At 38.3% G+C, this 57671-nt stretch carries 47 protein-coding genes, 2 tRNA genes and 6 pseudogenes (1 of these 55 running past the window's edge); 14 read left to right on the top strand and 41 right to left on the bottom strand.

Annotated elements, in window-relative coordinates; translation table 11 throughout:
- From ACFIKU_RS02105 to ACFIKU_RS02095, 3 genes are all read right to left on the bottom strand, one after another.
- Positions 1 to 405: the beginning of an L-cystine transporter gene (locus tag ACFIKU_RS02105; RefSeq protein ID WP_375641928.1), read on the bottom strand. The gene continues 951 nt to the left of window position 1, outside the view; only the first 405 of its 1356 coding nucleotides appear in the window; the start codon lies at positions 403 to 405; its stop codon lies off the left edge, out of view.
- Positions 406 to 1235: 830 nt separating this feature from the next.
- Positions 1236 to 2609, bottom strand: coding sequence for a glutamate--cysteine ligase (locus tag ACFIKU_RS02100; RefSeq protein WP_375641927.1), 1374 nt, complete (start codon positions 2607 to 2609; stop codon positions 1236 to 1238).
- A 68-nt stretch (positions 2610 to 2677) separates the two neighbouring features.
- On the bottom strand, positions 2678 to 3421 hold the full coding sequence (locus ACFIKU_RS02095; protein WP_375641926.1) for a 16S rRNA (uracil(1498)-N(3))-methyltransferase: 744 nt from the start codon (positions 3419 to 3421) through the stop codon (positions 2678 to 2680).
- A gap of 232 nt (positions 3422 to 3653) precedes the next feature.
- Here ACFIKU_RS02095 and ACFIKU_RS02090 point away from each other — a divergent pair, with 232 nt between their 5' ends.
- Positions 3654 to 3797, top strand: a complete 144-nt coding sequence (locus ACFIKU_RS02090) for a hypothetical protein (protein ID WP_012754785.1) — start codon at positions 3654 to 3656, stop codon at positions 3795 to 3797.
- 312 nt (positions 3798 to 4109) lie between these two features.
- Here the strand turns inward: ACFIKU_RS02090 and ACFIKU_RS02085 are convergent, their stop codons facing one another.
- Positions 4110 to 5990 carry an AsmA family protein gene (locus ACFIKU_RS02085; RefSeq protein WP_375656537.1) on the bottom strand — a complete coding sequence of 627 codons (1881 nt, stop codon included), beginning with the start codon at positions 5988 to 5990 and terminating at the stop codon, positions 4110 to 4112.
- Positions 5991 to 6305: 315 nt separating this feature from the next.
- Between ACFIKU_RS02085 and folD the strand changes: the two genes are divergently transcribed.
- Complete coding sequence (folD, locus tag ACFIKU_RS02080; protein WP_375641924.1) at positions 6306 to 7205, top strand: bifunctional methylenetetrahydrofolate dehydrogenase/methenyltetrahydrofolate cyclohydrolase FolD; 900 nt, start codon at positions 6306 to 6308, stop codon at positions 7203 to 7205.
- A 66-nt stretch (positions 7206 to 7271) separates the two neighbouring features.
- Here the strand turns inward: folD and edd are convergent, their stop codons facing one another.
- The 6 genes from edd to ACFIKU_RS02050 form a co-directional block, all read right to left on the bottom strand.
- The gene (gene edd, locus ACFIKU_RS02075; protein WP_375656536.1) at positions 7272 to 9095 is read right to left on the bottom strand and encodes a phosphogluconate dehydratase; all 1824 of its coding nucleotides are present in this window, start codon (positions 9093 to 9095) and stop codon (positions 7272 to 7274) included.
- A 31-nt stretch (positions 9096 to 9126) separates the two neighbouring features.
- The gene (pgl, locus tag ACFIKU_RS02070; protein WP_375641922.1) at positions 9127 to 9900 is read right to left on the bottom strand and encodes a 6-phosphogluconolactonase; all 774 of its coding nucleotides are present in this window, start codon (positions 9898 to 9900) and stop codon (positions 9127 to 9129) included.
- A gap of 10 nt (positions 9901 to 9910) precedes the next feature.
- Positions 9911 to 11383 (bottom strand): glucose-6-phosphate dehydrogenase, encoded by a 1473-nt coding sequence (zwf, locus tag ACFIKU_RS02065; protein ID WP_375656535.1) that lies wholly within the window; start codon positions 11381 to 11383, stop codon positions 9911 to 9913.
- A gap of 120 nt (positions 11384 to 11503) precedes the next feature.
- On the bottom strand, positions 11504 to 12787 hold the full coding sequence (locus ACFIKU_RS02060) for an NAD(P)/FAD-dependent oxidoreductase (protein WP_375656595.1): 1284 nt from the start codon (positions 12785 to 12787) through the stop codon (positions 11504 to 11506).
- Positions 12788 to 12798: 11 nt separating this feature from the next.
- A complete protein-coding gene (locus tag ACFIKU_RS02055; RefSeq protein ID WP_375656534.1) occupies positions 12799 to 14226 on the bottom strand; it encodes a glutamine synthetase family protein in 1428 nt (475 codons plus the stop codon).
- 1239 nt (positions 14227 to 15465) lie between these two features.
- A complete protein-coding gene (locus ACFIKU_RS02050) occupies positions 15466 to 15819 on the bottom strand; it encodes a hypothetical protein (RefSeq protein WP_375656533.1) in 354 nt (117 codons plus the stop codon).
- 335 nt (positions 15820 to 16154) lie between these two features.
- Between ACFIKU_RS02050 and ACFIKU_RS02045 the strand changes: the two genes are divergently transcribed.
- From ACFIKU_RS02045 to ACFIKU_RS02035, 3 genes are all read left to right on the top strand, one after another.
- Positions 16155 to 16955, top strand: a complete 801-nt coding sequence (locus ACFIKU_RS02045; protein WP_375656532.1) for a radical SAM protein — start codon at positions 16155 to 16157, stop codon at positions 16953 to 16955.
- Positions 16956 to 17588: 633 nt separating this feature from the next.
- Complete coding sequence (locus ACFIKU_RS02040; RefSeq protein ID WP_375656531.1) at positions 17589 to 18809, top strand: MFS transporter; 1221 nt, start codon at positions 17589 to 17591, stop codon at positions 18807 to 18809.
- Positions 18810 to 19559: 750 nt separating this feature from the next.
- Positions 19560 to 19739 (top strand): hypothetical protein, encoded by a 180-nt coding sequence (locus ACFIKU_RS02035; RefSeq protein WP_375628256.1) that lies wholly within the window; start codon positions 19560 to 19562, stop codon positions 19737 to 19739.
- A gap of 27 nt (positions 19740 to 19766) precedes the next feature.
- Here the strand turns inward: ACFIKU_RS02035 and ACFIKU_RS02030 are convergent, their stop codons facing one another.
- The 21 genes from ACFIKU_RS02030 to ACFIKU_RS01930 form a co-directional block, all read right to left on the bottom strand.
- Positions 19767 to 19997, bottom strand: a complete 231-nt coding sequence (locus ACFIKU_RS02030) for a hypothetical protein (RefSeq protein WP_375656530.1) — start codon at positions 19995 to 19997, stop codon at positions 19767 to 19769.
- Between the two features lies 1 nt (position 19998).
- Positions 19999 to 20145 carry a hypothetical protein gene (locus tag ACFIKU_RS02025; protein WP_274532020.1) on the bottom strand — a complete coding sequence of 49 codons (147 nt, stop codon included), beginning with the start codon at positions 20143 to 20145 and terminating at the stop codon, positions 19999 to 20001.
- A 140-nt stretch (positions 20146 to 20285) separates the two neighbouring features.
- Positions 20286 to 20582 carry a hypothetical protein gene (locus ACFIKU_RS02020; protein WP_375656529.1) on the bottom strand — a complete coding sequence of 99 codons (297 nt, stop codon included), beginning with the start codon at positions 20580 to 20582 and terminating at the stop codon, positions 20286 to 20288.
- A 247-nt stretch (positions 20583 to 20829) separates the two neighbouring features.
- Positions 20830 to 21834 carry an MFS transporter gene (locus ACFIKU_RS02015; protein WP_375656528.1) on the bottom strand — a complete coding sequence of 335 codons (1005 nt, stop codon included), beginning with the start codon at positions 21832 to 21834 and terminating at the stop codon, positions 20830 to 20832.
- A gap of 48 nt (positions 21835 to 21882) precedes the next feature.
- Positions 21883 to 22005, bottom strand: a complete 123-nt coding sequence (locus ACFIKU_RS02010; protein ID WP_375656527.1) for a hypothetical protein — start codon at positions 22003 to 22005, stop codon at positions 21883 to 21885.
- 342 nt (positions 22006 to 22347) lie between these two features.
- Positions 22348 to 22455: a hypothetical protein gene (locus ACFIKU_RS02005; protein ID WP_375641980.1), complete on the bottom strand. Its 108-nt coding sequence runs from the start codon at positions 22453 to 22455 to the stop codon at positions 22348 to 22350.
- Positions 22456 to 22459: 4 nt separating this feature from the next.
- Positions 22460 to 22696 (bottom strand): hypothetical protein, encoded by a 237-nt coding sequence (locus ACFIKU_RS02000; RefSeq protein WP_375656526.1) that lies wholly within the window; start codon positions 22694 to 22696, stop codon positions 22460 to 22462.
- 282 nt (positions 22697 to 22978) lie between these two features.
- Positions 22979 to 23410: a hypothetical protein gene (locus tag ACFIKU_RS01995; protein WP_375656525.1), complete on the bottom strand. Its 432-nt coding sequence runs from the start codon at positions 23408 to 23410 to the stop codon at positions 22979 to 22981.
- 15 nt (positions 23411 to 23425) lie between these two features.
- Positions 23426 to 24322, bottom strand: a complete 897-nt coding sequence (locus ACFIKU_RS01990) for an MATE family efflux transporter (protein WP_375656524.1) — start codon at positions 24320 to 24322, stop codon at positions 23426 to 23428.
- 462 nt (positions 24323 to 24784) lie between these two features.
- A complete protein-coding gene (locus ACFIKU_RS01985) occupies positions 24785 to 27991 on the bottom strand; it encodes a DEAD/DEAH box helicase family protein (RefSeq protein ID WP_375656523.1) in 3207 nt (1068 codons plus the stop codon).
- Positions 27992 to 28019: 28 nt separating this feature from the next.
- On the bottom strand, positions 28020 to 29936 hold the full coding sequence (locus tag ACFIKU_RS01980; protein WP_375656522.1) for a site-specific DNA-methyltransferase: 1917 nt from the start codon (positions 29934 to 29936) through the stop codon (positions 28020 to 28022).
- A gap of 274 nt (positions 29937 to 30210) precedes the next feature.
- Positions 30211 to 30351, bottom strand: a complete 141-nt coding sequence (locus tag ACFIKU_RS01975) for a hypothetical protein (protein WP_375656521.1) — start codon at positions 30349 to 30351, stop codon at positions 30211 to 30213.
- A gap of 534 nt (positions 30352 to 30885) precedes the next feature.
- Positions 30886 to 31032 (bottom strand): hypothetical protein, encoded by a 147-nt coding sequence (locus ACFIKU_RS01970; protein ID WP_375656520.1) that lies wholly within the window; start codon positions 31030 to 31032, stop codon positions 30886 to 30888.
- A 62-nt stretch (positions 31033 to 31094) separates the two neighbouring features.
- Complete coding sequence (locus tag ACFIKU_RS01965; protein ID WP_375656519.1) at positions 31095 to 31283, bottom strand: DUF2924 domain-containing protein; 189 nt, start codon at positions 31281 to 31283, stop codon at positions 31095 to 31097.
- A 1062-nt stretch (positions 31284 to 32345) separates the two neighbouring features.
- Positions 32346 to 32483: a hypothetical protein gene (locus ACFIKU_RS01960; protein WP_155915008.1), complete on the bottom strand. Its 138-nt coding sequence runs from the start codon at positions 32481 to 32483 to the stop codon at positions 32346 to 32348.
- Positions 32484 to 32786: 303 nt separating this feature from the next.
- Positions 32787 to 33146, bottom strand: a complete 360-nt coding sequence (locus ACFIKU_RS01955; RefSeq protein ID WP_375656518.1) for a hypothetical protein — start codon at positions 33144 to 33146, stop codon at positions 32787 to 32789.
- 146 nt (positions 33147 to 33292) lie between these two features.
- Positions 33293 to 33850 (bottom strand): hypothetical protein, encoded by a 558-nt coding sequence (locus tag ACFIKU_RS01950; protein ID WP_375656517.1) that lies wholly within the window; start codon positions 33848 to 33850, stop codon positions 33293 to 33295.
- Positions 33838 to 34635 carry a beta-hydroxyacyl-ACP dehydratase gene (locus tag ACFIKU_RS01945; RefSeq protein ID WP_375656516.1) on the bottom strand — a complete coding sequence of 266 codons (798 nt, stop codon included), beginning with the start codon at positions 34633 to 34635 and terminating at the stop codon, positions 33838 to 33840. Before ACFIKU_RS01945 ends, ACFIKU_RS01950 begins: the two co-directional genes overlap by 13 nt.
- A 28-nt stretch (positions 34636 to 34663) precedes the next feature.
- Positions 34664 to 34927, bottom strand: coding sequence for a hypothetical protein (locus tag ACFIKU_RS01940; RefSeq protein ID WP_375656515.1), 264 nt, complete (start codon positions 34925 to 34927; stop codon positions 34664 to 34666).
- Positions 34928 to 35113: 186 nt separating this feature from the next.
- Positions 35114 to 35190: transfer RNA gene (locus ACFIKU_RS01935), tRNA-His, on the bottom strand.
- A 140-nt stretch (positions 35191 to 35330) separates the two neighbouring features.
- A complete protein-coding gene (locus tag ACFIKU_RS01930) occupies positions 35331 to 36413 on the bottom strand; it encodes a quinone-dependent dihydroorotate dehydrogenase (protein ID WP_375656514.1) in 1083 nt (360 codons plus the stop codon).
- 1310 nt (positions 36414 to 37723) lie between these two features.
- On the opposite strand from ACFIKU_RS01930, the gene mscL reads away from it, so the two are divergent.
- Positions 37724 to 38131 (top strand): large conductance mechanosensitive channel protein MscL, encoded by a 408-nt coding sequence (mscL, locus tag ACFIKU_RS01925; protein ID WP_026500234.1) that lies wholly within the window; start codon positions 37724 to 37726, stop codon positions 38129 to 38131.
- 18 nt (positions 38132 to 38149) lie between these two features.
- On the opposite strand, the gene ACFIKU_RS01920 is transcribed toward mscL, so the two are convergent.
- Entirely contained in the window at positions 38150 to 39856 is a 1707-nt protein-coding gene (locus tag ACFIKU_RS01920) for an ATP-binding protein (RefSeq protein ID WP_375656513.1), read from the bottom strand.
- Positions 39857 to 40984: 1128 nt separating this feature from the next.
- Complete coding sequence (locus ACFIKU_RS01915; protein ID WP_375656512.1) at positions 40985 to 43561, bottom strand: DNA translocase FtsK; 2577 nt, start codon at positions 43559 to 43561, stop codon at positions 40985 to 40987.
- 390 nt (positions 43562 to 43951) lie between these two features.
- On the opposite strand from ACFIKU_RS01915, the gene ACFIKU_RS01910 reads away from it, so the two are divergent.
- The 3 genes from ACFIKU_RS01910 (at position 43952) to rpoH (ending at position 47448) form a co-directional block, all read left to right on the top strand.
- A complete protein-coding gene (locus ACFIKU_RS01910) occupies positions 43952 to 45382 on the top strand; it encodes an aldehyde dehydrogenase family protein (RefSeq protein ID WP_375641901.1) in 1431 nt (476 codons plus the stop codon).
- A 29-nt stretch (positions 45383 to 45411) separates the two neighbouring features.
- Positions 45412 to 46416 (top strand): RluA family pseudouridine synthase, encoded by a 1005-nt coding sequence (locus ACFIKU_RS01905; protein WP_375641900.1) that lies wholly within the window; start codon positions 45412 to 45414, stop codon positions 46414 to 46416.
- A gap of 147 nt (positions 46417 to 46563) precedes the next feature.
- Positions 46564 to 47448: an RNA polymerase sigma factor RpoH gene (gene rpoH, locus ACFIKU_RS01900; RefSeq protein ID WP_273724190.1), complete on the top strand. Its 885-nt coding sequence runs from the start codon at positions 46564 to 46566 to the stop codon at positions 47446 to 47448.
- Between the two features lie 203 nt (positions 47449 to 47651).
- Here rpoH and ACFIKU_RS01895 read toward each other — a convergent pair whose 3' ends face one another.
- The 3 genes from ACFIKU_RS01895 to ACFIKU_RS01885 form a co-directional block, all read right to left on the bottom strand.
- Entirely contained in the window at positions 47652 to 49073 is a 1422-nt protein-coding gene (locus tag ACFIKU_RS01895; protein WP_375656511.1) for a hypothetical protein, read from the bottom strand.
- Positions 49074 to 49310: 237 nt separating this feature from the next.
- Positions 49311 to 50600: an adenylosuccinate synthase gene (locus ACFIKU_RS01890; protein WP_375656510.1), complete on the bottom strand. Its 1290-nt coding sequence runs from the start codon at positions 50598 to 50600 to the stop codon at positions 49311 to 49313.
- A gap of 383 nt (positions 50601 to 50983) precedes the next feature.
- On the bottom strand, positions 50984 to 52147 hold the full coding sequence (locus tag ACFIKU_RS01885) for a phosphoserine transaminase (protein ID WP_375656509.1): 1164 nt from the start codon (positions 52145 to 52147) through the stop codon (positions 50984 to 50986).
- A 379-nt stretch (positions 52148 to 52526) separates the two neighbouring features.
- On the opposite strand from ACFIKU_RS01885, the gene ACFIKU_RS01880 reads away from it, so the two are divergent.
- Positions 52527 to 52602, top strand: a tRNA-Phe gene (locus tag ACFIKU_RS01880).
- Positions 52603 to 52702: 100 nt separating this feature from the next.
- On the opposite strand, the gene ACFIKU_RS01875 is transcribed toward ACFIKU_RS01880, so the two are convergent.
- From ACFIKU_RS01875 to ACFIKU_RS01855, 5 genes and pseudogenes are all read right to left on the bottom strand, one after another.
- Positions 52703 to 52906, bottom strand: a complete 204-nt coding sequence (locus tag ACFIKU_RS01875; RefSeq protein WP_375656508.1) for a helix-turn-helix transcriptional regulator — start codon at positions 52904 to 52906, stop codon at positions 52703 to 52705.
- Positions 52907 to 52978: 72 nt separating this feature from the next.
- Positions 52979 to 53601, bottom strand: a pseudogene (locus tag ACFIKU_RS01870) (lambda exonuclease family protein).
- 1 nt (position 53602) lies between these two features.
- Positions 53603 to 54356: pseudogene (locus ACFIKU_RS01865) on the bottom strand (ERF family protein).
- Positions 54357 to 54429: 73 nt separating this feature from the next.
- Positions 54430 to 54982 (bottom strand): annotated as a pseudogene (locus tag ACFIKU_RS01860) (hypothetical protein).
- Positions 54983 to 54997: 15 nt separating this feature from the next.
- A pseudogene (locus ACFIKU_RS01855) lies at positions 54998 to 55315 on the bottom strand (phage antirepressor KilAC domain-containing protein); the annotation flags it as partial.
- 34 nt (positions 55316 to 55349) lie between these two features.
- On the opposite strand from ACFIKU_RS01855, the pseudogene ACFIKU_RS01850 reads away from it, so the two are divergent.
- From ACFIKU_RS01850 to ACFIKU_RS01835, 4 genes and pseudogenes are all read left to right on the top strand, one after another.
- Positions 55350 to 55826, top strand: a pseudogene (locus ACFIKU_RS01850) (hypothetical protein).
- Between the two features lie 698 nt (positions 55827 to 56524).
- The gene (locus tag ACFIKU_RS01845) at positions 56525 to 56890 is read left to right on the top strand and encodes a hypothetical protein (protein ID WP_375656507.1); all 366 of its coding nucleotides are present in this window, start codon (positions 56525 to 56527) and stop codon (positions 56888 to 56890) included.
- A gap of 106 nt (positions 56891 to 56996) precedes the next feature.
- On the top strand, positions 56997 to 57203 hold the full coding sequence (locus ACFIKU_RS01840) for a hypothetical protein (protein ID WP_375656506.1): 207 nt from the start codon (positions 56997 to 56999) through the stop codon (positions 57201 to 57203).
- Positions 57204 to 57283: 80 nt separating this feature from the next.
- A pseudogene (locus tag ACFIKU_RS01835) lies at positions 57284 to 57560 on the top strand (hypothetical protein).
- Positions 57561 to 57671 lie beyond the last annotated feature (111 nt).

The raw sequence follows: 57671 nt of genomic DNA, 5'->3' as shown, positions 1-57671 counted from the left end.
ATCAGTTGTTAATCCAAAAAAATTAACCACAAGCACACCAACCAATGCTGAAAGAGCCGTTGTAAAAAGCAATATTGAAATTGTTATTATACTCATCTTTCCAACAGCATAAACAGAATGTAAATGAGCAACTGCTGAAACAATAGAGATAAAAACCAGTGGCATAACAATCATTTGCAACAGTAAAATATAGCCCTCACCAACAATGTTAAACCATTCAACGGATTTCAATAAAGTGCTTTCACCCTCTCCATAAACAAACTGCAAAACACTTCCAAAAATCAAGCCAAGGATAAGCCATAGCATAACACGTAGTGAAAGACTCCATTGCATTTTCTTACTTTGAGAAACCAACAATAAAAAAATAACAAATAGAAATAAATTGACGAAAAAATTAAATGTCATTGTCTATGCTCACTTACTATTTTTATGATTGATGTCAATAATCTGCATAATTCAAAATCAATGCATGATATTTAAAATTAACATAAAGCTTACAAGGCTTTTACAAAATCATTATTTTTTTAATTTATAGCTTAAAAGAGAATTTTTTATCTACTAATAATTGTTTAAAGAAAATAAATAAAATTATCGTCCTATTCTTTAAATTTTCACTCTCATAAAATAGTTGAAAAAGAGAAATATAAACAATATTCATAGCATCTTAATACTGAGTAATTCCAGCATATCTTACCCTATAAATGTCCGTACCACTCTCTTTTGCTATTTGAACTGAAGCGAGCTTTCCAAGCAAGGATGAATTAACAACCGAACATTCGTGATTTTTCTAGAAAATACACCAACAAGCTAATTTTGCTAATTTTATGGACTACACTCTCAACAGCTTTGATCAGCACTTCAAATATAATTATTTTATTGAAAATACCTTTTATACATTCTTTCTTTGCTCTCAATAAAATCTTTTTTATTTATTAATATTTAATGATGTAATTAACACATTAATTCTATACATTGTAATCTCTATTTCTATCTATTTACATAAAATATTTCTTTTTTATATAAAAATAAATTTGATTTATACATACATAGATCTGTGGGTATTTTTTCTACTGTCTTTTTAGCTTACTGATCGTATTGATATTGTGATTTTTGTATTGTATCTTTTATGAAAAATGTTAAAAGCAAGGTAAGATATGCTCCCTAGAGCAAATGAGTAAATGAGCCACCACGGTGATATGCATTTTTAAAAAGCAGGAAGTATCTTTTCTTCAAATTTAATAGGCACATTCTAAAAATAAAGGTTCTACAGACTCATTCCAAATAGAATAGTAATGAGACAAAAATTTTTCAGCATCTGTTTGTTCGATTGCAACAACCTCTTCTAAAGGATTAAGAAAATTTGTTTCATCAAAACCATTCGTATCATACTGTTTGCGATTTTTTAAGCCTTTGCGTGCAATAGCAAGAGCTTGTCGCGCTAACTCTAAAAGAATAGTTTGACGAAAAGGAGTTCTTAACCCTTCTTTAGGAACGCGTTGGCGCAACTCTAAAACTTCTTCAAAACACCAATCTTTTGTCAAAGCCTCTGCCTCATTAAGTGCTTCCCTATCATAAAGAAGCCCAACCCAAAAAGCCGACAACGCACAAATGCGCTTCCAAGAACCGCAATCAGCTCCTCTCATTTCTAAAAATCTTTTTAAGCGGACTTCAGGAAATAACGTTGATAAGTGATTAATCCAATCTCCCATGTTTGGAATTGAATTTGCAACTTGTCCTTTTAATGCCCCATTCATAAACTGACGAAACGTTATATGTGTACAATTATAATAACGACCATCACGAACAACAAAATACATTGGAACATCAAGGGCCCATTCAACATAATCAGCAAAACCAAAACGCTCAGAAAATATAAAGGGAAGAACGCCTGTCCTCTGATTATCCGTATTACGCCAAATTTCAGAACGCCACGACAAAAAGCCATTTGGGCGCCCTTCTGTAAAAGGTGAACTTGCAAATAATGCTGTTGCAATGGACTGTAATTTCATGGATACTTGCATTTTTCGCCGCATATCACTTTCAGATGAAAAATCAAGATTAACCTGAACTGTTGATGTGCGATACATCATATTAAGACCATTATGCCCCACTTTAGGCATATAATCAGTCATAATCTGATAACGTGATTTAGGCATTCGCGGCGTTTCAGCTAAAGTCCACTTTGGACTAGCTCCAATACCTAAGAAACCAATACCCAATGGTTCTGCAATTTTTTTGAGAAGAGTTAAATGCTCCATCAACTCGTAATATGTATGGCCTACTGATTTTAATGGTGCACCAGATAGTTCAAATTGTCCCCCAGGTTCCAAAGAAATGGCTCCCTGATCAACTGATCCTACGAGCCCAATAATATTCTCTTCATCTAAAATAGGTTTCCATCCTAAGGCGCTTTGCATCCTCTCTAAAAGCGCTCGAATTCCCCTCTCTCCTTCATAAGGAACAGGGTGAAAACCATCTCTATAAAACGGAAATTTTTCATGTTCTGTACCAATACGCCAATCATCTTCTACTTTATACCCCTCTTGGAAATAGCTAACCAAGGAATCTAAGTTATAAATTTCACTTTCATCAGTTATATCAAGCGCCATAACTTATCGTATCCTATCATTGGTATCATCATCTTAAATGAATTGTTTAGAATGATTTTACAGATTTCTCAATCCATTACCCAATCCCCCACAGTAGCATTAAGCAGAGCCAAAGCAGCAACAGCGGCAGTGTCAGCGCGTAAAATACGCGGACCTAATGATATTGGAACCACAAAAGGATGTTTTTTTAAAAAGCTCCGCTCTTCTTCACTAAAGCCACCTTCCGGTCCAATAAGAATACCAGGTGTTGTAACGTCACGCTTTTTAAAAGAAGGTAATGGATTATGCAATTCGTGCGCTTCATCACAAAAGAATAAAGGCTGCGTCTCATCCCAACATGCCAAAAGCTCTGCTAATGATAGAGCAGACACGCATTCAGGCAGGGATAAAATGCCACACTGCTCAGAAGCTTCAATAACATTGGCTTCCATACGCGCCATATTGATACGCGTAACCTGCGTATGATGCGTTATAACAGGCTGCAAAATCGATACCCCCATTTCAACAGCTTTCTGCACCATATAATCCAACCGCGCGTTTTTGAGTGGAGCAAAGCAATAAATAAGATTGGAATGCTTCGTTTGTAATCTTTCTTGATGGATAAGCTGAACCACAACAAATTTTTTTTTAACAACAATAAGTTTAGCAAGCCACTCACCATCCTGTCCATTAAAAAGTAAAATTTCTGCTCCTTCTTTCATACGCAAAACATGCACAAGATAAGAAGCGTGTGCCCCCTCTATCTTTATTTCTTCATTCAAAGCCAATGTCTGTCGGATAAATAATCTTTTAAGTTTATAATTTATACGCATAAAAATTTTGCCAATGCTCGCTATCGTCATCGAGAAAATGAAAAATATATAGCAAAAAGAAAAAATTATATCTATAGAACTATAATATATTAAAGAATTATAGAGTTTTTTTAGCTTTATGAGATAATAATAGGAACTTATAGATCCTTAAGTGATTCTACTTTCATAAAAGTTTAAATAATGCACCATTCATCTTTGCATTCAGTCATTGATGCATCCGTGGAGGAAAAATATGTCTGCTAAAAAAGCTACAATTATTACGATTACAACCCTCTTAGCCTTTATTTTGATTACAGTGGGAATTGGTTCTGTTGGAGCAGACGGGAAGCATACAATTACCAAAGATGGCTATGGTATTTCTTCTGGGATTCAATAAGCACTAACCGACATCTCCATTAAAATTTTAATGTTTTTTAGCAACTTTTATAAGATTTGCATCAATATTATGAATCTCTTGTATTTGAAAGATTCCATAAGAGGGATTTTTATTCCTCTCTTCAGTCATTTATCTATACCAACCACACTTATAACGGAGAGGACGGTTTTTACTGCTTCATCACAAACGGATTTAAAATGAGAGAATCTTCCGATAATGAGAACTCTGATTTAAATTTAAAAGACAATTTTAAGTTGTAAAAATACGAATTACTATTATAGGATAGAATATTATATAGATGAAAAACAATACTCAATCTGCATCAATGTCTTTTGTGACCCAAAAATTACCATGATTCTGTCCTTTAGAGCTTAGAGAAAATGTAAAAGGCCATGCAAGGCTATTAGCAAGACATTGGACATCTTTACATAAAGTTTCTGATCTATAGTTTTTGCGTAGTTGTGCCTGTAATATCAATTCATTCTGCTTCTCTTGCGCAATAGCAGTTGCAGCGGTTCCTTGAATAGATAAGCTTAAGTCTGCTGTACGCATTAATGACTCTGTCACTTTCATCATACCTTCTGAAAAGCTTGTCTGAATATCCCAGTGATCAAATGTTGTTGAAAAAGTATCATTCTTCATCAAAAGAAATTGTTGTTTATTTAAAAGTCTTGTTTGTAATTCATTCAAATCATACCCTAAGAGCCGACCAGAAGACATCTTCAGTGTTAATTCACCCTGCATTTTCGTAAAAATTTCTCGCCAAGAATCAGCAAGTGTTTGTACCGTTGCAGTAAAATTCGTTTTGCTTTGTATAAATGGAATAAATCCCAAGGTTTCGAAAGTCTCCCGCATATCAATAGAAGCACCTGAAATATTTCCTCCAATACGCACTTTCTGTCCAGCTGACGTAAACTCAATATTACTTTGCACGGATCCACCAAAAATATTCGCATGTCCAAGATCAAAAATACCATGCCCATTTCTTATTTGTATTGCAGCAGCTAAATTTGTGAGTGAAATATTTCTTATTTTGGCTTGTGGCGCAGAAAGTCGTATATCCACGCCAATACGATCAAAAATTGTCATATCAAAGAAGGCATTTTTCTTTTTATCTGAAAAAAACATCGAACCCAAGAGGTTAAAGTCTAGGTTATCAAAGGCTAAAGAGCCCATGACATTTGGTACATAATCTTGAAAATCGAGTTTTAAAGCTCCTCGCGCGTTGGCTTTCCCCATCGTAAATGTAACATTGTTCATTTGGATATGCATTGGCTGCGCTAAAAAATGAGATTCCCATACAATGGGTATTTTTAATTTATGTCCCCAAAACTGATTTCCACCAACCCAAGACAATGTCTGATTCCATCCAGGAGAACGCATCGATACTTTTCCGTCAAAAATATAATATTCAGATAACCGAGCCTTCCCTGTAAAAGTTATTCCCCCACGTACAGAATTGAGACTTGCCCTAATATGACTTTTGCCTCCTGCAAGAAGCAACAATGCTTGAGAAGCATCAATTGATAACTTTGTAAATTCTCCGCGCCAACGCGCATCTGCACGTAACCGTACTTCCTCAGTCGATACCGGCCAATCTAAAGTCGCATTTAATCCAGTTATTTTTTCTGCCACTCCTGAAAAACTATCGTGATACACAAGAACACCATTTTTAATGACAATCCGCCCAAAAGGTTGTTTGAAAAGATGCTCTATCTCTGGGTGTTCAGGATTATGTTTTAATATTTCACGCGTATTGCGTATTGCCAACCCTAATGCACCTTGTGAGCGAGAAAACCGATCAAAAAAATCTGCTATTGTTTTAACAGGCTTTTCCATAACAAATTGAGGACGCATAATCCGCGTCTCTGAAAAAGAAATATGTCCCCAAAGAAGATCGACGACAGAAAGATCAACTTCTATTGATTCAGCTTCCATTAATGGCGCAACATCATCCATTTTTGATGTTAAAGTAACGCCAGAAAGAAATGCTTTAGGATAAGGAAAAAGATGTAACCGCGGTGGATCACGCAATTGCACATTGTAACCCGTCCATGCACTTAAATCCTGCGCTAAACGAATACGAATCGCATCTGTAGAAATAAGATAAGGTAAAACGAGAATCCCCACTCCAAATAAAAAGATAATTGTAATAAAAACTCCGCTCAAAAATTTTATTATTCTGATGCGCACAATATCCCTCTATACTTATCCCCATATAACAGATTAAAAATAAACTTAAATGATCATAAAAAGTTTTTATAACCCTATAATTCACTATATCCACTTTGTATCTTCATTATTTTTGTTCTTTATCCAAAATTTATTCAAACAGCAATGTTGCTGCTTCTTTATAAAGCAATTATTTAAAAGTCTTCAAAACTATAAATCCACAACATTATCAAACCATTCTTACTGTTCTCATATGAATATTGTTATAAAACTCTATCGTATTATTAGAAAATGCTTTACAAAAAAAACAAACAGCCTTACCGAAAGGATCTCTGAATGAATAATATTATCGACGGAAAAAAACTTGCTGAAGAGATTATTGTGAAAGTTAAGGCCGAAACAGCAAAGCTCCGCCATCACTATAATATACAACCTAGTATCGCTGTTATTATCGTTGGAGATGATCCAGCAAGTCAAGTATATGTCGCCTCAAAAAATAAAAAAGCCGAAGAATGTGGGTTTCTTTCAATCAAACATGTTGTTTCCAAAGAAACGCAAGAAAAAGAACTCCTTCAACTTATTGCAACATTAAATTCTGATCCCAAAATTCATGGTATTTTGGTACAGCTGCCTCTCCCTGCTCATATGAATACAAATCGCATAACACAAGCCGTTGCTTTCCAAAAAGATGTTGATGGTTTTCATTATATTAATGTAGGAAAACTCGCGGCAAATGCACTTGAAGATGCGATTATTCCCTGCACACCAGCTGGTGCCATGATGATGATTGAACAACACTGTGGGCAAGATTTATCTGGACTTGATGCTGTCGTTGTTGGACGCTCTAATATTGTTGGAAAACCTATGGCTTCCCTTTTAACAGCAGCCAATGCCACTGTGACCGTTGCCCATAGTCGTACCCGTGATCTTGATGATGTGTGTCGAAGCGCTGATATTCTAGTAGCAGCTGTAGGCCGCCCACAAATGATTAAAAAAGACTGGATAAAAAATGGTGCAATTGTTATTGATGTCGGTATTAACCGCGTTGCTGCACCAGAAAAAGGTATAGGAAAAACACGTCTTGTTGGTGATGTCGATTTTGAAAATGTAAAAGAAAAAGCTGCTGCGATCACCCCTGTTCCAGGAGGCGTTGGACCAATGACAATTGCCATGCTTATGGTTAATACACTCAAAGCCGCCGCGCGATCACACAATCTGCCTATACCAAAATTCTAAGAATTGTAACAATTCCTTGTATATAGTTTTATTGTACATGATTCAGCTTGTTTATTTTTGCATTTTTCATGCTATAAAAACAGATGCCCCTTGGTCTGCACGATTAACGGATTGACGAAAAACATGAAAAAGTTCGCGTCCAACACCATGTTCGTTTTTTGAAAGATCAGGAGGTATGATTTTTCGCGCGTTAAATTTTGCTAAATCCTCCAAAAGAGTTAATTTACCCTCAAGAGCATCAAGAAAAACAATATCACCATCCTGTAAACGTGCAATGGGACCATTATCCACTGCTTCTGGTGTCACATGGATGGCAGCAGGAATTTTTCCTGACGCCCCAGACATACGCCCATCGGTTATCAATGCTACCTTTTGACCGCGATCTTGTAAAACGCCTAAAATGGTCGTTAATTTATGAAGCTCTGGCATACCATTGGCTTTTGGTCCTTGATAGCGAATGACAGCGATAAAGTCTTTATCATGCAATACTCCAGATTTAAAAGATTTTTGTAGTTCCTCTTGATCATTAAAAACAAAGACTGGTGCTTTAATCTGCCAATACTCTGGTTTAACAGAGGAAACTTTTATAATAGCTGTTCCCAAATCTCCCGATAAAACACGAAGACCACCCTCAGGCTGAAATGGCTTTCTCCACCCTGCTAATACCTTATGATCACCACTTTCCTTGAGAGCCGCTTCACGCACCACATGACCATCAGCAGAAAGCTTTGCTTCAATTGCATAAGCATTGAGATCTTTACCAAAAACCGTAGAAACATCTTCATGTACTAAACCTGCCTCGATAAGCTCGCGAATAATAAATCCCATCCCTCCAGCAGCATAAAAATGATTGATATCCGCTAAACCGTTAGGATAAATGCGTGCTAAAAGAGGCACATGGCATGAAATTTCTGCAATATCATGCCATGTCAATTTAATACCGCAAACAGCAGCCATAGCAATCAAATGAATCGTATGATTAGTAGAACCTCCTGTTGCATTTAATCCTACAATGGCATTTACAAAAGAACGCTCATCAATGATCAGACCAAGTGGACTATAATGATCACCAAGATCTGTCATTTCAAGTACACGTTTCGTGGCTTCTTTTGTTAAAGCATCACGCAACGGTGTATTCGCATTAACAAAAGAAGCTCCCGGCATATGAAGCCCCATCATCTCCAGTATCACCTGATTAGAGTTAGCGGTTCCATAAAATGTACATGTTCCTGGTCCATGATAAGAACGTGCTTCTGATGCTAGAAGTGTTTGACGGTCTATTTTATTTTCCGCGTAAAGTTGACGTATCTTCGCTTTTTCATCATTACCTTGTCCACTTGTCATGGGACCAGCTGCTATAAAAATTCCTGGTAAATGACCAAATGTTAGCGCACCAATCAATAAACCTGGTACAATTTTATCACACACCCCAAGATACAATGCTGCATCAAAGACATCGTGTGATAAGCTTATAGCTGTCGCCATTGCAATTACTTCACGCGAAAAAAGGGAAAGCTCCATCCCCGCATTTCCCTGCGTAACACCATCGCACATCGCGGGAACACCACCTGCAACCTGTGCAACACCACCAACCATACGGGCCGACTCTTTAATTAAGTGAGGAAATTTTTCAAAAGGTTGATGCGCTGAAAGTATATCGTTATATGCCGTGATAATGCCAATATTCCCAACGATATTTCCCTTCAAACGCTCTTTATCTATTGCACCACAAGCAGCAAAGCCATGAGCTTGATTGGCACATCCTAAAAAACTCCTTTTGGGGCGATGAACTTGTGCTTTCGCAATACGATCTAAGTAAATTTCCCGTGTTGATCGAGAACGTTCATAAATCCTTCGTGTAACTGCGGCAATTGTCTTGGAAAGTGCCATATTTCTCTCCCCCTTTCATTGTTTCTTCCCCTCATTCATTGAGAGAGATTACGTTTTTATTCAGTGTCGCATATTCTGATTCACCTATTTCATTTTCTGCAGGCGACCAATAAACTTGCACAAGATGAGGGGAATTACGCAAAATTGCCCGAATAGGCATTTCTATTTCAGATCCATCTTGACAAGCTTCTTCAAAACAGTCGCGTTTCTGAAAACCTTCAAAATGGAGGATAATACAACGAGATTGCATAATAACTGGCAAAGTTAGTGAGAGTCTTGGCTCAACAGCACTCTTAGCATGAAGGGGTAAAACAAGTGCTTGTGTTCGCAGATCAAGCGCTTGCTTTAAACGATCAGCATCAGGAAAAAAAGAAGCCGTATGTCCATCAACCCCCATTCCTAAAACAACAACATCAAAGGGTTTAGGCAAAGTATTAACACGACTCGCCGCTGAAAAAGCAGCAAGTTCAGCAGTAATTGCTTTATGATAAAGTCCTACAAAACGCGCTTTTTCGGCAAAATTTTGTAACAAGTGACACCGTACCATATGTTCATTTGAACGTTCATCGTGTGTAGGGACAAAACGTTCATCAACCAAAGTGATAATAATATTTTGCCAATCAATATCCGCTTTTGACAAATAATGAAAAAACAATTCTGGTGTTTTACCACCAGACACCGCTAAAACTGCTCTCTTGCGCTCAAGAACAGATACACTAAGCTCTGCGGCTACTCGATCTGCTAGTGCCAAGGCTAAAGTCTGAGGGGTTTCAAAATCTAAACGGTCAATATTCATTCTATACATACTTATTGCTCTAAACTAAATTGTTCCATATACGCCCATCACGTTCCATGAGAATCGTCGAAGCAGATGGCCCCCATGAACCAGCGTTATAACTGTGAACAGGCTGTTTTATTGCTTCCCATCCCTCAATGATTGGATCAATCCAACGCCAAGCAGCCTCAACTTCATCACGACGCATAAACAGTGTTTGATCTCCACGAATAACATCCATTAATAAACGTTCATAAGCATCAGGATTACGTTCAGAAAATGCGGAAGCAAAACTCATGTCTAATGGAATGTGACGAAACCGCATACCGCCATAACTTGGATCCTTAATCATCAACCATTGTTTTACACCTTCATCAGGTTGGAGACGAATCACAAGCCGATTAGAAACAATTTCATCTAAATCCACATTAAAAATATTATGAGGGATAGGTTTAAAAACCACAACAATTTCAGACATTCGCGTAAACATGCGCTTACCTGTTCGTAAATAAAAAGGCGTATTAGCCCAACGCCAGTTATCAATTTTAACCTTAAGCGCTACAAATGTTTCACTCTTACTCACTCTTCCCAGATCATCGAAATAAGACTCTACAGATATACCATTTGATAGACCAGAAAGATACTGCCCACGTACAGTATGCTGCCCTACATTATGGACATCAAGCGGTGTTAAAGAATGTAAAATTTTAAGTTTTTCATCGCGCACAGCATTAGCACTGTTGGTAAATGGTATTTCCATCGCAACCAAACAAAGTAATTGTAGCATATGGTTTTGAACCATATCGCGTAGAGCACCAGTGCTTTCATAATATTCTGTACGTCCCTCTAATCCTAAAGATTCAGCAACGGTTATTTGAACATGATCAATATAATTGGAGTTCCATAGCGGTTCATAAAGTGTATTAACAAACCGCAATGCCATTAAATTTTGAACAGTTTCCTTCCCAAGATAATGATCAATACGAAAGATCTGCTCTTCATTAAAGGCGCTTGCAAATACATCATTGAGTGAAACAGCTGTTTTTACATCGCAACCAATTGGTTTTTCAATGATAATCCGTGTTTGTGGTGTCACCAAATCATTTTTTCCCAACTTCATCACAATGTCAGCAAAAAGTGACGAACCAACAGCCAAATAAAAAGCTCGAATATCTGCTGAATCTTGTAACAGAAGAAGGGCTAAATCCTCCCACCCTCGATTTGAGGAAACATCAACAGAAACGTAAGTTAAACGTGCAAGAAAATGATTGAGTTCTGTTGAATTCAGATCTTTTGGATGAATATGTTTTTCTAAAGAAATGCGAACAAAATTTTGATATTCTTCATGACTTAAGAAAGTGCGCGAAACCCCAATAATACGTGTTGGCTCACTGAATTGCCCAGCACACTGACAATGATACAAAGCCGGTAAAAGCTTGCGCAACGCCAGATCACCATTGCCACCAAAAACAATACAATCAAAGGAAGAAACTGGAATAATTTTACGCGCCATGAACTTGTTTATTTTTCCATCCGATTATGAAATCCCATATCACTTATAAAAGCTTTCATCATTAAAGCAAACAGAACCTAAATAAGCCATTAATTTTCTTCATTTCAAGTAATGTTTCTATTAAAAACGATCCATTAAAGAAAACCACCGCATTGCTAAAAATATAAGCGGATAACGCAAAACTCTTCCCCCCGGAAAAGATGAAATCTTTAAGTCCTGAAAATGGGCAAAACGTTCATATTTTCCAGTCAACCATTCTGCATATAATTTTCCCATGAAAGGAGCCAGCATAACGCCGTGCCCTGAGTAACCGCCACAATAAGTCATCCTTGAGAAAAGTTGGCGAACATAGGGCATGCGCTCAACTGTGATGGCAACCGTTGCTCCCCAACGATGGCTTAAATTGATAGAGTGTAATTGAGGATAAATTTCAACAATTTGCCGTTTTATACGTTCATCTAAATTTACAGGATGTTTATTATCATAACTTTCTACGCCACCAAATAAGAGACGATTATCAATGCTTTTTCGAAAATAGCGAACCATAAAACGGGAATCATCAACCGATTCACCACCTGCGAGAATTGAACTATGCTTGGGTAATGGGTCTGTTGCTCCAATATAAGAGCGAATAGAAACAATTTTTTTTTCAACAAAACGCTCCAGACCAAGTTTATACCCATTTGTTGCAAGTAAAATATGCTCTGCTGTTACACTGCCTTTTTCTGTTATCACTTTCCAATAGGCTCCCTTGCGCCTTACGGTCGTTACTTGTGACTTCTCATAAAGCTTAGCTCCAGCTTCTTTAGCTTTTTTTGCCAACCCAATAATCAATTTTAAGGGATTGATATGGCCGGTATCCGCATCATAAATACCACCACAATAAAAAGACGATCCAAGTCGTCTAGATGTTTCAGCCCGATTCATAAAAGTAAGCGCGTGATAGCCATAACGCTGCATCACCTCAATATGCCGTTGATAAGAGAGAAGCTCACGCCTTTTATGTGTCACAGAAAGCTGCCCTCTTATCAAATCACATTGACAATTAGGCATCGCGCTTAAAGATAAAATATCTCTTTTAGCTTCTTCTGCTAAATCAAACAGAACCTTACTTCGCTCAAAACCATACTTTTTTTCTAATGTTTCTACCCATTGCCGTTGCCCTGTTCCCAGCTGTCCACCATTGCGCCCTGAAGCACCATCACCAAAACGTGATGCTTCAAATAAAACAACATCTACTCCAGCCTTGGCTAAATGGTAAGCAGCCGAAAGCCCCGTAAATCCGCCTCCAATAATGACCACATCACACTGTCTGTTTTCACAAAAAGAAGGATAAGAGGGACGTTCTTTTAAAGTATCTTCATACCAAGAAATTCCTGGAGAAATTGAATGATAATCAATCATCGTCATAAAATTTAAACATTCAGCAGGAGATATTCACGCTCCCACGGACTAATTACTTCCATAAAAGTTTCAAACTCTTGTCGTTTGATTGCAGCATAAGTACTGACAAACACATCCCCTAAAATAGCCCGTATCGCTGTATCTTGTTCAAACAAATTGACTGCCTCAATGAGTCCACGCGGTAACTCAATGTTATCAGCGTTTACATTATTTGTCGCTGGTTCATCCGGCTCAATCTTTTGTTGCAAACCAATAAGACCACACGCTAAAGAAGCTGCAAGGGCTAAATAAGGATTCGCATCTGATGAAGGAAGTCTATTCTCAACACGCCGCGCTTGAGGCGCAGAACGGGGAACACGAAAAGCTGTCGTACGATTATCATATCCCCATCGCAAATTAACAGGAGCCGAATTATCAGGAACAAGACGTCGATAAGAATTCACATAAGGCGCAAGCATCACAAGTACCCCTGGCATATGTTTTTGCAATCCACCAATAAAATGGCGAAAACAGATACTTTCTTCACCATTTTCCTGTGTAAAAATATTCATACTGGTTTTCTTATCGACAACCGATTGGTGAATATGCATAGCAGAACCCGGCTGCCCTTGAATGGGTTTTGCCATAAAAGTTGCATACATATTATGTTTTAGTGCTGCTTCACGAATTGTTCGTTTAAACATAAAAACTTGATCCGCTAACTCAATAGGATCACCATGACGTAAATTAATTTCAAACTGACCTGCTCCTTCTTCATGAATGAGGGTATCAATTTCCAATCCTTGTGCCTCTGAAAATTGATAAATATCATCAATCAAATCATCAAATTCATTAACACCAGCAATGGAATACCCCTGTCCACCACCAATTGAACGCCCAGAACGACCAACCGGTGGAACTAACGGATAATCAGGATCAGGATTTTTTTGTACCAAATAAAACTCAATTTCTGGTGCAACAACAGGGCTTAAACCCATTTTTGTGTAAAAATGAACCACTGTTCGTAAAACATTGCGTGGTGTGTAATCCACAACCTGACCATTTTGATACACAAGATCACAAATCACCTGTGCTGTGGGAGCATCTTCCCATGGAACAATGCTTAACGTAGAAAGATCAGGCTCAAGGCGTAAATCACCATCTGCTTTAGGATATTCAAAACCATGACCATCTTCCGGATAATCCCCTGAAATTGTTGCCATAAAAACTGCTGAAGGCAATGCCAATGATGTTTCCGATGTGAATTTTTTAGAAAGCATCATCTTGCCCCGCGGTACACCCGCTTGATCAGGCGTAATACATTCAATATCCTCTACCTTACGGAAAGCAAGCCATTGTGAAACTTGCTCCCAATTATTTACACCACGTAAATTTTTGAGGAAACGAGAGACAGGTTTAAAATTCTTACTTTTCGTTTGTTCACCATTTTTTACAGCCATAACATACCAACTTTAAAAACAATCAAGCCCTATTCTTATTGTATCAGCCCATGCATAAACGACACGAAAAAAATTTATCAACTGATATTTTTAAAGAATACTATAAGATTCATCAAGGTGAAAGAACTTTACGCTCAACAAGCTATCCTATCAAACATAGTGAAAAATTGATATTGCACGCGATACATCGGTGCGAACCTTCTCCTTATATAAAAAAGTGAGAAACACCATAGTGAACGCAACCTAATTCCGATTCAAATAATCATACATCAGAAAACATTGGCAAGCATCATAAAGGCGAGATATTTAATTTTCTTTTGGCCGTAGAAATGCTTAACTAAAGGAAAATGAACTTTTCTTTCAATATAAAGCAAGTTTTGTAACCTCTATTGTTATTCACATAGAAGAAAACAGCCTAGGATAGTGAGTAGCTATGCCTTTACAACTAATGCTTACAACCCCTCACCCCGCCGTAATATGCATAAATGTATGTTCAGGATTAAGACATACGCTCAGCATTTCCAACATAAAACTTAACCATCGCCTGTATAACAGAGCTATCAACCTTGTTCTGAGCGGATATCTATAGACTCTGCACTTATATCAATTCCCACCGCTTAACATTGCACTTCGCACACAATATTTAGAGCTGAAAATACAGTAGAGCATACCAAATCCAATAGATAGGATTTTTTGTTAATTGCGCCATGCGTGATCCAATATTTGATAGTCTCCAGCCCACTAGGAAATGTGTTATTTATATCTAAAAAGCCAAAAAATCAGGATATGAGAACACAATAACATCAATTTCCTTTGAACTAACGTTCTTCATCGTCGATCTTCTACCATCATAAAATCTTTTTTGTATCAGTTGCTTTCACATACTTTGACTTATGATCTAGTGATACTGTGCAGATTGGTACACATCCCCAGAGCCCAGATTGTAATTAAGTTCGTACCATTCTGATCTTTTATAGAGCTAATATTTGAAAATAAATAACCATAATCTTCAGATATAATACGCCTAGGTTCAATAATTACCGTCAACTTATGTAAATCACAACCCAATTGTGATAATGCCTCATAAATTTTACGAGGGTATTCGTCATTGACCGTCACGGCATCGCAGAACGCTGTGGACATTGGATATCCCTCGCCTAGACTGATAAAACTTTTTTGATCCTTCAATGCGTAAATATCCTTTCCAGCCTTAGTTAAGGTGGATACTATTAACTCAGTCTAATTCAAATTAGAGCCCACATGCAAAGGCACCCCATTAAGCCTAATCCTATTGGATTCTAGCAAAGATAATGCGGCACATAGCTCCGCCGCAGTCATACCAAAACGCGATCTATTCCCGTTTGCCAGTACATGGCACAATCTCAATGAGATTTTAGGCAATATGTCAAAATGGCGGGCAAGAGCGATGATGTCATGTAATTCGATAATATTATCACACTGGACATTTATATGTTTTCTAATAGATAATTCTATCTCTTCTCGAAGTTTTACAGGGATATTAAAAAATATATCCCTACCTTTAAAATCATCTTTTTGCGCTAATGATATTTCATAACCAGACGCAAATTCCAAGTCCCAACAACATAACAATGATGCCCCGCACGTCCATTAAAATACCTTGCTTTTTCTCGCTCTAGGCATTCATAGCCCGACCACGTAAAACAGGATACCAATTACAATATCAGACCATAAGGCTGCAAGAGAAAGTTCTTTTATATTTTTATCTTTATATTGCCTCTTAAACAAGTTAGCCTGTTCATATAATAAGTTATATGTATTATACATATAACTTTTACAAAAGGGGGATTCATTATGTTCCGCGAAAATCTTTGGTAATACACTCGGGTGATTGGATCACCAGTCGCCCACCAATAATATAGTGCGAGTTAAGAAATTGGGGGTAAGCTGTGCAACTCGTGGATCATCCTTTTGTGAAATTCGATCAGCTTAAGCCGATTTACAACTTCACATATCCGTTATTTCGCACTATTTCAAATGAATTTTACGATTACCTAGACTTTAATAAACTAGCGCAAAGTAAGCAGATTCCACAAGCGCGTACCATTTCTCTTTATTTGCATATTCCCTTTTGCGAAACCATCTGTTCCTTCTGTCCCTTTCAGAAAGGGGCCTACAAGCACGTTAAGCAAATCGAATCTTATATGTCAGCGCTTACCACAGAGATCAGAACCAAAGGAAATTTCATTCGCTCGCTTAGAGAGCCCATCCGCAGCATCTATATAGGGGGCGGCACACCGTCGCTTTTGTCCGCAGATAATATCCGACACATCGGAAAAGTATTGCATGCCGAATTTGAGCTCTCTTCCTTAACCGAGTTTACACTGGAAAGCGAACCGAAGAGCGTCACACGTGATAAACTTTATGCTGCCCGTGAGATCGGCGTTAACCGGATCAGCTTCGGTATACAGAGTTTCATTGAGCGTTTCCGATCATTGTTTAACCTCACCTCAACACGTGAACAAATCAATAATACCGTGGCTTGGTCACAAGAGATAATTGGACATGTCGGTTTCAACCTACTATATGGTATGCACAGCCAGCAAGCTGAAGAACTATTATACGATTTGAAGCAAGCCAGCGAACTTCATCCTGAAACCATCAACCTCTATGCAATCAACAATCTGGCTATCACGTCGCAACTGCATAAGTCTTACGCACAAAAAGGGCTAAAGCCATCCAGCCTATAGCATCGACAGATGCTTCGCTTATTTAGCGACATCGTTATGCGCAGCTGCGGCTATGCGCCGTGTAATGAGCATTCCTATATCAAAATTGCCAATAACACTCCTCTAACGCTCGCTAAAACGAGTTCAGCTAATTATTTCCGCTATCACAAATATTTGCATGGTTATCATGACGATTATGTGGTTGGATTCGGGGCGTCAGCACTGTCGATTCTCGGCTCACTCGTCACACGAGCCAAACCCAGTCGAAGTGGATACATTACCGACATACAACTTAAAGGCAAATCCAAAGTATACTACAATTGGGTATCAGCGGAGCAACAAGCCTCCAAGGCTTTGTGTATGCGGCTACCTTATAACGGCCCTATGCCAAAAAAGAAAGAATTGACTGGACCGCACTTCCTTCTTTCGTATACAATAACCTACAACAGCTCATAGGTGCAGGTCTAATAGCAGAAAGTGATAACGATCTCCAGCTGACTCAGCGTGGTTGGCAGTGGTATTCCAACCTTATGTATTTTCTTCTACCTCAGGCAGATAGGAATATCTTGGACGGCTATGTCGCAAACATGCTGAATACAACCGCCGTACTTGATGGACCAGCGGAAACCTGTGTGGCATCTTAAGGAGAAAAGAATGTTCACGCTTTTTGCCAATAAGAACATACGCTATTTTTGCCTAACCGTTAGTCTGCTCGCCTTACTCAGCGGTGCTTTGCGCACTGCCATCCCGCTATTAGCAAGACAATCTGGATATGGCGTAGTCGGAGTAAGTTGGGCGCAAGGTCTCTTCTCATTAGCGTGGCCAATTTTCGGCATCCTTGCAGGCGCTTTACTTGATCACTGCGACAAAATAAAACTTGCCACCTCGGCTCTCCTCATCTTCATGCTACTGCATATTGTACTGTTCTTACTGCTCATGATACAGATTGCTCCAGCCGAACAAATTTTCTTCTATGCAACCATTGCTGGATTCATCGTCGTTTCTGCCGAAGCTTATATAATGACTATTCCACCACTTATCATGGAGGGAGAGCGATTGATGACCTTCTACTCAATTGTCTTGTTTTTAGATTTCGGGGTCTCCTATTTTCTTGCCCCTGTCATAACAAGCAGCATTTTAGCGCATAGCACACTGCTATTTCTTGGCCTGTTAATCGTGCTTTTTATCACATTGATTTTTACCGCTCGCCGTGCTGTTCCGACATCGCCAACACCTGATAAAGAAAACATCTCTTTCCGTTATATCATTGCCGGCTTTCGTTTCATTTTTTCAAATCGGCATCTTACCTCCCTTACATTACTCACATTCTTTCTATCGGTGGTATTTGGAGCATTCCTAACCTCGTTCATCTTCTTCGTTACCGACAGTCGGTATCTGGGCCTACATAGCAGCCAATATGGCGTGATGTTTGCAGCCTACGCGCTTGGTACAATGGCAGGTGCCCTATTTGCGCCGCGTATACGCTATGCACCGGTGCGCCTAGCTGTTCTCATTGACGGTTTAGGAACGGTTGTCTTGCTGCTGATTCCAGCTTTTTCAAAAAGTGCTGTCGTCGTATGGGGCGTCACCTTTATTGCTGGTGTTGGAGCAAGCTTATGGTTTATTGGTGTTACTGCCTTCAGGCAGCGCCTCACACCAAAGCAACTTCTCGGGCGAGCTAATTCTGCTTTTCGGGTGATCGGCTATGCTGGAATGCCAGTTGGAAGCTTTTTGGTCGGCGTCCTTGGTTCTTTTATATCATTGCAGTTTGCTGCCGCCTTTATCGCTGGACTACTATTGGTGGCTATCGCGATAACGCTTCCATTTCTTTGGCAGGCTGATCATATAGACACCCCCAACCCTGCCACGAGGTAACAGCTGCCTTTAAAAAAAGACACGGTCAAAAAAGGCACACATACCCTATTACGCAATCGACTGATCTGTTCTTTGGACGAGGAAATTATAACCGTAATGGCTGATAGATCCAGCGGCACTAATGGAAGCAGCCAAACAAGCGTTAAAGGCAAAATAGCCCCTTTACGTTGCATTGGGCGATGATCTCAACGCCTATATGAAGGATGTAGAGAGCTTATCGCGTACGGAGCGCAATTCTTAACTAAAAACTCCACCCTAGCAATGCCCACTTATACTCCAGTTAATCCGTCACCCGCTGGACATCAAATGCCTCACCCCTTTACTGCTCCTCAAAATACATTTTGCTGCACTTACGCACCGTATTCTTCCTTTGTAATTAAAAGAGCAACCCTCCTTTCCTAATTTAGGATCTCTGCCTACACAACGCAGCAACAGATGCGACCATATATGCAATCACGCCTTAGGACCTGTATAGTAGAAAGCTTAGTTCGAGAGATTCATAAAGCCTATATCCCAATCAATTTGCCACCCACTCCACCTTTTAAAAGGGCGGCTTTATATAAACCGTTAGAGCAAACTATGAAATCCTTCGGTGTATTAGAAATAATTGGCGGTTTTTACCTCAGACCAATGTTGATTAACTTTTACTCGTGCATATACGCAAGCGGTGTTCCTCTTTTCTCAGATAGAAAAGACATAATCGTTACCATCTGTCCTATTATTGTTTGAAAATAAAGAAAAATTATCAGTGTGACTGATGATATTGAAGAGCTATCTCATTATGTGGCTGTACTTAATTACGGCATTGGGAAGCTAGACACGCAATCACCCATTTCTGCGCGCCTTCTGCATGATATTCATAAGATTTTATTACGCGGTAAACGTGGTACGTCCAAAAGCCTTGGCGAATTTCGCAAAGCACAAAATTAGCTTGGCAGTACGCAACTAAAGACAGCGTCATTCGAGCCACCCACTCCTACCACAGCCCTCCACTCTCTCTACCACCATTCTCGGCTTAGAATCGCGCCAACTCATCACCGGTGCCTCGTTAAACACCACACCAGTCTCAATGGCGGTAAAATGCGCCTTGCCGCATTTAATCTTCAGCATTTCTTTAAGGCGCAAATCAAACTCGCTATTCGTTCCTTTGTTTCCAGTACAAAATAAAGCTTTTGCGCGCCATCTCACTCTAAAACACCCCCAAATCCGGCGTGTAAGAGCCTATGAGCGTCACGATTTTAAAGCTTCTTGGCAATTTAAAAAATAATTTTACTTCGGAGGCATTATCATTAATTTTGCGCAAATTCTTTCTCAATATTACTCTTATAAACCACATGATCATATACACTCTTCTCACTCACCAGAGCTGTACGCTCTAAATTCGCCAAAATTTAGCTACTTGCAAAACATTCTTGCACACTATAGTCTTGGCCAGCTAGTTTTAAATATTCAGCAATAGTAAGATTGACATACGCTTTATCGAGGATTTTCTCCGCGCACTCTAAAAAAGCTTGCGTTTTTTTTTGCAAAATCTAATACGCGCCCACTATTTAGAAAAACATCAATATCATAAGCCTCTTGATATGCTCGTTCCCGATATTTCTGGCTAATAGCAGTACAATCATTTGGTGTATTCAAATCGATAAGCATCTCTACTAAAAACGATGGACAGCTATTAATTTCGACTAAATCCATATAAGATGACCCACACACTATTTTTTCCTGTGTCTTTATGTAAGTCACAGGCAAGGCCCTGTTCAACTGTATCTTCACTTTCAAACCTCCTCGTCTTTTATTAACTTTTTATCAGTATAAAGCCAGGCCAAATTAAGCGGGATAATTAAACATATACAAAGAAAGGTGAAACAAAAAGCAGCCTCTATACAAACATTGTTTGCCAACAAACCAATCAGCACAAGCGCTAAAATACCAAAAATACGTGCAAGAAAACTAACAATGGATAAAACCGTATTTGCATTCTTTTGTTGAATATGTTTAAAAAAGTCTGCTTCAAACTGTGTCATAGGGACAGAAAAAAACTGTGAAATACGGTGAATAAAATAAGGGGGGCCCAACTGTTTGCAACGAGAAGCAGAGCAAGCATAACAACAGCACTCAGGACGAGTGAGTACAAAGTTATCGCCATAGGAGCGTATTTTTGCATAAGATATTTAATTACAAAGCGATTAAATAAGTATTTTACGAGAGTATAAGACACAAAGCATAGACCAAGAATAAGAATTTTAGTCTTTCCTGTTGCATTGTCTAATGCTCCTGTTTGTCCCAAAATAAAAGGTTGCCAAAAATGAAATATTGGCTGCAATGCAGCAACAATAAAACCACATATAAATATATAATATAACCCGATTTTTGAGGTAACTAAATAAGCAAAAGCTTCTGTTGCATGCAACAAAGAACCTAATTTTATTGGCTGACTACCCGAAACGGATGCAATAGCTATCCCCGTCACCCGACTAAACAAGAATACAAGCACGAGAAACCCGAAAGAACAAAAATAATATGCCGACTGATAATTATCCATACACAAAACAATAAGAACACCTAGCGCACCAGCAACCGTATTCATGAATGCCGTTAGTTCCCGCTTATAGGCGTTTACTTGGTGGTAGATCAAACTACCCTTGTAACCACCGCTATCAATTAAGCCTTTAATCCATGTGCTATCAGCGCCAGAACATAAAGCAAAGCCTAAAGCATAAATAATTTCTGCCGGAATTAAGACAAAAAGATTAGGCGCGTAGATACATAAAAAGAAGAAGAGCGAAAAAAAGAAACATGATAAGATAACATTTTGTTTAACGCCGATTTTATCTCCTAAAATCCCACAAGGCACTTCAAAAATACAAATAGCTACGCTAAACACAATTTGCAATAAAGCTAACTGTGTTATACTAACGCCCATAGACAAGAAAAAGAAAGCATGGAAAGAACCTGTAATCAGCCGAACCCCGCTCATTGCCGCACAGCCATAGAGCAATTTTTTAACTTCATAATCTATTGTCATTAATATATCCAAAAGCTATAAAGCTGGCAGCTTTATATATTTTAAACCTCAATTCAGAAGGGAGCGTCGAGCAGCCATTTTCTGCTCACTTGCTCGGGCTTTGAGCGCAGTAACATCAAACCGCTTAAGTTGAATTTTTTTCAGTGGTTTATACATATCTTTAGTTTTCATAACTTTACCTCCTGTATTAAATGAAAACAATTAAATTTAACATAAAGTACACATTGTAGTTACTTTGTAGCTACCTTTTGTCAATTTATTATTTTGATATAAAAAGCTTTGCTCTCCTCCCCGCGCCAAGGCTAAGTATTTCATGCACTAATCATTCTGCAACAACCACCGCAGCACTTGGAAACTCATGCGCCGCTTCAGACAAAGTACGCTTAATTCACACCAATTTATCACCGGCTATGCACCACACTTGAAACCCATCTCAAGCGCCGCAAAATGCGCACAATAAAGCTTTTGTTCGCCCTCTCGCTCTAATACCGCCCAATCTGGTGTAAGAGCCAATTAGCGTTGCAATTTTAAAACTCCTTGGCAATTAAAAAATAATCTTATATCAGGATCATTATCGAGATTTTGCGCAAACTCTTTCTCAATACGGCTCTCACAAATCACATGATCATAAACATTTTTCTTGTTGACCACCGCCAGCCATTGGTTGCCTTTTACGACCTAATTTTACAGATGCGGAATCAATCTTATTACGATGCGCACATCCAGAGATTATTTTATCCTCTGCATTAGAGCCAACAACACAAACACCCCACGGCAGTTTCGGTAATAAATCCAACCGCTCACTCAACCTACCCGAAAATGCATGTGCAGGCGAATGCCCCCATAATATGCAATATTTCAAGCACGTCCATAGTGGTACCCATTTTAAAAATTGTGCCTATGGCTTATAATAATCTCCAAAATACACATTTAACTCTCGTCTGAAATAACTCAATTTTGGATTGATGAGAACGAAAGCGCGCTGCGATAATCACATCGTCCAGCCCTAATGACCAACACATTTCATCAGCAAGATATGTGCAGCGAGCTTATGCATCTTCGCTGCTAAGTCTCCATGTATGGACTTCATCCTCAAAATCATCTTTAGCCGAAGCAACTTGACATTGCTGTGCTTTTATAACACTCACTCCGCCCCAAACATAGGGTTGCGTTTTATTAAATAACCGACACGCATATAATTAAAGATAGAAACGATTAAACTTGCAGCAATCATGCCAAGCCAATAACCCATAAAACCATATTCAAAAAAATGTGCCATGAACGCGCCCCCAAATAAGCCTACCCCCCAATAGCTTATTATTACAACAATAGTTGGCCAAAATGTATCAAGCAAGCCAACAAGTATGCCATTGAGCATAGCTCCTAACGTGCCAAAAGTAAAAGACAATAAGACGAATGGTAGCAACTCCCAAGAAAAAACAACAACGCGGTCTGAAGAAATATCAAAGATGGTCGTAAGAATGAATTCATAAGAGAAATAAACAATCCCTGATAAAAACAAAACATAAGCGACAGCAAAAACTGTGACACTCATACGCAACTGTTTTAGAGCCATATGATTCCGATCGGCTTAATACCACGCTGCTATTGTTGCGGCTGCGCTGGAAATCCCTAAAGCCACCACAGAAATAAGCATATCGAGACGCATCCCTATCGTATGAGCAGCCAAAGCTTGGACCCCATAAGCCGTAATTATGAAGGCAATGACCGAAGGAAAGCCTTCCGCAATAAGAATACGTATACCAATGGGGAACCCTACGCGCAGCAATTTTATTATTCGTGAAATCTCTAACTTTGGTCTCAAATAATTAAAGTGGAAGGAATGAAAAGCAGAATTGCGAGATAGAATTATTGCTACTGCCATAACAATCAAAATACGGATCAAACTGCTCGCAATTCCAGCACCAAAGACACCAAATCCGCTTGCAGGACCTATACCAAAAATAAGCAGCCAAGAGATGAGAAAATTTACAGGAATAGCGGCAAGCATAATCCAAGTTAAGGGCTTTGGATGACCAATTGCTGACAGTAATCCACGGCTATTCACATAAAGATAAAAAAACACCACTCCTATCGCAGCGCCCCTGTTATATTCCTGCGCTATATGAGCAATTGCCTCATCTTGACCAAGAAGACACAAAATATTCCTCGTATTAAGTAAAATAATAGCACTCACCATTCCAATCAAAAGGGAAAGCCATATTCCTTGATCAAACCATGCCTTCAATGCATCTCTATCTTGTTTGCGAAAACTTTCCGCAAGTTTTGGTGCAACTGCGGTAATAATCCCTAGTCCCAACAACATAACAAAACTAAATATACTCAGAGCTAACATTGTACCACTCAAGGCTTGGATGCCTAAATGCGCTACAAGCGCTGCATCTATAAAGGAAATCATCATCTGAGAGATAAACCCAACAGCCAGTGGCATGCCAAGAAGGAGTAATTGCTTCATCACAACAAACATTGAGAAATCCCCTTCCCTATTGAAGGGCGTATTAAGCTCGGATCTTTTAAACAAAACACATTGATTTTTTCCGTAAAGTTTTTCCATCGCAAGTCTTGCGTAAAGGATGCATAATGAAAACTCATTAAGCTAAGAGGAGATGCCCAGTTCTTAAAGGAGAAGCGCAATGCGCCTTTATTGGTTTTTTGGACTTCATGCCATGCATTTTTGTACAACATTATGCTCCCAAGCACCGCATCATAAATATCATGCCAAGTCTCAACCAGAAGGGGGCTGATTTCTGACGCGTCAGACAACAAAGCTTAGGTAATTGCAACTTCCATAAACACTCTCCACGAATATTAATCTATCTTATTGTTGCTTTAAAAATAGATCCTATTAAGTCCTTCACACTTTTAAATTCGTAAAATTTATTTCAAAAAAATATAACGCATTAGCCACAGACCACTTATTCTCCCCACTTCATTCCGCGGCAACGAGTTCAGTACTTTTGGCGCCCCTGCCACCCCCGTCCGTCGCCGACACCCCACGCTTATATTCACGCCAACTTGTCACCGGCTGGTCATTAAACTCAACGCCGGTTTGTAGCGCATCAAAATGCGCTTTTCCGCATTTAATCTTCATCATTTCTTTAAGACGTAGATTAAACTCACTATTTGATCCTTTTGTTTCCAGCACGAAGTAAAGCTTTTGTTCGCCCTCACGCTCTAAAAAGACCGCCCAATCAGGTGTATAAGAACCAATGGGAGTAGCTATTTTAAAACTTCTTGGCAATTTAAAAAACAACCTGACTTCAGGATCATTGTCGAGACTTTGCGCAAACTCTTTCTCCACACTACTTTCATAAACCACATGGTCATACACACTCTTCTCACTCACCACAGCTGTGCGCTCTAAATTCGCCACAAGTTCTTCGCTGGTAAAAAACTCTTGTACACTATATTCTCGCCCTACCAACTTTAAATATTTAATGCCATCAACTATAAGATTAACGTGGGTTTTATTGAGTATTTCTTCTATGCGCTCTAAAAAAGCTTGTGGATTTTTCACAAACTCATGCTCACGACCACTCTTTGTCAAAATACCAATAATTGTCTTTGCGGTTAATTTCAGCTTTAAGGTCAAATAATGTACAATGTTCGGCAGTGCACACAAACTATAATCAAGCGCACTCTGCTTTAATAACTGCTCTTCATAGGTCACACCAGCACTATCCAGTTCTATCTCTGCTGTCTGATAAACCAAATGTGCGGGTGCAACTGGCGCCATTTTTTCCAATGCATCCACTGCTTTGGCGACAAACTCTGTGCGATCAAGCTTTGCACGATAAGTGGTCTTTTTATTGATCTTCTCCCATAAGGACAAAAACTCGGGCGAAGCCACTGTTTGCTTTTTAAGCTTAACCCGCACCTCGCGCGCAGCATTACGAATAATCGGCATGGCTTGGATCGCCTCTAGCGCCTGCATCACAGCCCGCTTTTGCCCTTTACTAAAACGTTCACTTAAATCCAATGTCCCCGCTGCCCATTGCGCTTTTAATGTATCTGTAATTTTTCCTTCTGATGTAAGCAAGGCTTTTTCACGCAACTCAGCCAATACATCAGCAGCCTCTTGCGAAGACATAAACTTTCTTTCCGTCACAGCTGTCACATACGTCAGATCTTGCAGCGTCTCAACATTAATAAGTACGCCCGCATCAATTTTTTTCACAATTTCTTGACGCAATTCGTGTGGCATTTCCTCCGCCCCGATAACTTCAAATTCATTCGCTACCAAATCTTGATTTGCTTTAACCATACCCGCCTCGTCAATCAAATCTTTTGCAACAAGCGTTTTAATAATTTTTTGTGCTTGTGACACTTCCACTTTAGCGGCTACATATTTTACATCTTCATAAACACAGCCAACCAACTTCTCCATCTGCAATGTACCAAATTTATAACCAATATCCGCCTCTAATTCTTTTTGCAATGTACTCACAAACTCAGCAAAGCTTTCATTCACCATAACATGCAGCACATTTATATCTTTATCTTCTACGCGCGCTCCTTGTTGATTGACGCAAAGGCGCAAACCGCGACCAATCTTTTGCCGTGCAGTAAAATTCGATTTTTGCTCGATCAACATACACACTTGAAACACATTCGGATTATCCCAGCCTTCTCTTAATGCCGAATGCGAAAAGATAAAACGCAAGGGGCATGCAAAAGATAATAACCACTCCTTATCACGCATAATCGTGTTATAAGTGTCATCATCGGCTTGACTGTCACCCTTTGTATTCTTATAGACACCCTTCTTGTCTTGCGAGAAATAACCGCCATGCACGTTTCGAACATTTTGCGCAAACTTAGTCCGCAAGGGTGCATATTTCTCTTTCGCCCACAACTCTTCATAACATTCTTCAAACATACGCTCATAAAGCGCTAGCTCTTCATCATTGCTACGATATTTAGCCACTTCATCAATAAAAAACAGTGACAAAACTTTGATCCCTAAAGGTACAAGCCGCAATTCCTTATCTAAATGTGTTTCTATAGTGCGATAAATTTGCGCGCGTTTAAGCTCTATTGTATTCACATCACCAAGCGCGTGACCAAATTTGACGACTTTGGTATCAGAAAACTCAACTGCTTCATCCCCCGCCATGCAATTGATACCCGAAACAATATAGCCCTTATAAAGCTCACGCCCACCTGTAACGCGATACAGATCATCGCCTTGCCTCACTGTAACCGTTTTACGGCTAACAGTGCCATTCTTTCCCGCAATATCCAACTCTAAGCGCGCCTTAAAGCCATGTTCGCGTGATACGGCTTTCAAAGCAATATAGGGACGATTAAAATCTTTCTCTATCTGATTAGAAGAGACACAAATTTGCTTTACCAGTCCTTTTTGATAAGCATCAACAGGTGTTAAACGATATAAAAGATTAATCTCATTTTTATGCGTGGCACTATAGCGGAAAACACAAAGCGGATTAAGGCTCGCAATAGCCTCCTTTGCTTTTGCTGTATTATCCACCGATTGCGGTTCATCTATGATCACAATCGGATTTGTGTCTTGGATATAGCGCATAGCACTTTCGCCATTCAGTCTATCTTGCGGAAGGTTGATAATATTTTCTGCTTTTTTAAATGCATCAATATTGATAATCATAATTTCAATATTGGTAGAGCTTGCAAATTGGCGAATTTGCGAAAGATCTTTTGAATTATAAATAAAATAACGATAGGGCAGATTATCAAACTCTGCTTGAAAATGTTCCCTCGTTACCTGAAGTGATTTATATACCCCTTCGCGAATAGCAACACTTGGTACGACAATAATAAATTTGGTAAAGCCATAGCGTTGATTTAACTCAAAAATCGTCTTGCTATAGACATAAGTTTTGCCTGTTCCCGTTTCCATCTCAATAGAAAACTGCTTTTGCTCTAGCGTCTCACTTACCAAGAGTTTACTGTTCTGTTGCACCTCTCGTAAATTTGCTAATATGCTTTCATCACTGATCAATAATTGATTACCATAACCAAATTCATTTAATGCTAATTGTCCTTGTTCTGAATGCAAAGCAAAAGAAGAATCCCGTCGTGGTTGGCCTTTAAATAAATCAATGACGCTTTTAACCGCATCATTTTGAAATTCTTGTTGTTTAAATTTAAGTTTCATATTGCCGCCACAATCGTCTCTCTATAGTTTAAATTTTATCAAAACTTACTTCATTGTCTTTAAAGATAAAGTTGCAATTAATAAGCGCCTCGTCACTTTTAAAGGCCGCATCAAGCGCTACGATTTTTACGGGCAAATACTTTATCATCTCTTCCGCATCTTCGGGTTCAAAGGGTGGGTCTATGGCTATAATCACCAAGATATCGCCTTCGCTCTCACCTATATAATAGAATTTTTTGCCATTGATTGGTAAAGGATAAATTTTAAAATCCAGTGGCCAACCATATTTAAGTATGATCTCGAAGATAATATCTTGATGAGAGCGCTCAGGATTCACCCCCTGCAAAATATGACCCAAACGCATTTGCAATTGTTCTTTAACATCAAGTGCATTCGGATCAATCGGGCTATCGTCCCATATGGAAAAGTTGGAACTATCGAGCTCTAGCACGCGAAATCCGGTGTCTAGAGGCTGCTCGCGTGTGAGTTCTGCTTCATGCTTTTGCTTGATTTGTGCACCAGCACGGCGAATACGTTCGCTACCTATATCGCAGATAGTTTTATAACCAGCCTTATAGGCTTCGCTCTTTTCATCACATAATTCAGGCAATTGCACCATGATGAATTTGCGATTACCACCATCTTCGGCATTCAAAGCCATCACTGCATGCGCCGTTGTACTAGAACCAGCAAAAAAATCGAGAATGATGTCGTCTTTGTTCGTACCGATTTGCATGAGCAATTTTATGAGTTTGGTAGGTTTAATATATTCAAACAATCCTTGAATATGCATTAATTGATCAATTTCACGTTTGGAAAAAGCGGTATCACCTGAAAACTCTCGTTTAAAAATTCCTGCAAATTCTTCATCAAAATTGGCATCGATTTCCTTGCCGAAAAAAGTCGTAGGAACCAACCCATCTTGAGTCTCATTTAAAAACCTTTTAATCATAGGATAGGATTCCCCTTCACCCCATATGATCTCATTATTAGCAATTTTCTCTTTCAAAATTTTTTCGCTAAAACGCCAATACCCACCTTGGGGGCGTTTTAACATGACACCATTAGGCTTCGTAATTGTATAATCTGCCGCATAAGGTTTATGCGCAGTAATAGGGTCTGCTTTCCAAGGACCCTTGGGGTGATTATCTGGATTCCTATATGCAGAGCTATCCTGCCGTGGTAGTAAATTCCTCTTAAAATTTTCCTTATACTTTGCGTAGCATATAATATATTCATGGCTGACAGAAAAATATTTCGCTGAATTCTTGCGCGTGTGAACCTTCTCCCACACCAATTGCGCGACAAAATTCTCTTCGCCAAACACCTCGTCGCACACTTTGCGCAAATTATGCACTTCATGATCATCAATCGAGATAAAAATCACCCCATCGTCACGCAATAAAGTCTGTGCCAAACGCAAGCGCGGATAGATCATATTGAGCCACGCAGTGTGAAACCGCCCCATTGTCTCAGGGTTCGATTTTGTCGTTTGGCTCGTCACTTCCTTATAGCGTGCTAACGGGTCTTTAAAATCATCACAATAGATAAAATCATTCCCCGTATTATAGGGCGGATCAATATAAATCATCTTCACTTGACCAAAATAAGACCGCTGGATAAGCTTTAAAACTTCAAGATTATCGCCCTTAATATAAAGATTATGTGTATTATCGAAGTTTACGCTCTCCTCGCGCTTCGGGCGCAAAGTCGCAAGTGAAGGCTTTTGCGCAAGCTTTAAACTTGCCCCCTTGCCCTTCCATTCAAATTTGAACTTCTCAAAATCATTATCGATATATTCGCCGCATAGATTCAATAACTGATCTATGTCCAACTTTCCCTCAGTAAAACATTGTGGAAAGACTGCTTTTAACTTTTCTATGTCTGGATTAACAGGGCTTTGACTCATGCCCTCTATTTTATCTTTACCCGCTATTATACTCATCTTTGCGCTTCTCTGTTACACTTAGTATAAAATGTCTATGAATATTTCTTTTCTACGTCGCAATTCCTTTTATCCTATTTATTTCTGTATCCTCTGCAAATTTACTTGCACGAAAAGTTCGTATAAGCTGTTCTCTTTATTTTTTAAAGTTTCTTGTGCTTGTTTTATTTCTTTTTGCTTACGCAAGTCAGCTAAATCAATTCACATTACCACGCTTTGATCATCTGGCTTTTTTTGCCTTGCTTTGCAAGAGCAATGATTTCGCAACTCTAAGTTAGGTACACTGTTTTGCATAATAACGACAGTGATTTTCTATTTCTTCTTGTGCACTATTATGGCGCTTACAAACATTATCAATAATCTTATCAATTGGCACAAGTCCATCAAAAATATGACTATCTTCTGGTGTTGTCACATTTCTAATCCAACAAATCGAGGAGATGTATCGCCAATTTGACAACATGTCACCACGGATAATTTTAAAATTGCTTCACATGTGACCTAGTCAAGCACATACCAGTACTATCACGAACAACCAAAACATAAATTTCTTCATCATTTATTTTGATGCAATAAAAACAAATTTCACAAGGGATTATGTCGGCATCCACTTCTAGTTCTTCCTTATCCGTGCAAGCAAGATTTGCTAAAATACTTTTTATAGTGAGTGAGAGCACTCTCAAACGCTCGCTAGCAGGTTGAAAATCCTTCTCATGCCATAAAACGCTTTACCTTTATAGGTTTTATACTGTGCGCCAGATTCATAATAAATATAGCTCTTATCATTTTGTCTCGGAATGATTTGTGTTGCCTTATTAATCATATAATTAGACTCATGTGTAAACCATGCTTTTACAATTTGCCATAGGAGTGTATTAATCTCTTGCACTCGCTCCTTAAATATATTGTGGTATGATTTTTACATTATCAGCAATGTTGGTATTAATCGCTAACCTTCATGACAATAGGCTTTAACAAAGCTTTCACCTGCTTCTCTTTGTGCGTCCAGCGAGTTAAACTCTTTCTCTAAGCCTTTTTCGGTTAATTTACGTCTATATATAGTGCTGTGTATTTGTTTTATCGCTTGTTTACGCACCTTTCTTGTCCCTTGCCATCCTCTCATCCCTGCCTTATAAGGACAAAAAACAAATGGACATCCTAATTAATGCCGGTAATATGCTTGAAAATAGCGCTCAAGCCTTTGTAAATCTTGCTCTCATATTGATAGCCTTTTGGCACCACAAGCACATGATGCGTTTGGCCTAAATAATTGTCGCGGCACAATTGTGTACCAACAACAGGCACTTTTCTTTTGCGTGCTCTTTCGTTTTTTAACCGGCTGTTCATCGCGCCAAAAGGCCAGTGTCTCTTAACTTAAACCACCATATTCTAGCACTTGTACGCGATAAGCCAGCTTAGCTTCATGGACAGTGTTTCTTTAGTGCGCCCTAGCGCATCCTCACTGAAATAAGTTGTGCCATAAGGCTTTGGGCTCCTACATTGACGTATATTTTACAGTGGCTATTTCTTGCTCTAATTGTTCACAACTCATTGTCTAATTCTCTCGACACATGAATGTTCTATTTCCTCGATTAGTCCAGAAAATAGTGCGTGTCCACAAAGTCAGACAAAAATGCAATTATGTTGAAAAATAACCAACGCTCAGCGCAAAAAAACAATTTATCCTTTTTCATTGGATAGCTCACAGCTCACCTCCCCCTTCTCCACACTTAGAACACATAAACCTAAGCTTATTGATCACGTTTTTCTGTATACCTCAATCGATCAAACACAATTTAAATAAACGCCTAAATAATGACCGTGTCTGCTAACTATACGCCTAAGCTTGTTGCTGCTATATGTCTACCGTGCACCCAAGCTTGCGGATTTGCATCTTATCTCCCACAATAAGGTGCGCTTGCACACCCAAAACGAGTGATTTTTATCCTATTGAGAATAAATCATAAATTTAGCAGAAACCTTCTTAGACGAAGTCTCGGCTAAAATGAAACGGTTTGGACATTTTTAATAAAAAGAGAAAAAAATTCATCCTCTCAAGGTCACTGCTACATTACCGATCGTACGTAAAAAGACCAAAAGTGCAGATTTCTTAAAGGCAAAAAATAAGAGAAATGAGAATAGTTGTATAAAGACAAATGGTACTGCACGCGATACATCAGTGCTAACGTTCTCTTAAAAAACACACAGATAATTAATCAGCTTCAAAAAACAACCTTACCAATGAAGTACTAGCTAGAGGGTTGCATGCACAACGCAATAATGGCACACTGATTCCCACAAGCGTGCTTCACATATTGCACGCATAGCCTGTACAGAGTCTACCGCTCCTAAATACTCAAACGTAAAAACGTAATGCTACTGGATCGTATAGTGACCGCAGTTGCACCCTTAAACACCGGTTCCTCCCCATATCATAATGCTTGACAAAAGCATCATGCCATCATAGCAACGGCTTTGCGTAGGGGTTCCACAACATAGTTCTACAAATTGTTGACGCATTGCCAAGCTAACAGTTTTCTTGCCCACCTACGCCAATGAGACCATCACTATCCTCTTTTTTGAATCGTAAAACAAAATGATTAGCATGAGCGATAAACCATCTGCTCAAAATCAAGCTAGCTTAAACTCATAGCATTCTAAACCTTTAGGCTCACTCTGCCCCCAAGGGGGGTATAGTCAGATATATCACTTCCGTCACGTATTCACGCGTTGGGATAAAAAATCTGAAACTATGAGGTAACGCTGCATTTGTATGCAGCGTTGTTGTTAGGTATAAGCTTCTATTGAGATAGTTCTAATGGGAAGCACCCACAGCTAATGGTATAAGGATTAATTTCGATTCTTTCGAAATGCTATATATAAATTTAATGTGCCGCCCCAAAACACACCATCAGTGAACCCACTTAAAAGACCAAAAAGAAGGTTAAAATCAAATACATATTTCAAATCAGGTTCAATATTGAGAAAAACAATCAATATGAATTTGATGACAAAAGCGATAAGAATAAATATCAGCGTCAACGGCGTACCATGCCGAATAATTAAATCCGTTCCCTCTTTGATTTTTAAACGCGGAGTGGCACGCCAGAGCAACCAGCCAACGCCAAAGCCGATCATCAGCCCTGCCAACATTGCGATTGCTCCCCAGCGTGGGAAAGCCAGCTGGTTAATCACATCGCTTGCGCCCAAAAAAAAGAAAGATTAACGGCAAGAGAAAAAGGCGGTAAACCTTCGTTTCCCTATCTTTCAATGCGATTATTCCCCTCGCGATGAGAAAAATAAGCAAAATCCAGGCCCATAAAGGGGTTCCAGTCAGAATGTTAAACAATGACATATTATGCTCCATGATGTTTGATGCGATAAAAATATTGCATGATGTTAGGAAGATATTTAGAAAAAAGAATACCAGCACAAATTAAACCCATAGTGACCAACCAAAGCTGGGGGAGCCATGCAAAAAAAGCCACTAGAAGACCATTGGCAAAAAAAATGATTACCCAAATCCATGTAATATATTTATTGATGAGATAAAATAGGATATGTTTGCGTTTTTCTTCAGAAACACCAGCAGGAGCATAAAAAATGGTAAAGGGTTTCTTTACCAGCAAGCTCATCAATGAAACCAGAGCAAGTGACAGATAGCAAAAAACTGTGGGGTAGTTCAGCAAAAGTGTAGACCATCCAGCGAAATAATTAACAAACAGGACAACAACTGTCAGAATGTTCGTAATCATCACGGGTTCTCCCTGTCGGATAATTTTAATATTCAGAGCAATAATGAACAATAAAAGCACAGTTAAGATGAGAGAGCGTTCGACCAGAGTTAAAACGTTTCCATTGATAACCCAGGAGTAAATACTCCACGGAATAAAAGAGATTATTATGTTAAACATGGCGCATCCTCCTTTTTATATTTGATAGAAAACTTACCGCAAGTGCTTCGTTTTTTAGTTTCCGTATGAATATAAAAAACGCCACCCGGTTCATACTCTGTATCCTGTTTAATGGTCAACTGATAGGTATCTCCCGGATAAACTGCTTCAATGAACTTTACTTTTTTCAGCGCAACAGATGCGATATTTTTCGCCCTACCCTGCATGGACAAAGCCAGAACCATCTCAATCAATAGTGAACCAGGGCATACGGCGCGGGAGGGGAAATGTTCCTCAAAAAGCGGGTGATGAGCATTAAAGGAAAAAGTACAAGAATCTCCGGTTACGGAGGAAATCTTACATAAATCGCCTAGTAATGGAAGAGCGACTTTCTCAGAACACGAGCTAAGGAAGCAGACCTTACTGACCATGATGATTGCCTGCGCAATAACGGCCCTGTCATTGCCGTATAGGCTGGCCTTACAGTGAATACGGTAGGCCTCATTAATGCGTTCAATATGTCCTTCAACGCATAACCGATCGCTATCAAAATGAGTGGTAGAGAAAAACTGTTCAACCATAACAGGGAGATAGCGATAAGTGAGATCCGAGTTTTTAGCCACCATGGTGGCGAATCGAACTGAAAACTGATGCAAGGCTTCGAGTAACAAGCCCTGTTTCAAATAGTTATGGGCTAAATTCCAGTGAGAAATATCGATTTGCCCGCAAGCACGCATCGGTGTGGTTAAGGTGATACTCTGACATATACCCAAGAAATTTGGCTCGGTGCGATGCTTTATAGCCATAATTGGGGGACCTTTTTATATTTTTTTCTTAAATCCTTTGATGATAAACCAAAGGAATGAGCACTAAACCGCGCTTGATAGTGCGCGAAAAGTATCGGCATACGACAAACGAAAAAGCCAACAATCCCAGCTCAGGAGAAGCCCAATGTTTGCTCATGATGCTTGCAATTAGAAAATCGACATTGGGTTGCAGTCCTGTATTGTCCGAAATAGATCGCGCAAGCGAACTGAAGGGGCGCATAGGCACCTGAAAGCGTGAAAAAAAGAAATAAACCCTGACATCCCGTTGCATAATCGGGTGACCAAACCCTAGCCAAGGTTTGTCTTTGCAATAATGCGTTACCGCCGCCTCAAGATGCCCGACTTCAACCTCATGGAGGACACTAGAAAGTCGCATGATAGCATATTTGTAGGCTCCTATATGCGCGGGACCAGTAGCACAAAACCCACCGATTAGTGCAAGAAATAACGTCGCTCTTGGTACGGTTGGTGGGATTTGAACCTACGACCTCTGGTGCCACAAACCAGCGCTCTAACCAACTGAGCTACAACCGCATAAAAGAAAATGTATCATAACTGTTCACGATTTCGTAAACATTTATTCTCATGCTTATGTGACATAAGGAAAATCAACAAAGTTTGCAAGCCCCTTTAAAAAAATCTCGCAATTTTTTGTGAAGAAAAAAGCGTTTTTTTTACAAAGAAAATTTTGCCCAATGCTCAAGACTATGATCACGATAGTCTTTTATGTTATCAACACCGTCTTGTTGCATCATCTGCAAAATCTCTTTCAGAATAGTTATGACAAGATTTGGACCTTCATAAACCATCCCACTATATAATTGAATTAAATCTGCGCCAGCTTTTACTTTTTCCAAAGCGGTTTGTGCGTCCTTTACACCGCCAACACCAATAATGGCAATCTCCTTCCCTAATTTTTGACGCATTTTTGCAAGCACAATGGTAGAGCGCTCAAAAAGTGGACATCCAGAAAGCCCCCCCTCTTCATTACTGAGGTGACTATTGCTGAGACCTTGGCGTGAAAGAGTTGTATTCGAAACAATCAGTCCATTAAAATCAGAAAGTTTTATTTCTTCAGCAACATCATCTAATTCTTTCTCTGATAAATCGGGAGCAATTTTTAAAAAAATGGGAATGGAGAATCCATGCTTGTTCTCTTGCTCTTTTCGCACTTGCGAAATTGCATTCAACAAAAGATGCAAACTGTCACGGGCCTGTAAATCACGTAAACCTGGTGTATTAGGAGAAGAAATATTAACCGTAAAATAATCAGCAACATCATAAAAATGAGCAATACCAACAGTATAATCATCAATCTTATCGACCGTATCCTTATTGGCTCCAATGTTGACTCCTACAACACCCGTTTTTTTACACGCACGCAATCTATTGTAAACAACTTGATGTCCATCATTATTAAAGCCCATTCTATTAATAATCGCTTCATCTTCTTTTAAACGAAAAAGCCGTGGTTTAGGATTTCCAATCTGAGGCTTTGGTGTCACTGTCCCAATTTCAGTAAAACCAAATCCTAAACGAAAAATACCATCCACAACCTCTGCATTTTTATCAAACCCCGCTGCAAGACCAATAAAATTTTCAAACTCAAGCCCAGCAACAGTTACACACAAACGTTTATCGATAACCTTTTGACAGCCATTTAACCCACTTTTCAGCCCGAGAATCGCTAAACAATGTGCTTGCTCTGGATCCAACAAAAATAAAGCAGAACGGCCAATACAACGAAAAAAACTCATCAATCCTTCTCCACAACATAAAAATGATCCATCGCACCTCACCTCTATCTTTTAACACAAAAGATCACTAATCAAAGAGAGCATATTATCCAAATAATATTCCCCTTCTAGAAGAAAACTCATCATATAATAGCCATACATGTTTATATTGATGTACACTGTGCAAAAGACTTTTTATTCTCAAAAAATGTTTCTCTTTTTCGACATTTTTCAAAGATTAAAATGTGAATCCTAATCTTATAAAATGCAGCATGAATTGAAACATCAATGGCTCTTCATCAAAGCCATGATTTTGTGACGTCTCATGTAAGCGAGCGAAGAATTCTCTTAAAAATGCACGCAAATTATCCCTATTACCAAAGTTCCTTTGTATAATATTGTTGCCAATAGAAACAGAGCTTGCTCTATAAAGCTATTTTTTTCCAGCATTTATAGAATACATGGTTCATAAAATCATCTAAATTCATAGCCATTTATTAGCAACAGTATATTCAATCGTTTGTACTCTATTGACAAAATTTTGAAGAATCTGCGTTGTTTTCTTTGCCATTTCTGATGCGCTAAATATAATTTTGCATCTATAAGTGCTCTGTCTAACATATAGTTTAAGTAATGACAGTTGATCATTGAACCCGCACCTATTATACCAACGACTTCCAAACAAAAATGATCTTGCAAACCCTAAAGCTCTGCTATTTATAAACTGATACAATCTTCCAGCAGATGAAATGTGTTTCTTCCATCGGAATTATCGCCATTTTAGCTCATGAAACCCAGTAAAAATAGCTTTTAGATAAGCCATAATACCCTCCTAATTGCTATTATCGCTTACTGAATTAAGAGGAATAAATTATAAGTTTTACTCCTGCTTCATCTATCTATTTCTTCCATCAGTGCTTATATTTTTTATTCCTAAATTCTCTTTTTATGACAAAATGTTATGCCAATATATGTACTTCATTTGAGAAGCTTTCTGATAGCTCAGTTTCCAACACTGCTCATTTTGTGGTATTGTGTAAAAATCTCTCTTTTTAATGTTAACATAAAAATATTGAGGCAATTATACAATTTAAGCTACAGTTGCCTACTTTCTGTTGAAAAATATAGTTTTTATCAAAAAAGCTTTTCTCTCAGAAAGGTTCTATGTACATTCAAATAGAGCCCTAAAATTCTTTATTAAACCTTATAAAGTTCTTTGAAAATAAGATTAATATTGTAATATAATCCTAAAAATAAAATCTGCCCTTTCCTTTTTCATCAAAAGCGGTAAGTAAATTACCGTATATCGCTTATATAAAGGGGAAAACGCAATGCTTAAAGAATTCAAAGAATTTGCCCTAAAAGGTAATATGATTGATCTTGCTATCGGTGTGATTATAGGGGGCGCTTTTGGTAGCTTGGTCAACTCAATTGTCAATGATATTTTTATGCCAATCATTGGACTGATTACAGGTGGAATTGATTTTTCTAATATGTTTATTCAACTTGCTGGCGAAAAACAAGCAACATTGAGTGCAGCCAAAGCAGCTGGAGCAACCATTAGCTATGGACACTTTATTACTTTACTTATCAATTTTCTCATTATTGCTTGGGTTCTTTTTTTATTCGTTAAAGCTATGAATAAAATCCGTAGAAAAGAAGAAGAAAGCCCCAAAAAAACGTCTTCAGAAGAACAACTTTTAACAGAAATTAGAGATCTTTTGGCTAAGAAAAAATAATTTTATGCAAGATTTACATCATGGAACACGAGGAAAAAACATTTCCACAGTTGTTCCATGATTGGGTTTTGAGAATAATAAAAATTGTCCCCCACTTTCTTCTACCATTGCTTTACACATTGGGAGGCCTAAACCTGTTCCTATAAAAGCGCTATCACCAGATCGGCCATCTTTGCGCTCTACTTGACCATAAGGTTGCAGTGCCTTTATAATTTCTTCTTCGTTCATCCCTATACCATTATCACTCACTGAAATTTTTACACGTTCTTTTCTATAAGAAACGTGAACAATAATCTGTCCACCCAAAGGTGTAAAACGAATAGCATTAGAAAGAAGATTCCATATAATCTGGCGAAACACTTGTTGTGATACAGGAATAAATGGAACATGAGGTGGAGCAACAATACGCATGATAATGCCGTTCTGATTGGCTTGAGTTTCAAGAAAAGCTATCGTCGCACGTAAACAAGATATCACATCAAATGTTTCAGAAATAAGGGAAGAATCAATCTGATTATTGGAACCAGAATAATTTATCTTCGAGCACTCTAGTAATTGATTAATCAGCAATAATATATGTTTTCCAGAGGAAATAATATCGCGTAAATATCCATGATAACGCTCATTTTCTATCGAACCAAAGCGGCCTTCTCTCATAATTTCTGCAAAACCAATAAGAGCATTCAAAGGTGTTCGTATTTCATGAACAACCCCAACAATTTTATCCTCTTCTGCTTTTTTTTCTTCTGATGGAACTGTTTGTGTCCTATTACGCAACATAACAGCATAATTGCCTTGCTGTGCCAAAAATACAATCGTTATCAAAACGGTTATATTTTTATGATTTTTCGTCATTAAATCAGCTGTTTCTCTGCGATTTAAAACCTGATTTTTCCCCTTCACACGGATTGATTTAAAATATTTTTCAACCAAAAGTCGGCTTTGTAAAGTAAATAATGAAAAGAGTGGCTGTCCTCGTAGTTCATTTATTTCATAACCCATTAATGCTAAAGCTGCCCTACTTGCTGATTGAATAAAGCCCTCTTCATCCAACCATAAAACACCATCTGTTGCTGTATCCAACAATGATAAAACTGCAGCGGGCTCTTTTACGAGAGCTTGTTCTACAGCATTTACCGGCAATGTTTGTGCATATGGTAACTGAATAGCAGTTTCTTCAACTAAATTTTCTTCTTTTATCGATGAATTCAATTCATCACGCAATTGCTCTGCAATTGCATGAAAAGCTGAGCGTTCTATCTCCGTAAGACATGGCATTTCCATTTCCAGCTTTTCATCTCTTTTTTCCTGGATTTTTTTTCGTATTTTTAAAACACCAAAGCCACGAAACCCCTTAAGCTGCTTTTTAACATCAAAAATTGGCAAAGCCGACAATTCAACATCAAGCCATTGTAAGCAACCATCAACAGGCCATTGAACAATCTCTTTACTCCAAGGCATAGCCGCTTCAATGAAACGACTGAGAACCAGATATCGATCATCATGAAATTGATGAGCAAGCTCATGAAAACTACATCCTAAAATAGAGGAAGAGAGAGGACCAACAACTTCAGCTAGCTCTTTTGAGACTTCACAAAATAAACCATTGTGATCGATTTCCCACGTAAAAGGCCGTGGCAAAAGCTCTGGCGTAAAACGAAAAGCTTCTTGCTGACATTTTAATTCATTTGTATTTAACTTTAACTCATCTGCTTTTAATGGCATAACTAAAACTAAAAAAGTGTTGGATTTACTCTCAAATGAATAATGCTAATTTGTTTACAATTATCTATTCTGGTTAAAATAACTCTATAACTCATATCAATTGTCTGTAGCAAAATTTTGACTGTTTCATCAACAAAACAAGAATTAAAAGAAACTTCCAACTCTTGTTTCTTATTCACGCATTATTGTAATAAATCTTATTACAATAATGGTAACATTTCCCTCGCATAAATAGTACTCAAAAAGAATACACTTATTTTACGCATTCATGCTCCTGTTTAAAAAGATATCTCCCAAAATCCCCAAGCTTATTTTACGACGGCATCCGTAAATGGTGTGATGTAAAAGTCCCCATAGAGATATCAAGGCATTGTGCATTACCATTTTTATGCTTACAAAAGAGCTAGTTAGCACCATCATTATACTAATTTCAGCCCCTAATATTGCCAATAGTTTTTGGCATTTGAAGGCGTTCATAAGCAGCATTTTTATTTTTTAAACTTTTTTACCCCTACATTATTATGATACGCAAGAAAATAGTTTTAATTGTTTCAACAGAAACAGATTTGAAATGAGAAAATCTTACGATATTTGAAACTTCTATTCAATATTTATAATGACCAATTATCATTATAAATCAATATCTTGCATTATAAAAATAAAAATTTCTTTTTCAAATAAAGCTTCTCGTAAGAACACCTTTCTTGAGCCAATAATATCAAATGATAATAAATTCAGCGTAGCGCTTTAAAGTACCCAATGCAACAGAACTTGCATATTAGGTACTTTTTATGATGCTCTCAATAATATCCCAAAGATCTTTCTTTCATTAGAATGGCTATAGAAGAGAAAACAAATCATCTATTCTCATATAAAGATTTGTTTAATTTCTTTACATGCCATATCATTTAGAAATGTTAAAAATATTTTCCCCCTTTTGGTTTCAGTTTGTTTACCTCATCAGTAGTCACAAGATCGGTTTTGCTTTATTATTCTCCACTCAATTTTTTGATATTATTACAGATAATGAATACGTGGTCACATCTGCTTTCAAAAATAAAACAAGCATTCGCTATTTAAATAATGACTGTCAAACATTTTAAAAATCGCACATTTTAATGTGCTTTTTTATTTTCCTTCATTGAGTAAAATTTCACGTTTTCCAACATGATTAGCGGCTCCAACAATGCCTTTTTCTTCCATCCGCTCAACAAGAGAAGCTGCTTTATTATAGCCGATAGAAAGTCGGCGCTGAATATAAGATGTTGAACATTTTTTATCACGCATAACAATCTTTACAGCTTGATTATAAAGCTCCTCTCCCTCTTCATCAAAATTTTCTTCCTCAGAAACTTCAACCGTTGAATCCGCAGAAGCATCCTCTTTGTTATCGTCTTCATTATCCGTGACGGTTGCTAAATAATCGGGTTTTCCTTGCAGTTTAAGATGTGCAACAATGGATTCAACTTCTTCATCAGAGACAAAAGGTCCATGAACGCGTACAATACGCCCCCCACCTGCCATATGAAGCATATCTCCTTGACCTAAAAGCGTTTCAGCACCTTGTTCACCCAAGATCGTGCGACTATCAATTTTTGAGGTCACTTGAAAAGAAATGCGGGTAGGAAAGTTCGCTTTAATTGTCCCTGTGATAACATCAACAGAAGGACGCTGCGTTGCCATAATAAGATGAATACCTGCCGCACGCGCCATTTGTGCTAAGCGCTGAATGGCATTCTCTATTTCTTTCCCTGCCACCATCATGAGATCAGCCATCTCATCAACAATCACAACAATATAAGGAAGCTGCGTAAGATCCATGGCTTCTTCATGATAAAGCATTTCTCCTGTTTCCTTATCAAAACCAGACTGAACAGTACACATGATCGTTTCGCCTTTTTGAGCCGCAAGTGCAACGCGTGCATTAAAACCATCAATATTACGTACCCCTAACTTAGCCATTTTGCGATAACGCTCTTCCATTTCACGAACCGCCCATTTTAAAGCTGTTACCGCTTTTTTAGGATCTGTTACAACAGGTGTTAAAAGATGTGGAATGCCATCATAAACAGAGAGCTCTAGCATTTTAGGATCAACCATGATCAAACGACACTGTTGTGGTGTCATGCGATAAAGAATTGACAAAATCATTGTATTAATTGCTACGGATTTGCCTGATCCTGTTGTTCCTGCAACCAACAAATGAGGCATTTTTGCTAATTCTGCAATGACGGGTTCACCATTAATCCCTTTCCCCAAAGCAAGAGCAAGTTTAAATTCACTTTCACGAAAAGAACGTGTTTGAATTAATTCCCTTAAATAAACGGTTTCACGAACCGTATTGGGTAACTCAATCCCAATAACATTCCGTCCAGGAATGACAGCAACGCGTGTAGAAATAGCAGACATAGAACGTGCAATATCATCAGAAAGATTAATAACGCGCGATGACTTTACACCCGCAGCAGGCTCAAATTCATACATTGTAACCACTGGCCCTGGATGTACATGGATAATTTCACCCTTAATGCCAAAATCTTCCAAAACACTTTCCAAAAGCCCTGCACCGCGTTCTAATGTTTCTTGAGGAATCATCGTGCCTTCATGAAAAACAGGTTCCTGTAATAAATTGATCGGAGGAAACTCATAAACATCACTGTCAATAGATTGAATATTTTGCATAAAAGCAGAATCATAATTGCTTAATGGTACGCGGGTAGATTGCAATATTTTCGTTTTACCATTTGCTCGCATAACAGACAAATCTTTTGAATTCGATGTGACAGCGTTTGTTGTGCAATCGACAATATTATTGTTTTTTTTCGTCTCTATACTAGCCCCAGAATCGCTTAGTACCTCAATATCGTTTAACGCTCTTGTATCACTTAACGTATGAGCGGAATCTTCAACAGAAAGCTTAGAATGATATTCTTTGGTAATATCACTATTCGTATGCATTAAATCAGAAATTTGCTCAACCCCTCGCATCCTTTCCGCTGGAGATTCTGATGTAATTGAATCATAGAGTTGTGGAAAGCGGTATTCGAGAACACGGTAAAGAGCAGTTATTGACTCATCAAAGGCTGTGGGAATATCAGGTGTAATTTCATTTGTCGTGTCAATCGATGTTCTATCTTCTTTTGATATTTGAGTATCCATATGTTCAAATATCAAAGATCCACATTCAAAAAATGCATCATCGGAAAGATGCCAAGCAGGATTCATTTTTTGTAGCACATTTTCTACTTGTAATTTATGCTCTTGTTTATCCTCCTCAAGTGAGATATTTGCTGACGGCATACAAGTAGCTTGTCGTGACAACTGCTTCAAAACTGTTGAATGACAAACCGGCGTTTTATTTTCTATTGATTGAGGATTAATGACTTTTTTCGTCGATGGAACGTTTGGTGTTTTCTTGTTACAACGTACAATATCTGTATCTGTAATTTTTTTTTGATCTTGCTTCGTAAAAATTTTAAACTGTTTTGCAAATACTGGATCTGTTTCTATACGACGACGCAAAATCTCAACTTCTGGGGTTCGCGTGAAACGGACATTCTTTCCGAGGGTAAATGCCTTTTTCCACACTTCCGGATAAGGAAATATCTCAGTAATCTTAATAGATAAATCTTCTCTTGATGCACCTTTCGTACTATCATCAGAAAAAGAGGACGTAGAAATAGATTTTGTTTTCGAATTTTGCATGGCACCCAACAAATTTATAGCAATGAGAAAAATAACCTTTTCAAAAAGAATTCGTAGAAACTATCATACGAAGGTTAATAACCTTTTGCTGATGGTTACGTTTTAATGAAAAAATAATGCCATAATGCATATTCATAATCTCCCTTCTGCATATTGACGATATAAACTGTCTATACCTCTCTTTCTCTCCCATTTCATAAAAGCAGTTAGTCCCAATAATACAAATGGGGTATATAAGCATTGCTCTATTGAATTCTCCATGCTCAATTATCATGATACAATCTAATTTCTCGCATTTTTATAAGATTACCCTTGTTATCCTCGTTTAAAACGGCTTAGACTAAGATAATCATAATTAAACAAACACAAATAGAAAAAAGGGAATGAATTATGTTTAATAAACGGAAATTTTATATCAATGGTCTATGGGATAACCCAAGCACTCCTCACGATTTTGACGTTATTAATCCATCAACAGAAGAGGCTTGTGCTGTCATTAGCCTTGGAAGTACAAAAGATGCCGATAAAGCGATTAACGCGGCTAAAGAAGCATTTCAAAAATGGAAAACAACGTCACCAAGTGAGCGTCTTGGATTTGTTGAAAAAATTCTAGAGATCTACGAAAAACGTTCTAAAGACATGGCAAAAACCATTTCAATGGAAATGGGAGCACCGATTGATATGGCGCTTAATGCCCAAACTGCAACCGGCAGTTCCCATATTCGCAATTTTATCGAAGCTTATAAAGAATTTTCATTCCAAGAAACTTTAATAAAGGGAAATGAGCAAGCAATCCTTCACTACGATCCTATCGGCGTGGTAGGATTAATTACGCCATGGAATTGGCCTATGAATCAAGTAACTCTTAAAGTTATCCCTGCTCTCTTGGCTGGCTGTACCATGGTGTTAAAGCCCTCTGAAATTGCGCCTCTTTCTGCTATGCTTTTTGCTGAATTTTTAGATGAAGCCGCGCTCCCTGCCGGTGTTTTTAATTTAATCAATGGTGATGGTGCAACTGTCGGCTCTTACCTCTCAGCACATCCAGATCTAGAAATGATTAGCTTTACTGGTTCAACTAGAGCAGGAAAAGATATTTCTAAAAATGCTAGCGCTACTTTAAAAAGAGTCTGTCTGGAACTTGGGGGAAAAGGAGCGAATATTATCTTTGCTGATGCAGACACAGATGCTATTCAACGTGGCGTGCGACATTGCTTTTATAATAGTGGACAAAGTTGTAATGCACCAACTCGTATGCTTGTGGAACAGAGCATCTATGACAAAGCCGTACAAATAGCCAAAGATATTGCAGAAACAACAAAAGTAGGACCAAACTGCCAAGAAGGAAATCATATTGGACCCGTCGTTTCAAAAAAACAATATGACAAAATTCAAGATCTTATCCAATCGGGAATTGATGAAGGTGCAACTCTTGTTGCAGGCGGGACTGGTTTACCAAAAGGAATGGAACGCGGTTATTATGTCCGTCCAACAGTCTTTGCTGATGTAAAACCTCATATGCGTATTTTTAAAGAAGAAATCTTTGGTCCAGTTCTCTCGATTCTTTCTTTTAGCACAGAAGAAGAAGCCGTCGCTTTAGCGAATGACACTGAGTATGGTCTTACAAACTATATTCAATCGCAAGATCGCAACAAATGTCGTCGTATTGCGGCACAAGTACGCTCTGGTATGGTAGAAGTTAATGGACGTGGGTTACCCTGTGGAAGCTACTTTGGAGGTGTAAAGTTTTCTGGGCGCGCCCGTGAAGGAGGACATTGGGGAATTAAAGAATTTCTCGATAGTAAAGCAATTTCGTACTGGTAAAATCTTATTAAAAACTTAATAGGAATCGTATGGTAATACAGAAAATAACGGATGAAGGTGCTCTTGGGCAACGTCTTGATCAGTGGCTCGCAAAACAATATCATAATGTGTTATCACGTTCGCGTTTGCAAACCCTCATCCGTGAAGGCTATCTTAAAATTGATAGTCAATTCATAAAGGAACCAAAAACAAAATTAAAACCTAACCAAATAATTGAATTGGCAATGCCTGACCTTCGTGATGCAGAACCTAGTGCTGAAGCTATTGCATTGGACATTCTTTTTGAAGATGATCATATCATTGTTATTAACAAACCAGCTGGTCTTGTTGTTCATCCTGGCAATGGCAATTGGACCGGTACGTTGGTCAATGCCCTTATTTACCACTGTGGTAATAGTTTATCTGGTATAGGTGGTGTTAAACGCCCTGGCATTGTCCATCGTCTCGACAAAAATACAAGTGGTGTTATGGTTGTTGCAAAAAATGATTTGGCTCATAAAAGCCTCAGTGCTCAATTTTCTGATCATGGACGTACCTGTGCATTAGACCGACGCTACCATGCCTTGATTTGGGGGACACCTCACCGCAATGTTTGGACAATTGATGCATCACTTGGCCGTTCGCCCCATAACCGAACCAAGCAAGCTGTTATCCATAACCAAAACCCTTATGCTCGTCATGCTGTTACACATTTTTCTTTGCTAGAAAAATATGACTCTCATGCAGATTCAACATCTTTTGCTAGCCTTCTGGAATGTCGCTTGGAAACTGGACGCACCCATCAAATCCGTGTTCATATGGCTCATATTGGGCATCCACTCATAGGCGATACAGTTTATGGAAACGCTTTTAAAACAAAATCAAACACATTTAACCCCACTATTAGAAATGCAATCGATCAATTCAACCGACAGGCACTCCATGCTGCAAGTCTTACTTTTGAACATCCTTCTACCGGTAAAGTTATGTCATTTTCCGCACCACTGCCTCAAGATATGGCTAAACTTATTAAGCTTTTTAAAAAAATGAATTGAAACTTTTCTCCTTCTCAAGATTTCAAGAATAAAATATCTTTTTTTGAACAAAATTAAAAAATATGCTAAAGTGAATGTACATGGATATTACTATCTAAAACATAGAATTTGCCTTATCAGGGAATTCAGACAAAAGGAGGGTGCTATATGGCCCATATGAATTTGTTATCAGTAATGACAGGTGATGGTGGTTTGAACCGTTACCTGGAAGAGGTGCGTCGTTTTCCGATGCTTGAGCCAAAAGAAGAATATATGCTCGCTCAACGTTACCGTGAGCATAATGATCTAAAAGCTGCGCATAGGCTAGTAACTAGCCATTTGCGTCTCGTAGCTAAAATCGCGATGGGATATCGGGGCTACGGGCTTCCCATTGGGGAAGTCATTTCGGAAGGCAATGTTGGACTCATGCAAGCTGTTAAACGTTTCGAACCAGAACGGGGTTTTCGTCTTGCAACTTATGCAATATGGTGGATTAAAGCGTCAATCCAAGAATATGTATTGCGGTCTTGGAGTTTGGTTAAAATGGGGACAACAGCCAATCAAAAGCGCTTATTTTTCAATCTTCGTAAATTAAAAAGTAAACTTCAAGCACTTGATAGTGGCGATCTCAATGCAGAACAAGTGAAAGAAATTGCAACCCAGTTGAATGTCACAGAAGATGAAGTTGTATCAATGAATCGTAGACTTGGTGGTGACACTTCACTCAACGCACCGATTCGGACAAAAGAAGGTGAAAACAGCGAGTTACAAGATTGGCTGGTGGATGAATCTAACGATCAAGAACAAATTTTAATTGAAAAAAGTGAATTAGAAAATCGACGTTCCATGCTCATAAATGCTATGGACAATCTTAATGAACGCGAAAAACGTATATTCAAAGCGCGTCGTTTAAAAGATGTACCACTAACCCTAGAAGAACTCTCTGGTGAATTTAATATTAGTCGAGAAAGAGTAAGACAAATTGAAATGCGTGCATTTGAAAAAGTGCAAAACTCTATCAAAGATTCTACTTTATTTCAAAATCAAGTGTAAAACCTTAGAGTTAAGTATAAAGCCAATGGTTTGCACATTCTTTAAATGTGAAAATGAGAAAAAGCATATCTTGGCTTTATACCTGTAAATTAGCTTATCGAATTCTTTGAGTTATCGATATGTGAAGCTTTAATGAATGGATCTGGTATGTAATTGATAAAAACGGCCGTAGAAAATTCTCCACAGCCATTTATTTTTTGCATCTATGTTTCATTCTTTTGACCAAGAACTGTTAACTTATCTTGTCGTGCCAGCCATTGCCCAATAACTTCATTAAAAATAGACTTACCTGTTGGTCCTTTTGCAAAGGTTAATTCACTTATACGCCCGTTTTTATCCGTTAACACCAAACGCATCCAATCTAATTCTCGTATCAATTGTAAATTTCGATCAAGAAATGGATGACTACTACTCAATGCGACAAGAAAAAAATCATCGTTAATCTTTGCAGCAATGGTTCTTGTTAAAGCCTGTCCAATGGATTGTTCACTTGCTTTAAAGGTTAATGCTTGAACATTGCTTATAGCTTTACCTGAAAATTTATCAGAAAGAATAAAAATAAGGTCCATAATATATGCAGCAGGAAATGACCGATCGGTATTGCGACGTAAAATTAACCGTAATGATACCCCTTCATCGGGAATTGTTATATCACCTTGTATGGCTGTTTCTTCTGGAGCCCCCTTCACATAAGACTCCTTTATAAGCGTCCAGCGAACACTTCCGGTTGCTATCTTTTCTGCATCATAATTTGTACGTGCTTGATAAAAAACAGCTTCACCTAATTTATCAAGCGATTGCAAATTGCTGGAAACAACTGTTGAGACTCCTTCTTCTTCCGAAGAATCTGTCGCTTGTTTTAAACCGACATCAATTTCACTCCCATCCTCTAATAAACGTTGTGTTAACTTTCTCTTAACTGAAAGTGCCTTTGGTACTGCATGAGAAACTTGAAGATTTTCTCCTAACACCTGATGATCATTTGATACAAATACACGCTCACCAATAAAAAAAACACCAACAGTTAAAACAGCAAAACTAACAACAGAAACAGCACTTATCACAATACGCCTTTGCACCAATGATTTATTAGCACGACGTAAAGCCTGAGAAAAAATATGCGAAACAATATGCGGATTATCTTCTTGCGACGAAGAAATCTTTAACGCACAGCTACTAACATGCTGAGAAGGCACATCAGCCTCTATATTAACAAGCTCTGCATCTGGTATATCTGATACACCAAGCTCATCAAATACCTTGCTATCCTTTGAACGTGTAACAAAATCCTGCTTTCTTTTGATGTCTACCTCTGAAAATTCATTATTCTTTGGTAATATAGTTTTTTTCGTATATTTTTTATCTTCATTTATATTTGTGGGATTCCACCCAATAACTGAAGAAAGCAATTTCTTTTCAACTGCTAAATATTCCCCTTCAACAGTTGCAATAGAGCTTTGAAGAATCTTTCTTTGTTCATCCGCTATTGCTTGTGGTATTTTTGCTGTTACAAATTGATGTTCTAGTGTCTCGGTAGCCCGTTTATAAATCCGCTTACGCACTTGTGGTGTAACATTATTTTGTGCATTAATTGTCTTTTTTAAGATTCCAACGAAATCTACCATTTCCTTTATAATCTCTCTTAAACTGAGAAAAAAATAACAATAAAGCCAAAAAACTTTATTTTAGCCTTCTAAATTGACTGCCATTTAATATCGGTACAACTATCGCAATAATGTAAAATGAATATGAAAAATAAACAATGCTATTTCGCACCTTTCTCTCACGTGCTCCTAAAAACTTTTTTTGTAAAAAGATACAAAAACGAACAAAGAACATATATAGAAATCTAAAAATAATAATCAATTAACAAAGGGATCCGTAATAAGAATAGTATCTTCACGCTCTGGACTTGTGGATAATAAAGCCACTTTTGTGTTAACCAGTTCTTCAATATAGCGTATATATTTAACAGCCTGTATTGGTAAATCTTCCCACCTCAATGCATGGGCTGTTTTTTCCTTCCAACCTTCTAATGTTGCATAAACAGGCTTCACCCGATCCTGAGCTCCCATGGAAGAAGGTAAATAATCAATCCTTTTACCATCAAGCTCATAACCAATACAAATTTTTATTTCATCCAAACCATCTAAAACATCAAGTTTTGTCAATGCTATACCTTGAACACCGCAAATTGTTACCATCTGACGGACTAAGACAGCATCAAACCAACCACATCGACGCTTTCGGCCCGTTACAACACCAAATTCATGCCCACGTACTCCCAGAAATTCACCAATATCATTTATCTGCTCTGTAGGAAAAGGCCCTTCTCCAACACGTGTGGTATACGCTTTTGCAATACCCAAAACATAATGAATTGCACTAGGTCCCATCCCTGAACCCGTACATGCCTGCCCAGCAACTGTATTCGATGATGTTACGTAAGGATAAGTTCCAAAATCATTATCGAGTAAAGCACCTTGCGCACCTTCAAAAAGAATGTGTTTCCCTCCTCGATAACCTTCATCTAAAAGACGCCACGTACAATCCATAAAAGGCAAAATTTTATCCGCAACTTGCATCAATTCGTCATAAAGCGCTTGAGAATCAATCTCTGCAACACCCATCCCACGACGCAAAGCATTATGATGCCTCAAAAGCCGCTCAATCTTAGCCATAAGTGTATCTTTTTCTGCTAAATCCATCACTCGGATAGCACGACGTCCCACCTTATCTTCATAAGCCGGTCCAATACCACGCTTTGTTGTACCAATCTTTAAACCAGATAAACCGCTTTCTCGAATTGCATCAAGATCACGATGCAAAGAAAGAATCAAAGGAGCATTTTCAGCAATACGTAAAATTTCTGGTGTAATTTTTACGCCTTGATCACGTAGCTTTTTTAACTCTTCTACAAAATGATGAGGATCAACTACAACACCATTCCCAATAATTGATAACTTCCCACGCACTAAACCAGACGGTAAAAGTGATAATTTATAACTAACTCCATCAACAACCAATGTGTGGCCAGCATTGTGCCCCCCCTGATATCTCACCACGATATCTGCTCGCTCAGACAACCAATCTACAATTTTACCTTTGCCTTCATCACCCCATTGTGTACCGACAACAACTACATTGGCCATAACTTTCTCCGTCGTGTTTGGTCAAAAAAACCAGCATTCAAAAACAAACACTTCTTTATAACGAAACCTTAGAGCAAGTGCGACTCCTCATTTCAGATTTTCCTCAATCTTCAAGTGATGAAATTTTCAAATTTATGATCATAAAGATAAGCAAATACCAAAATATTTTAAATCTGTCATTTTTGCTACAAAAAGTAAAAAATTAGAGATTTTAATTTATGCGTATCCAACACCTGACAGAGCATTCATTCTCCCTCTTAATCTTGTACAATTCATGTAATATTTAGAGGCTGTTTGTCTGATACAAGAATACGAAAGATTATCATAATCTCTCGTATCCTTTTTTTGTTTAAAAACACGTTGTGAACATCACAAGTAATTATTTAAAGCTGTGCTTTTTCAACTTGGAACGCCCACTCAAGCCATTGTGTTAAAATTTCAAGATCGGAAGCCTCAATTGTTATACCCGCCCAAATTCGAAGCCCAGGAGGAGCATCGCGATACGAACCAATATCATAAGCAACCCCTTCCTCATCAAGACGTTTCACAACCGCTTTTATAAAAGATACTCGCTTTTCCATATCCAAAGCAGTAATCACTGGATCCACGATATCTAAACAAATAGCGGTGTTAGAACGCACTTCAGGGTCTTTTGCCAAATATTCTAACCATGGTGTTTTGCGAACAAATGCATCAAGTATAGAAAAGTTTTTCTCAACCCGTGCTCTTAATGCCGCTGCACCTCCTAGAGATTTTGCCCACTTCAACCCATCAAGAAAATCCTCAACACAAAGCATAGAAGGTGTATTGATTATCTTTCCTTTAAAAATATCTTCGTTCAATTTTCCATTTTTTGTCATATAGAAAAGTTGAGGCATAGGCCAAGCTGGAACATGATTCTCAAGCCTCTCAACAGCACGAGGACTTAAAATCACCATACCATGCGCAGCCTCACCTCCCAAAACTTTCTGCCATGAAAAAGTAACAACATCTAATTTTGAAAAATCAAGATATTGCGCAAAAGCTGCAGATGTTGCATCACAAATGGTCAATCCAGCCCGCTTATGCGGAATGAAATCCGCATTAGGAATACGCACACCAGAAGTTGTCCCATTCCATGTAAAAACAACATCACGATCAAAGTCAAGTTGTGTTAAATCTGGTATTTCACCATAGGGAGCTTCAAAACGACGCACATCAGAAAGCTTTAATTGCTCGACAACATCTTTATTCCACCCAAATCCAAAACTTTCCCACGCCGCCATATCAATGCCACGCTCACCTAATAGAGACCATAGAGCAGCCTCAACAGCACCAGTATCTGAACCTGGCATAATTCCTATACGATGATCAGAAGGAACCTCGAGAATTTCACGGGTTAAATTAACAACTTCAGCCAGCTTTAATTCTGCTTCTCTAGATCTATGTGAACGCCCAACTAATGCATTTTTAAGAACATCAAGAGTCCAACCAGGCCGTTTGCTACAAGGACCTGAAGAAAAATTAGTATTATTGGGACGACTGCTTGGTTTTTGTAACATTATCATTATTTCTCCCCTTTTGGATGTTTTTCTTCCTTTATAAAGATTAGTCAATAATCTTTTTAGAAAAAGTCAAAAATGTTGTCTATTATTTCGTATGCTTAAAATTCACGAAAACTTTATAAAAAATCTTTCTTAATTATGCTTCTCGATTGATTCTTTTGATTTTTTTTCGTATCATCACCACGATAAGATAGCATTCTAATAACAATACACTAAAGTGTCCAATATACCTATCAAATTTATTTTATGATAAAGATTTATTGATAACGCTCTAGAATAGGGAGATAAACTTATTAAAAAATCAATTATTTTTCTTTTGATGACTGGACAGAGAAAATTTTAATGTTATAACCGCAAGCGCTTTATATTTTTTATGAAGCATGCCCAGATAGCTCAGTTGGTAGAGCAGCGGACTGAAAATCCGCGTGTCCGTGGTTCGAATCCGCGTCTGGGCACCACTTTTTGTTTTTAATGCATTGAAATATATAGATTTTTTTCTTCCAATAGCCATCTTCAGACCACCTTTTAGACCACCTTCTATAGTTTATATAATTTTACCTAATTTGTTCTTATTTGCTCCTTATTTTTCTTTGGAGTGAAGGCTAAGATCTCTTTTTTTCTCCATCTCACTGCTCTACCTAGCTTATATGGCTCCGGCCCCCCCCCCTGAAGCACCCAATTGCGAATCGTTGTTGTGGATACACTAAAAAGCTGTGCACACTCACGTGTCGTTACATACCTATCGCCATCATCAAATATCATCTCATTACCTTTCTCTTTTTTATATTAATTAAATGGGTGGGGGTGCTGGGAGGAGAGAGCACCCCCATAGGTTTAAGCGGCTTTTGCTAAAATCTTTTGCATCTCTTGTTCTATTTCCCCTAAAAAGATTTCGACCGCTTTATTAATCTCTTCAATGTATTGCTCATCACGGTTGACGCGTTTGATTTTCATTCTCAAACTAGTAGATTCGCCTACAAAATTTGGATTGTAGCTCATGAAATGACACCATTTCGCCCCGTGCATGCCATTTGGAATTGCATCTGTACGATATATTCAGGCTTGATTTCGTCATACATAAAAAAACGAAGATGAGTCGTTGATTGTGGACATTTGACTTCGATTAAACCGTCCTCTCCAATGAACCCATCAGGACTTGCACCAGCCATTTTCATTTTTGGGTGTGGGATAAAACCGCATCTTGTGACTTCTGTGTCATAAATGAATTCATATTCTCTTAAGGCATTCTCTTCATGTTCAATGCCCCATTGCATAGCCGCTGTTGTATAAGATTGGCTTATTTCACTTGTTAAGCGTTCTGTCATGAGTTTGATTTTGTAGTCTTCATATTTGCTGGTAGGCAAACCTTTTGCTGTCTTACTGAGTATGTTGTAAACGTTTGAAGCAGTGACTTTACCCAAGCGCGCTTGAAACCATTCTGCTGTTCTTTGTTTCATCTCACACCGCCGTTTGTTGCTCTTGTGGTGTGAGCGATTGTAGAGCTTTTTCTTTTTGAATATTTTTTCTTCTTTCCAAATACCCCAAAACCAATATAGAGAAGACTACTTTCATTTGTCCCTGTTTCTTTAATTAATTCTCCGATTTACTTTATCTGTTTAGAGGAGACTTTTTGATTATTTGTATCGCCTTCTTTGGATTGCGTTTGACCATCTGTATCATCCTCTTTGCTTGCGACATTAAGAAGCATGCCTAAGAGATATCTGCGTGCGTAGGTGAGAGTAGAACCAACCGCTTGTATGTTGTTTTTGCTCCCTGTAGCGTCAAAAGGAAATGTTCCTTGTGTTGATATTTCATTGCCTGATATATGCTTTAAAGTCATTTCTACGGTTACGTTGTCTGAACTCTGCTCTTTGATACGATAGAACAAGGCAAAGTGATATTTTGCAAGAGGTTCTTTGATTGAATCAATATATTTATCAAGCGTTGTATAGAGGCTTTTAGTATGTGTATTAATGGCGTTTTGTTCGATATCTTTGTATTCCATTTGCATAGCAGAAAGATCACGGACAAAGTTTTGACGCTCTTGTCGTTTTATCTCTTGTTCTCGCAATTCAAGAAGATGCTCGAGACGATCCATATCGACATCATTTTCTAAAGCTCTTTCTAAAATAAGCTCCATAGCTGTAGGTTTGATTTCACAATCGTTCGTTTTTTCCACTAATTCCGTTTGTGTGGTACTTAGTTCACTCATCTTTATTTCCTCCTATTTGAGCGCAATTCCCCGTGGCGTGAATCACGCTTGTGTTTAAAAATTATTTGTGTGGTTAGAAACGGCTTATGTAGCTTGGATAGATTGTTGAATATTCACTTTTGGAGATGATTGAAGTTTCTCCACGAATTTCAAAATTACCAGAAATATCTATATTATCGAATAACATATACTTTATCTTGAATTCTAATATCTCCAGAAATGTGTGCATTTTCACATATAACGGCTTTTCCATAAACACGAGCATTATCACAAACAAGACCATAAACATGTGCATTGTCATAAATTTGTGCATTGCCGAAGATTTGCGCATTGTATTCAACACCAGCATCACTACAAACCTTGGTATTATCATAAACCTTGGCATTATCTCTAATTATCGATTTTTCAAATATCTGTGCATTATCAAATACCTTAGCGTTATCACAAACCACGGCATCATGCCAAACCCAACAGTCGCCCCCATGACTTAAGTTGTCTTCTTTTGCTATAAAGCCGCCTAGGTCACCTTTTTTAATATTTCTAAAGTCTCGTAAGGCGCGAATGCGGTAAAGAGTTTTTCCGAAAAAATCAGCTGTCTCATTAGTCAGTTCGTATTTCTTCTTTATCATAATAGCCTCCTCTTAATGCATGGTTTGTCTTTTAAGCTCTTGAGACAGCACACCAATGCCTTTTGCTGTGATTTTTGCGCAAGGAATGACCTTTTCTATTCCACTTGCGGTTTGAAGTGTGATGGTTGGACAATCCATAAGTTTCTTTTGGATTTTGTCTTGATAAGGAAGCAAATTTCCACCTGCTGCACGTCTATAAATCCAACCTTTTTGCTGTAAGAAGAGAATGAACTGTTTTGGTTGCATCTCGAGTATTTTAGCGGTTTCTGTAAGACTAAACAGTCCGTTGTGACGTTGTAAGCTTTCAAGAGCAGCTGCTTTTGGTTTAAGGGTACTCACTTCACTTTTTAAAGTCTCTAATTGTGTGACGCTTTCTAAAAGCAGTTTTTTCACAAAGAGAGGGTTTTCTAACGCGTTTGCAAGGTCTAAAGGTTTCTTTGCACGCCGTTTTGAAGGCGGTGGGATGCGTTATTTACGCTTTAAACGGTGGCTTATGGAGATAAAGAGGTCCGTTGATGAAATTGATGCCGTGTATTTTGAGAAGTACGCCAGCATGGAGGTATAGACGCGTCGCATGTTTATGGCGGGCTTTCTAGCAACCTTAACAGCGTGGTGTGAACATCATCAGATACCATATGAAGGCATTCCTGTTGGCACAATTAAGAAGGCAACAACAAGAAAAAGCAATGTCTCAAAAGAAGAAATGATTAAGGCAGTGTGTGCAAAAGGACATGTGCCTAAAGACGACAACGCAGCAGATGCTTTGGCAATTTTATATTTAATGAAAGAAGGGGAACTCATGTCCAGTAAATTACCGTGGACGAGGCCTATGTGCAGATAGATGGATTCTTGATCTTGCTTGTTTATCTCCCATTGAATGCAATGTTTATATAAAGTTGCGTTTGCAAATGCTTTATACTGGAAAGCCGCTTTTAAATAACACGAAGGTCTGGGCTAATTACACTGGCTATTCAGTAAAAATGTTTATGAAAGCGTTAGACGTTTTAATAAACACAGGTCATATTGAACGTTTAGACGATGGCTGTTTATGGAGTTTAAAAGTTGAAGAAGAACTTAACAACTCTAATGAGAGTTTAGAGAAGGTATCAAAGACATCTGGGTCAAAGAAGTGATCAGAAAGAGCACAAAAAGTAGCACAGGCAAAATGGGAAAAGCAGAAAAATGATGTTTTTGGTATGCTTAACGATGCTAAGCATCATGCTAACGCCATTGAAAATCCTGATAAAAACGATGCTAAAGCAATGCTTAATGATGCCGTTATATATTTATATATAAATATATAACATAAACAATAACAGTTATAATAAAAAAAACTAATACTATCGTGTTAGCAAAAAAAAAGAAACTGATTTTGAAGATTTAGAAACAAACGAACTGATTGACAAACCAACAGAGGTTCGTGATTGCGAAAGCCACCCAGAGCAAATCGCAACGGGTGTAGAAAACCAACCTCCCATTCATGAGCAAGAAAATATTTTGAAAAAAGCAAAATGAGCGAAAGCTAATCGGAGCTGTCGATTGCCTGAGAATTTTGAATCCGATTACGACTTCGCAATTGATAAAGGCTTAACCTATGATGAGGCGCTGTTAGATTTCGAACGGTTCACAAATTACTGGATAGCAAATCCAAGTAAAAATGCAAACAAACGAGATTGGCAAAGAACTTGGTACAATTGCGTCACAAGCCCTATCGGAATGCTCGCCAAGAAATTAGAAAAGGAAAAACAGGCAGGTGGAAACAATGGAAACTTTTCAAAAAATCAAAAAATTCTGGTGGCACTGGAGAGACAATCCGTAACCTTATCAGTGAAGCAGGATTTAGTGAATCCACTTCAAAACATTGCCGATCAAATGGTGCAATGCGTAACAAGGGATTGTCCATAGATCTTGATCAGTGGCGTGAAATTGACACCAGCACTAGAGGAACAAGCTTTCGGAATTTTATCAGACAGTCCAAAACTTACTTTCCTTGAAAGCATCTGTTAAAGACATGGCAAAGGCTCTTGATGTGCTTGGTGAAGAACAACATAACAGTAGCAATTCAAAAGCGACTTACAACAGCAAAATGGTAAAATTTGCTGATTGTTTTGAGATTAGACATGCGTTTGAATTAACAGAAAAGTACCGTACAGAGCGATTTAAAGATTTTACAATAAACCATATTGACATTAAAACGCTTCTGTACGGTCCATTTTGAGGCAAATAAACCCATTGGTAAAGTTATGGATTTAGATAAAAAATCTTAAACCAGATGTTTTAAAAAAACGTAAACAGCTCATGCAAAAAAGTGGATTGCAACGGCTGTTGATTATGCCCCATGGGAGACGAAGCAGAGGAGTACTTTTACAACCTCTACGAATATGAAGACGGAACAAGAGAATGTGAAAAATTTGATGGTGGTCAGTATTCCACCGTACCCAAAAAGGCAGATTTTAGCACCAAAGCGCAGGTAAAAGCATGGGGTTATGGAGGAGCTGTTCCGAAAAGCGTTCTCAATTACGAGCCTCTTATAGATGAGACCAACAAAAGCCAAAAACTACCGAAAACAGTTTAATTGTATGAATTAGGAGCTTTAATCACATGCTTATACCATTTGGCAAAACCTTACGTAAAATTCGTATTGATCGGACAGAACGTTTATTAGATATGGCTAATAAATTAGGCG

Source organism: Bartonella sp. CM120XJJH (assembly GCF_042194715.1).
In the GTDB taxonomy this organism is placed as follows: domain Bacteria; phylum Pseudomonadota; class Alphaproteobacteria; order Rhizobiales; family Rhizobiaceae; genus Bartonella.
This window is presented reverse-complemented; position numbering and strand designations above follow the sequence as displayed.

What these genes read in the sequence shown, in the direction of transcription:
- ACFIKU_RS02100 (WP_375641927.1), bottom strand. Translation starts at nt 2,609, where the DNA reads ATGGCGCTTGATATAACTGATGAAAGTGAAATTTATAACTTAGATTCC.
- ACFIKU_RS02095 (WP_375641926.1), bottom strand. Translation starts at nt 3,421, where the DNA reads ATGCGTATAAATTATAAACTTAAAAGATTATTTATCCGACAGACATTG.
- ACFIKU_RS02090 (WP_012754785.1), top strand. Translation starts at nt 3,654, where the DNA reads ATGTCTGCTAAAAAAGCTACAATTATTACGATTACAACCCTCTTAGCC.
- folD (WP_375641924.1), top strand. Translation starts at nt 6,306, where the DNA reads ATGAATAATATTATCGACGGAAAAAAACTTGCTGAAGAGATTATTGTG.
- edd (WP_375656536.1), bottom strand. Translation starts at nt 9,095, where the DNA reads ATGGCACTTTCCAAGACAATTGCCGCAGTTACACGAAGGATTTATGAA.
- pgl (WP_375641922.1), bottom strand. Translation starts at nt 9,900, where the DNA reads ATGTATAGAATGAATATTGACCGTTTAGATTTTGAAACCCCTCAGACT.
- zwf (WP_375656535.1), bottom strand. Translation starts at nt 11,383, where the DNA reads ATGGCGCGTAAAATTATTCCAGTTTCTTCCTTTGATTGTATTGTTTTT.
- ACFIKU_RS02060 (WP_375656595.1), bottom strand. Translation starts at nt 12,787, where the DNA reads ATGATTGATTATCATTCAATTTCTCCAGGAATTTCTTGGTATGAAGAT.
- ACFIKU_RS02055 (WP_375656534.1), bottom strand. Translation starts at nt 14,226, where the DNA reads ATGGCTGTAAAAAATGGTGAACAAACGAAAAGTAAGAATTTTAAACCT.
- ACFIKU_RS02040 (WP_375656531.1), top strand. Translation starts at nt 17,589, where the DNA reads ATGTTCACGCTTTTTGCCAATAAGAACATACGCTATTTTTGCCTAACC.
- ACFIKU_RS02025 (WP_274532020.1), bottom strand. Translation starts at nt 20,145, where the DNA reads ATGTGGTTTATAAGAGTAATATTGAGAAAGAATTTGCGCAAAATTAAT.
- ACFIKU_RS02015 (WP_375656528.1), bottom strand. Translation starts at nt 21,834, where the DNA reads ATGACAATAGATTATGAAGTTAAAAAATTGCTCTATGGCTGTGCGGCA.
- ACFIKU_RS02010 (WP_375656527.1), bottom strand. Translation starts at nt 22,005, where the DNA reads ATGAAAACTAAAGATATGTATAAACCACTGAAAAAAATTCAACTTAAG.
- ACFIKU_RS01995 (WP_375656525.1), bottom strand. Translation starts at nt 23,410, where the DNA reads ATGGCTCTAAAACAGTTGCGTATGAGTGTCACAGTTTTTGCTGTCGCT.
- ACFIKU_RS01990 (WP_375656524.1), bottom strand. Translation starts at nt 24,322, where the DNA reads ATGTTTGTTGTGATGAAGCAATTACTCCTTCTTGGCATGCCACTGGCT.
- ACFIKU_RS01985 (WP_375656523.1), bottom strand. Translation starts at nt 27,991, where the DNA reads ATGAAACTTAAATTTAAACAACAAGAATTTCAAAATGATGCGGTTAAA.
- ACFIKU_RS01980 (WP_375656522.1), bottom strand. Translation starts at nt 29,936, where the DNA reads ATGAGTATAATAGCGGGTAAAGATAAAATAGAGGGCATGAGTCAAAGC.
- ACFIKU_RS01965 (WP_375656519.1), bottom strand. Translation starts at nt 31,283, where the DNA reads ATGAACAGCCGGTTAAAAAACGAAAGAGCACGCAAAAGAAAAGTGCCT.
- ACFIKU_RS01950 (WP_375656517.1), bottom strand. Translation starts at nt 33,850, where the DNA reads ATGTTTAACATAATAATCTCTTTTATTCCGTGGAGTATTTACTCCTGG.
- ACFIKU_RS01945 (WP_375656516.1), bottom strand. Translation starts at nt 34,635, where the DNA reads ATGGCTATAAAGCATCGCACCGAGCCAAATTTCTTGGGTATATGTCAG.
- ACFIKU_RS01940 (WP_375656515.1), bottom strand. Translation starts at nt 34,927, where the DNA reads ATGCAACGGGATGTCAGGGTTTATTTCTTTTTTTCACGCTTTCAGGTG.
- ACFIKU_RS01930 (WP_375656514.1), bottom strand. Translation starts at nt 36,413, where the DNA reads ATGAGTTTTTTTCGTTGTATTGGCCGTTCTGCTTTATTTTTGTTGGAT.
- mscL (WP_026500234.1), top strand. Translation starts at nt 37,724, where the DNA reads ATGCTTAAAGAATTCAAAGAATTTGCCCTAAAAGGTAATATGATTGAT.
- ACFIKU_RS01920 (WP_375656513.1), bottom strand. Translation starts at nt 39,856, where the DNA reads ATGCCATTAAAAGCAGATGAGTTAAAGTTAAATACAAATGAATTAAAA.
- ACFIKU_RS01915 (WP_375656512.1), bottom strand. Translation starts at nt 43,561, where the DNA reads ATGCAAAATTCGAAAACAAAATCTATTTCTACGTCCTCTTTTTCTGAT.
- ACFIKU_RS01910 (WP_375641901.1), top strand. Translation starts at nt 43,952, where the DNA reads ATGTTTAATAAACGGAAATTTTATATCAATGGTCTATGGGATAACCCA.
- ACFIKU_RS01905 (WP_375641900.1), top strand. Translation starts at nt 45,412, where the DNA reads ATGGTAATACAGAAAATAACGGATGAAGGTGCTCTTGGGCAACGTCTT.
- rpoH (WP_273724190.1), top strand. Translation starts at nt 46,564, where the DNA reads ATGGCCCATATGAATTTGTTATCAGTAATGACAGGTGATGGTGGTTTG.
- ACFIKU_RS01895 (WP_375656511.1), bottom strand. Translation starts at nt 49,073, where the DNA reads ATGGTAGATTTCGTTGGAATCTTAAAAAAGACAATTAATGCACAAAAT.
- ACFIKU_RS01890 (WP_375656510.1), bottom strand. Translation starts at nt 50,600, where the DNA reads ATGGCCAATGTAGTTGTTGTCGGTACACAATGGGGTGATGAAGGCAAA.
- ACFIKU_RS01885 (WP_375656509.1), bottom strand. Translation starts at nt 52,147, where the DNA reads ATGATAATGTTACAAAAACCAAGCAGTCGTCCCAATAATACTAATTTT.
- ACFIKU_RS01875 (WP_375656508.1), bottom strand. Translation starts at nt 52,906, where the DNA reads ATGATATTTGATGATGGCGATAGGTATGTAACGACACGTGAGTGTGCA.
- ACFIKU_RS01840 (WP_375656506.1), top strand. Translation starts at nt 56,997, where the DNA reads ATGGCAAAGGCTCTTGATGTGCTTGGTGAAGAACAACATAACAGTAGC.